The 46,929-nt window shown below is 67.9% G+C and carries 46 protein-coding genes; 16 read left to right on the plus strand and 30 right to left on the minus strand.

Translation table 11 applies throughout. The annotated features are described in order from the left end of the window. Positions 1-262: 262 nt before the first annotated feature. The 9 genes from PEM_RS19945 to PEM_RS19985 all read right to left on the minus strand — a co-directional run bounded on the left by PEM_RS19945 (position 263) and on the right by PEM_RS19985 (position 8,171). Complete coding sequence (locus tag PEM_RS19945; RefSeq protein WP_065178987.1) at positions 263-799, minus strand: cytochrome b; 537 nt, start codon at positions 797-799, stop codon at positions 263-265. Further along, positions 796-1,899: a catalase family peroxidase gene (locus tag PEM_RS19950; protein WP_111128929.1), complete on the minus strand. Its 1,104-nt coding sequence runs from the start codon at positions 1,897-1,899 to the stop codon at positions 796-798. Before PEM_RS19950 ends, PEM_RS19945 begins: the two co-directional genes overlap by 4 nt. Before the next feature lie 135 nt (positions 1,900-2,034). After that, positions 2,035-3,402 carry a M17 family metallopeptidase gene (locus PEM_RS19955; protein WP_111128931.1) on the minus strand — a complete coding sequence of 456 codons (1,368 nt, stop codon included), beginning with the start codon at positions 3,400-3,402 and terminating at the stop codon, positions 2,035-2,037. 3 nt (positions 3,403-3,405) lie between these two features. Then, positions 3,406-4,125 (minus strand): HAD-IA family hydrolase, encoded by a 720-nt coding sequence (locus tag PEM_RS19960; protein ID WP_005420554.1) that lies wholly within the window; start codon positions 4,123-4,125, stop codon positions 3,406-3,408. 31 nt (positions 4,126-4,156) lie between these two features. Beyond that, positions 4,157-5,266: an AI-2E family transporter gene (locus PEM_RS19965; protein WP_111128932.1), complete on the minus strand. Its 1,110-nt coding sequence runs from the start codon at positions 5,264-5,266 to the stop codon at positions 4,157-4,159. Positions 5,267-5,333: 67 nt separating this feature from the next. Next, the gene (locus PEM_RS19970) at positions 5,334-5,795 is read right to left on the minus strand and encodes a hypothetical protein (RefSeq protein ID WP_005420550.1); all 462 of its coding nucleotides are present in this window, start codon (positions 5,793-5,795) and stop codon (positions 5,334-5,336) included. After that, complete coding sequence (locus tag PEM_RS19975; RefSeq protein WP_004153834.1) at positions 5,792-6,262, minus strand: phage holin family protein; 471 nt, start codon at positions 6,260-6,262, stop codon at positions 5,792-5,794. The genes PEM_RS19970 and PEM_RS19975 overlap by 4 nt, the downstream gene beginning before the upstream one ends. A gap of 8 nt (positions 6,263-6,270) precedes the next feature. After that, positions 6,271-6,636: a hypothetical protein gene (locus PEM_RS19980; RefSeq protein ID WP_004153835.1), complete on the minus strand. Its 366-nt coding sequence runs from the start codon at positions 6,634-6,636 to the stop codon at positions 6,271-6,273. A 101-nt stretch (positions 6,637-6,737) separates the two neighbouring features. Further along, positions 6,738-8,171: a Do family serine endopeptidase gene (locus PEM_RS19985; protein ID WP_005420544.1), complete on the minus strand. Its 1,434-nt coding sequence runs from the start codon at positions 8,169-8,171 to the stop codon at positions 6,738-6,740. Positions 8,172-8,662: 491 nt separating this feature from the next. Between PEM_RS19985 and PEM_RS19990 the strand changes: the two genes are divergently transcribed. Beyond that, positions 8,663-9,550, plus strand: a complete 888-nt coding sequence (locus PEM_RS19990; RefSeq protein WP_005420542.1) for a hypothetical protein — start codon at positions 8,663-8,665, stop codon at positions 9,548-9,550. Between the two features lie 106 nt (positions 9,551-9,656). Further along, positions 9,657-10,361 (plus strand): hypothetical protein, encoded by a 705-nt coding sequence (locus PEM_RS19995; protein ID WP_111128935.1) that lies wholly within the window; start codon positions 9,657-9,659, stop codon positions 10,359-10,361. A 15-nt stretch (positions 10,362-10,376) separates the two neighbouring features. Here PEM_RS19995 and PEM_RS20000 read toward each other — a convergent pair whose 3' ends face one another. Then, positions 10,377-10,736 (minus strand): DUF1428 domain-containing protein, encoded by a 360-nt coding sequence (locus PEM_RS20000; protein WP_069138035.1) that lies wholly within the window; start codon positions 10,734-10,736, stop codon positions 10,377-10,379. 91 nt (positions 10,737-10,827) lie between these two features. Beyond that, positions 10,828-13,230 (minus strand): DPP IV N-terminal domain-containing protein, encoded by a 2,403-nt coding sequence (locus PEM_RS20005; protein WP_111128937.1) that lies wholly within the window; start codon positions 13,228-13,230, stop codon positions 10,828-10,830. 210 nt (positions 13,231-13,440) lie between these two features. Between PEM_RS20005 and PEM_RS20010 the strand changes: the two genes are divergently transcribed. After that, a complete protein-coding gene (locus PEM_RS20010) occupies positions 13,441-14,013 on the plus strand; it encodes an Ax21 family protein (RefSeq protein WP_005420534.1) in 573 nt (190 codons plus the stop codon). Positions 14,014-14,211: 198 nt separating this feature from the next. Next, positions 14,212-14,889 carry a response regulator transcription factor gene (locus tag PEM_RS20015; RefSeq protein ID WP_032954668.1) on the plus strand — a complete coding sequence of 226 codons (678 nt, stop codon included), beginning with the start codon at positions 14,212-14,214 and terminating at the stop codon, positions 14,887-14,889. A gap of 6 nt (positions 14,890-14,895) precedes the next feature. Here the strand turns inward: PEM_RS20015 and PEM_RS20020 are convergent, their stop codons facing one another. Beyond that, positions 14,896-15,285, minus strand: a complete 390-nt coding sequence (locus PEM_RS20020; protein ID WP_005420531.1) for a DUF6165 family protein — start codon at positions 15,283-15,285, stop codon at positions 14,896-14,898. 178 nt (positions 15,286-15,463) lie between these two features. On the opposite strand from PEM_RS20020, the gene PEM_RS20025 reads away from it, so the two are divergent. After that, positions 15,464-16,162, plus strand: a complete 699-nt coding sequence (locus PEM_RS20025) for a TorF family putative porin (protein WP_005420530.1) — start codon at positions 15,464-15,466, stop codon at positions 16,160-16,162. Here the strand turns inward: PEM_RS20025 and PEM_RS20030 are convergent. Then, complete coding sequence (locus tag PEM_RS20030; protein WP_331250375.1) at positions 16,159-17,307, minus strand: MFS transporter; 1,149 nt, start codon at positions 17,305-17,307, stop codon at positions 16,159-16,161. The genes PEM_RS20025 and PEM_RS20030 overlap by 4 nt on opposite strands. A gap of 142 nt (positions 17,308-17,449) precedes the next feature. Between PEM_RS20030 and PEM_RS20035 the strand changes: the two genes are divergently transcribed. Beyond that, complete coding sequence (locus PEM_RS20035) at positions 17,450-18,337, plus strand: LysR family transcriptional regulator (RefSeq protein WP_111128939.1); 888 nt, start codon at positions 17,450-17,452, stop codon at positions 18,335-18,337. On the opposite strand, the gene PEM_RS20040 is transcribed toward PEM_RS20035, so the two are convergent. Continuing rightward, positions 18,306-18,773 (minus strand): DUF1456 family protein, encoded by a 468-nt coding sequence (locus PEM_RS20040; RefSeq protein ID WP_005420526.1) that lies wholly within the window; start codon positions 18,771-18,773, stop codon positions 18,306-18,308. The genes PEM_RS20035 and PEM_RS20040 overlap by 32 nt on opposite strands. Positions 18,774-18,857: 84 nt before the next feature. Between PEM_RS20040 and PEM_RS20045 the strand changes: the two genes are divergently transcribed. Together PEM_RS20045 and PEM_RS20050 are read left to right on the plus strand one after the other, a co-directional pair. Then, positions 18,858-19,346: a hypothetical protein gene (locus PEM_RS20045; protein ID WP_005420525.1), complete on the plus strand. Its 489-nt coding sequence runs from the start codon at positions 18,858-18,860 to the stop codon at positions 19,344-19,346. An 88-nt stretch (positions 19,347-19,434) separates the two neighbouring features. Beyond that, the gene (locus PEM_RS20050; RefSeq protein ID WP_005420523.1) at positions 19,435-20,187 is read left to right on the plus strand and encodes an SDR family NAD(P)-dependent oxidoreductase; all 753 of its coding nucleotides are present in this window, start codon (positions 19,435-19,437) and stop codon (positions 20,185-20,187) included. Positions 20,188-20,314: 127 nt separating this feature from the next. On the opposite strand, the gene PEM_RS20055 is transcribed toward PEM_RS20050, so the two are convergent. From PEM_RS20055 to PEM_RS20070, 4 genes are all read right to left on the minus strand, one after another. Beyond that, positions 20,315-21,202 (minus strand): SPOR domain-containing protein, encoded by an 888-nt coding sequence (locus PEM_RS20055; protein ID WP_111128940.1) that lies wholly within the window; start codon positions 21,200-21,202, stop codon positions 20,315-20,317. Positions 21,203-21,223: 21 nt separating this feature from the next. Continuing rightward, positions 21,224-22,912 (minus strand): arginine--tRNA ligase, encoded by a 1,689-nt coding sequence (argS, locus tag PEM_RS20060; RefSeq protein ID WP_005420518.1) that lies wholly within the window; start codon positions 22,910-22,912, stop codon positions 21,224-21,226. A 114-nt stretch (positions 22,913-23,026) separates the two neighbouring features. Next, a complete protein-coding gene (radC, locus tag PEM_RS20065; RefSeq protein ID WP_014035697.1) occupies positions 23,027-23,731 on the minus strand; it encodes a DNA repair protein RadC in 705 nt (234 codons plus the stop codon). Between the two features lie 70 nt (positions 23,732-23,801). Continuing rightward, the gene (locus PEM_RS20070) at positions 23,802-24,428 is read right to left on the minus strand and encodes a response regulator transcription factor (RefSeq protein ID WP_005420514.1); all 627 of its coding nucleotides are present in this window, start codon (positions 24,426-24,428) and stop codon (positions 23,802-23,804) included. A gap of 199 nt (positions 24,429-24,627) precedes the next feature. On the opposite strand from PEM_RS20070, the gene coaBC reads away from it, so the two are divergent. Genes coaBC through PEM_RS20085 form a run of 3 tightly spaced genes read left to right on the plus strand, consistent with a single transcriptional unit; the run spans position 24,628 to position 28,748 of the window. Further along, positions 24,628-25,917 carry a bifunctional phosphopantothenoylcysteine decarboxylase/phosphopantothenate--cysteine ligase CoaBC gene (gene coaBC, locus PEM_RS20075; protein WP_095377911.1) on the plus strand — a complete coding sequence of 430 codons (1,290 nt, stop codon included), beginning with the start codon at positions 24,628-24,630 and terminating at the stop codon, positions 25,915-25,917. Continuing rightward, positions 25,914-26,387: a dUTP diphosphatase gene (gene dut, locus PEM_RS20080; protein ID WP_005420510.1), complete on the plus strand. Its 474-nt coding sequence runs from the start codon at positions 25,914-25,916 to the stop codon at positions 26,385-26,387. Before coaBC ends, dut begins: the two co-directional genes overlap by 4 nt. A gap of 12 nt (positions 26,388-26,399) precedes the next feature. Beyond that, positions 26,400-28,748, plus strand: a complete 2,349-nt coding sequence (locus PEM_RS20085) for a phosphomannomutase/phosphoglucomutase (RefSeq protein ID WP_111128942.1) — start codon at positions 26,400-26,402, stop codon at positions 28,746-28,748. A 96-nt stretch (positions 28,749-28,844) separates the two neighbouring features. Here the strand turns inward: PEM_RS20085 and PEM_RS20090 are convergent, their stop codons facing one another. From PEM_RS20090 to pyrE, 8 genes are all read right to left on the minus strand, one after another. Then, the gene (locus PEM_RS20090; RefSeq protein ID WP_005420506.1) at positions 28,845-29,558 is read right to left on the minus strand and encodes a response regulator transcription factor; all 714 of its coding nucleotides are present in this window, start codon (positions 29,556-29,558) and stop codon (positions 28,845-28,847) included. Continuing rightward, entirely contained in the window at positions 29,539-32,199 is a 2,661-nt protein-coding gene (locus PEM_RS20095; protein WP_053500336.1) for a sensor histidine kinase KdpD, read from the minus strand. Before PEM_RS20095 ends, PEM_RS20090 begins: the two co-directional genes overlap by 20 nt. 51 nt (positions 32,200-32,250) lie before the next feature. Next, complete coding sequence (kdpC, locus tag PEM_RS20100) at positions 32,251-32,901, minus strand: potassium-transporting ATPase subunit KdpC (RefSeq protein ID WP_111128944.1); 651 nt, start codon at positions 32,899-32,901, stop codon at positions 32,251-32,253. Then, positions 32,898-34,955 carry a potassium-transporting ATPase subunit KdpB gene (gene kdpB / locus PEM_RS20105; RefSeq protein ID WP_111128946.1) on the minus strand — a complete coding sequence of 686 codons (2,058 nt, stop codon included), beginning with the start codon at positions 34,953-34,955 and terminating at the stop codon, positions 32,898-32,900. Before kdpB ends, kdpC begins: the two co-directional genes overlap by 4 nt. 10 nt (positions 34,956-34,965) lie before the next feature. After that, on the minus strand, positions 34,966-36,675 hold the full coding sequence (gene kdpA / locus PEM_RS20110; RefSeq protein WP_053500329.1) for a potassium-transporting ATPase subunit KdpA: 1,710 nt from the start codon (positions 36,673-36,675) through the stop codon (positions 34,966-34,968). Positions 36,676-36,687: 12 nt separating this feature from the next. Further along, positions 36,688-36,780, minus strand: a complete 93-nt coding sequence (locus PEM_RS20115) for a potassium-transporting ATPase subunit F (protein ID WP_005407770.1) — start codon at positions 36,778-36,780, stop codon at positions 36,688-36,690. 221 nt (positions 36,781-37,001) lie between these two features. Further along, positions 37,002-37,664, minus strand: a complete 663-nt coding sequence (locus PEM_RS20120; RefSeq protein WP_005420473.1) for a hypothetical protein — start codon at positions 37,662-37,664, stop codon at positions 37,002-37,004. Between the two features lie 19 nt (positions 37,665-37,683). Continuing rightward, positions 37,684-38,343, minus strand: coding sequence for an orotate phosphoribosyltransferase (gene pyrE / locus PEM_RS20125; protein WP_005420471.1), 660 nt, complete (start codon positions 38,341-38,343; stop codon positions 37,684-37,686). A gap of 161 nt (positions 38,344-38,504) precedes the next feature. On the opposite strand from pyrE, the gene PEM_RS20130 reads away from it, so the two are divergent. From PEM_RS20130 to PEM_RS20140, 3 genes are all read left to right on the plus strand, one after another. Then, entirely contained in the window at positions 38,505-39,305 is an 801-nt protein-coding gene (locus PEM_RS20130) for an exodeoxyribonuclease III (RefSeq protein WP_069140053.1), read from the plus strand. After that, the gene (locus PEM_RS20135) at positions 39,302-40,606 is read left to right on the plus strand and encodes an MFS transporter (protein WP_053500327.1); all 1,305 of its coding nucleotides are present in this window, start codon (positions 39,302-39,304) and stop codon (positions 40,604-40,606) included. Before PEM_RS20130 ends, PEM_RS20135 begins: the two co-directional genes overlap by 4 nt. A gap of 78 nt (positions 40,607-40,684) precedes the next feature. Further along, on the plus strand, positions 40,685-40,915 hold the full coding sequence (locus tag PEM_RS20140) for a hypothetical protein (RefSeq protein WP_005420465.1): 231 nt from the start codon (positions 40,685-40,687) through the stop codon (positions 40,913-40,915). Between the two features lie 68 nt (positions 40,916-40,983). Here PEM_RS20140 and PEM_RS20145 read toward each other — a convergent pair whose 3' ends face one another. Together PEM_RS20145 and PEM_RS20150 are read right to left on the minus strand one after the other, a co-directional pair. Next, positions 40,984-42,111, minus strand: a complete 1,128-nt coding sequence (locus PEM_RS20145) for an anhydro-N-acetylmuramic acid kinase (protein WP_111128952.1) — start codon at positions 42,109-42,111, stop codon at positions 40,984-40,986. Between the two features lie 66 nt (positions 42,112-42,177). Next, positions 42,178-43,650 carry a peptidoglycan DD-metalloendopeptidase family protein gene (locus PEM_RS20150; RefSeq protein ID WP_111128948.1) on the minus strand — a complete coding sequence of 491 codons (1,473 nt, stop codon included), beginning with the start codon at positions 43,648-43,650 and terminating at the stop codon, positions 42,178-42,180. A gap of 167 nt (positions 43,651-43,817) precedes the next feature. On the opposite strand from PEM_RS20150, the gene tyrS reads away from it, so the two are divergent. Together tyrS and PEM_RS20575 are read left to right on the plus strand one after the other, a co-directional pair. Next, positions 43,818-45,029 carry a tyrosine--tRNA ligase gene (gene tyrS / locus PEM_RS20155; protein ID WP_005420460.1) on the plus strand — a complete coding sequence of 404 codons (1,212 nt, stop codon included), beginning with the start codon at positions 43,818-43,820 and terminating at the stop codon, positions 45,027-45,029. Positions 45,030-45,465: 436 nt separating this feature from the next. Continuing rightward, entirely contained in the window at positions 45,466-45,588 is a 123-nt protein-coding gene (locus PEM_RS20575; RefSeq protein ID WP_276117373.1) for a hypothetical protein, read from the plus strand. A 145-nt stretch (positions 45,589-45,733) separates the two neighbouring features. Here PEM_RS20575 and PEM_RS20160 read toward each other — a convergent pair whose 3' ends face one another. Then, positions 45,734-46,018: an XVIPCD domain-containing protein gene (locus PEM_RS20160; RefSeq protein ID WP_240431568.1), complete on the minus strand. Its 285-nt coding sequence runs from the start codon at positions 46,016-46,018 to the stop codon at positions 45,734-45,736. 13 nt (positions 46,019-46,031) lie between these two features. Continuing rightward, positions 46,032-46,929, minus strand: an 898-nt coding sequence (locus tag PEM_RS20165; protein WP_162911610.1) for an XVIPCD domain-containing protein, incomplete at its 5' end; no start/stop codon positions are given.

A 46,929-nucleotide genomic window follows, 5' to 3' on the forward strand; every position in this document is an offset into this window, starting at 1 on the left:
GCTTCTGCCTTTGACGTTGGTTCCGCCTTTTAGCGAGCCGAGCATCGCAGGGGAATCAGGGGCGCAGAGGCGCCGATGTCTGAGCGCAGCGAGTTCGGCGCCGGCCCCTGATTCACCGAGAAGCGCAGGGTACCGGCGCATAGCGCCGGCTCGCGTTCTGGCGGCGTGTTTCTTTGGTTACTTTCTTTGCACGAGCAAAGAAAGTAACACCCCCCTGCGGTCGCGGAAACAACTCGCCGGGAACTCCCGGCGAACCCGATCATCACTTCTTCCCGCGCGCCATCGCCTGGAACACCCCGTCGCGACGCACCCACAGGTGGAACAACGCCGCACCCACATGCATCAGCACCGTGGCGAACAGCACATACGCCAACAGGCTGTGCGCATTGCGCAAGGCGGCATACAACGCCGGGGTGTGCGGCACGATCGGCGGCAGGTGCAGCCCTCCCCACAACACGATCGGGTATCCGCCGGCCGACAGCATTGCCCAGCCGATCAACGGCATCGCCAGCATCAGCGCGTACAGCATCCAGTGCGAGGCCTTGGCCGCTACCCCCTGCCAGACCGGCAGGTCGGCAGGCAGCGCCGGTGGGCGATGGCGCAGCCGGTTGTACAGGCGCAGCAGCGCCAGCAACAGGATCGCGATGCCCAGCGGGCGGTGCAGGTCGATCAGCGCGGGACGCAGGTGCAGCGAGGCGACCATGGTCACGCCGATGAACAGCATGGCGACGATCATCAGCGCCATGGACCAGTGCAGCACCCGCGCCAGCAGGTTGAAGTGGCCGTTGCCGGTGCTCATCGTGCGGCCTCCTTCGGTTGTTCGACATTGCCGGCGGCGCGCTCGCGTTCACGGCGGTTGAAGGACTGCGAGTACACCGCCGAGCGGGCCGCCAGGATCGGATCATTACTGCCGCGCACCCCACTGGGCAGGATCAGCGGATCGAAGTTGATCTGGCCGCAGGCGCCTTCTTCCTGCGACTGCATGCGGTCCAGGCTGAGTACGCCCGCCACTACCTGGTCACGCGACTCGGGCCACGGTACCGACGGATCATCGATGGCATCGCCGGGCTCGGCGGTGGTCACGACCAGGTTCCAGCGCACCGGGCCGTTGGCCAGGCGCTGCTGCAGTTCCTGGCTGAGGAAATCGACGCTGGCCTGCTTGCGCGCTTCCGCATCCATCTCCACCACCGGCGCCAGCGGCTGCCAGCGCCAGCGCACCGCACGCTTCTGGCCCTGCGCATTGATGAACCAGAAACTGTTGACGCTGTTGAAAGTGGTGTCGGCCCAGCTGCTGGTCCATGGCGCTGTCTTCGCCCACTGCTGGAACGCCTGCGCACTGGGGTATTTCGCCAGCACTGCCGCCATCTTCTGCGGGTCCGGCTTGCCGGTGGCCGGGTCGGGAATCGAGGCGCGGGTCTGCTCGTAGAACGCCTCGGCCGTGGGTACCGCGAAGAACGGGAAGCTGTTCATCGCCATGCGCCATTCCTGGCCATCATCGCTGACCATCTGCACCGCCAGGCTGCGCACGCGTGCGGTGTTGTCGGCGCCGTAGGGGTCGCCGCCACCGATCGACAGGCGGCCCATCACCGGCACACGCGTCTGCGAGAACACCCGGGCACTGGACAGGGTAGGGGCCTGCGCGCTGGGTTCGAACCAGCCGCTTACGCAGACGCCCTTGCTGTGTGCACGGCGGAAGCCCGGATGGGCCGGGCCGGTGGCCTCGATGGTGTCGGTGAAGCGCTGCGCGGTGAGGCGGTCGCCCATCCAGCCGGCCAGCCAGGCGAAGGCCAGCGCCACGGTACCCAGGATGAGCGCGATCAGCGCGATCCAGAGCAGGGGGGAATGCTTGCGCGGTGCGCCCGGCGTCTGGCCGGCACGGGTGTAGCCGAAGAGCGACATGGTCGGAGTCCTGCCTTCACGGAGCGTGTGGGTGGTCGACCCACACATCCTCGCAGAACCCTTCCAGGCCCGGTATTCAAATTTTCGTCAAGTTTGCCGGGGACGGCGTGCCGACCAAGGCCGGCACCCACCCGATCAGCTGTAACGCGCCTTCAACATCGCCCACGCCGAGCGCAGCGCCAGCGCTTCGCCACCGGCCGGACGGCCCGGGCGTTCACCGTCGTTCCAGGCGTACACGTCCAGGTGCGCCCAGCGCTGGCCGTCTTCGAGGAAGCGTTCCAAGTACAGCGCGGCGGTCACCGAGCCGGCCATGCGCGAACCGGCATTGGCCAGGTCGGCAATGCCGCTGCCCAGATAGCGCAGGTAGGGCCGCCACAGCGGCATGCGCCAGACCGGGTCACGGGTTGCGTCGCCGGCCTGCAGCCACTGCTGCGCCACCGTGTCGTCGTTGCTGAAGAGCGCCGGCAGATCCGGACCCAGCGCGATGCGTGCGGCACCGGTAAGAGTGGCGAAATCCAGCACAAGGTCCGGCTTCTGCTCACCGGCGAAGGTCAGCGCATCGCACAGGATCACGCGGCCTTCGGCATCGGTGTTGTCGATCTCCACGCTCAGGCCCTTGCGGGTGGCGATCACTTCGCCCGGGCGGAACGCATCCGGACCGATCGCATTTTCCACCGCCGGCACCAGCAGCGTCAGGCGCACCGGCAGTCCGCGCGCCATCACCAGGCCGGCCAGGGCCAGCGCATGCGCGGCGCCGCCCATGTCCTTCTTCATGTTGCGCATGCCGTCGGCCGGCTTGATGTCCAGGCCGCCGGTATCAAAGCACACGCCCTTGCCGACCAGCACCAGTGCCGGGTCGGTTTCCTTGCCCCAGCGCAGCACCACCAGGCGCGGCGCACGGTGCGAAGCGCGGCCCACGGCGTGGATGGCCGGGAAGTTCTGCTTCAGCAGTTCATCGCCGGTGATCGCCTCGACCTGCGCACCATGTGCATCGGCCAGTGCACGCGCGGCGTCTTCCAGCTGCTGCGGCCCCATGTCTTCGGTCGGGGTGTTGACCCAGTCGCGCACGCGCAGGCTGGCGGCGATCAGGTCGGCCACTTCGCCGGACGGTGCGGCCACCAGCTGCGCCGGGGCGCGGTTGCGCTTGCGGTAACGGTCGAAGCGGTAGCTGCCCAAGCCCCAGCCCAGCTGCAGCAGCGCATGTTCGGCGGCAGGCAGTTCATTGGCCAGCTGCCAGACACTGCCTTCCGGCAGCGCGTGCGGCGCATGCGCATAGCTGTAGGCATCGGCGCGATCACCGACACCGATCACCGCGCCGGCCAGGCCCTCACTGCCGGGCAGCAGGGCCACGCTGTGCGCACCGGCAGTGAAACCCTGCGAGGCCAGCCAGGCCTGGGTGGCGGCCGGTTGGCCGTCCTTCCAGGCGGCGAACTGCTCGCGGTCCAGCACGTACAGCGGCAGCGCCGCGGTGGTGTCGGCGGTGAAACCAGTGATCTCGCTCATGCGTCAGGTACTCCGGGATGCGGCGGCGTCGAGGTTGGCGTCCAACCAGTCGGCCAGGCCGGTGAGGGTGTCGAACTGCAGGTCCGGCTGCAGTTTCGGATGGGTCCAGGTGGCTGCTTCGCGGTTGATCCAGCACCCGCGCAGGCCGGCGGCGATCGCCCCGGCCACGTCCATTTCGGCGTGGTCGCCGACATGCAGTACCTGTGCCGGCGCCACACCCAGTCGGGTGCAGGCGGCGTGGAAAATGCTTGCCTCCGGCTTGGCCGCGCCGTGTTCGCGCGCGCCCAGCTGGAAGGCGAAATGATGCGCCAGGCCGATCCGCTCCAGATCGGCGTTGCCGTTGCTCAGCGCTGCCACCGGCACCCGCGCGGCAATCCGCGCCAGCGCATCGATCGCATCGGGATAGCACTCGACCTGATTGCGTGCGGCGTAGAACGCTTCGTACGCTGGCTCCAGCAGATCGAGGCTGGCGCCACTGGCGTGCAGCGCTTCGTGCAGGGTCAGCCGGCGCAGTGCGCTCAGGTCGTGATGGAGGTGCGGATGGGCGTGGTACAGGCGCTCGCGCAGTTCGCGCATTGCCGCCACCGGATACATCTTGGCCGTGGCGGGGCTGTTTTCACGCATCCACTCGTGCAGGACCAGGTCGATGCGGGCGCCGATCGGAGCGAACGGCCACAGCGTGTCGTCAAGGTCGAGAGTGATGGCTTGGACGGGAAAATTCACCCCGCCATTCTACGCCTGCCCGCGCGGGCTTTCATTCCAGCAGCCGTGCCCAGCCCTGCATGCCGTCCAGCCGTGCCAGCACCAGCTTGATGCAGACCAGCAGCGGCACCGCCAGCAGCAGGCCGATCATGCCCCAGGCCCAGCCGAACACCATCAGCGCCAGGATCAGCACCAGCGGCGACAGCTTCATGCGCCGGCCCAGCACGATCGGGGTCACCATCTGCCCTTCCAGAGTGTGCAGGGCCAGGTACGCGGCCGCCGGCAGCAGCGCCTGCAGCGGGTCGCGGAATTCCACGAAGCCCATCAGCAGCATCAGTGCCACGCCGATCAGCGGGCCGACGTACGGGGCAAAATTCAGCAGCGCAGCCACCGTGCCCCACAGCAGCGCCTCCTGCAGGCCGATGCCGAGCAGCATCAGCACGCCTGCGAACACCAGCCCGACCAGGGTGTTGATCACGCTGATGGTCAGCACGTAGCGCGAGACCTCGCGCTCGATCGACCGCAGGATGTCGGCGGTGAAGCGCTGCTGCTGGCGGTTCGGGAACAGCGCGATTGCCGCGCGCTGCAGGCTCTGCCCATAGATCATGAAGAACAGGGTCAGCAGCACCACGGCCAGCACCGAGGCGGCAAGCCGTGGCGCGCGGGTCAGCATGCGGTACGGGTCGTCGAGCTGGGTGCGGATCACCTGCACCTTGTGGTTGCTGTCGCCGCCGGCGACGCGCGCGAAGTTCTCCGCCGCCTGGTTGGCCTGCTGCACCGGCTTGGTCAGGTCCTGCACCTGGCGGGCGACCTTGCGCAGCTGCTGCGGGGCTTGCTGCGCCCATTCCATCGCCGGGCCGATCAATTGCACCGCCAGCGAACCGGTCACGCCCAGGCCGGCGCCGAGAATCAGCAGTGCGCCCAGCGCGCGCGGAATCCACAGTTTCTGCAGCAGGCGCAGGATCGGGTTGCCGACCAGTGCGAAGAACATCGCCAGCAGCACCGGCAGGATGATGTCCTGCGCAGCCCACAGCGTGTAGCCCACCGCCAGGGTCGCCAGCACCACCAGCGACATCGGCCCGCGTGGGCGAGACGGAGGCGGCAGCGGTGCCTCCGGGTCCTGCGGATCGGCTGGTGACAGGGACAGGGAGGACTCGCTCATCGACGCATCAGCCGGAAAGGGGAGCGCATTATCCGCCGGCCGCGATCGGCGCGGCGGATTCCATGGATCAACGTTCGGACAGTTCGGTGGCGGCTTCGGCCGGGCGCGGTTCGCGCGGCTCCGGTTCTGCGGCGGGCCGTGGCGCCGCCGCTGGCGCGGGCCGTGCGGTTGATGCCGATGCGGCCGCCTGTGCCTGTTCGCTGGCGTTGTCGGCTTCTTCGGCCGCATCGTCGGCGGTAGCCGCAGCCTGCGCCGCCATCGCCGTGGCGAACGCTGCCTGCGCACTGGCGAACAGGTTCGACACTGAACCCACCATCTGCAGCCAGCGCGCACCGTTGACCTTGCCCGGCATTTCCAGCTTGCCGGCAATGAAGCCACCGGCCAAGCCCACTACCACGATGCGTAGTGGCGACCAGCCCTGGCGCCAGACCTGGCTGAGCGTGGACCAGTGGTCCTGGGTCTCGACCAGACGCACGGTCACCACCTGTTCGCAGCGCTTCACCCGCCGCTGCAGCGCACCGAACTTCATGGCTTGCCCTCTGGCAGCTGCACATCGGCATCGGGGTCGTCTTCGCTGGGCTCGTCGAACAGGCCCAGGCGGGACAGCTGGCGCCGGGTGGCGTGCATGCCGGTGTGGTGGAAGAAGTAGGACACCCGCCAGATCGCATAACCGGTGACGGCCAGGCTCAGCAGCGAGGTGATCAGCAGGGCCTGCAGCCAGCTCAGGCCCCAGCTTTGCAGCAGGGCGATGAGGGTGGCGGCCATCAGCAGCCAGGCCGACGCACCGAACACGATCGCTACCCCGGCCCAGGCCAGTGCACGGCCGAATGCGCTGCGAGCCAGCGCGAAGTCGGCCGAGGCCAGCCGGCGCAGCGAACGCAGCGAGTGCTTGGCCGAATCGGCAGCGGCACGACCGGCCGCGCCGACCTGGCGGATGCTCTCATCCAGCGGCGGGGTGGCCGCCGGATCAGGGGCTTGCGCGTTGTCTTCGCTCACGCCGCGGCTTACTTGTCGCTGCTGCCGCGGGCCAGCTTGGCGATGATCCAGCCGGCAGCGAAGGCCACGCCGAACGAGGCCAGCGGACGTTCGCGGATCAGCTCGGCGGCGCTGTCGATCAGGTCCTTGCCCTTGTCCATCAGTGCATCGACCTGTTCCTTGGCAGCGGCCCCGCCGAACTCGGCGGCGGCCAGGCCGGACAGCGCGCTGTCGGACAGTTCAGCCTTGACGTTGGCCTTGCCGATGCGCAGTTCGTCGGTCGCGGCACCGGTTGCGCCCTTGATCGCACCGCCGGCGGCCGTGGCGGCCTGCTTCAGGTGGGAACCGGCTTCACCCAGGTGTTCCTTCAGGTTCTCGGTATTGGTGGGGCTCATCGAATCACTCCTGTTGCGATGGGGGAACGGGCGTCGGCGGTGCCGACCTGGACTGACAGCAATAGCATTGCCGGGGTATAGGGGGTGTTACGGCAGGGCGATCAGCGCATCACGAGCTGGCCCTGCTGCTGGCCATTGTTGCGCAGCACGCGCACCACCAGGGTCGGCGGGCGTTGCTGGAAATTGGCACGCCAGCTGGCCAGGTCGGCGAATTCACCCACGGTGGCGTCGGTGATGATGTCGCCCTGCTGCAGGCCGTTGCTGGCCGCGCGGCTGCCGCGCTTGACCTCGCTGACCAGCACGCCGCCGACCCCCGACTGCCGCAGCGACTCGGGCAGGTCGACGAAGGTGGCGCCGGTCAGCCGCGGGTCCAGGCTCTCGCCGGTGACCGCACGTGCCTGTTCCTTCAGCGTTGCCTTGATCTGCACGGGCTTGCCTTCGCGGCGGACGTCCAGCGTCATCGGGCTGCCGACGGCGGCCAGGCCTTCCACGTTGTGCAGGGCTTCGGCGCTGTCCACGCGTTGGCCGTTGGCCGAGACCACCACGTCGCCCGGCTTCAGCCCGGCTGCGGCAGCGGCCGAGCCGGCCAGCACGCGGGTGATCAGCGCACCACGTGTTTCGGCCAGGCCCAGTCCCTGCGCAATCTGCGCGGTCAGGTTCTGGCTTTCCACCCCCAGCGTGCCGCGCACCACCACGCCGTGCTTGACCAGCTGGTCGACCACGCTGCGCGCCAGGTTCGATGGAATCGCCAGGCCCAGGCCGATGTTGCCGGCCATGCTGCCCTGCGGGTTGAAGCTGGCGGTATTGATGCCGACCAGCTGCCCCTGCAGGTCGACCAGTGCACCACCGGAATTGCCGGGATTGATCGACGCATCGGTCTGGATGAAGTTCTGGTAGCCCAGCCCGCGGATGCCGCTGCGGCCCACCGCCGAGACGATGCCGGACGTGACCGTCTGGCTGAAGCCGAACGGGTTGCCGATGGCCACGACGAAGTCGCCGACCCGCAGCTGGTCGCTGTTGCCCAGCTTGATGTCGGTGAGGTTCTGCGCCGGAATGCGGATCAGGGCGATGTCGGTATCGCGGTCCGAACCCAGGAACTGGGCCTTGACCGTGCGCCCGTCGGCCAGTGTCACCTGCACGTCATCGGCGTTCTCGATGACATGGTGGTTGGTCAGTACCAGGCCTTCCTTGGCGTCGATGATCACGCCGGAGCCGAGCGATTCGTTGATGCGTTCCTGCGGGATGTCCGGGAACAGGCGGCGGAAGAACGGGTCGTTGAAGAAGGGATTGCGTACGCGAACCACCTGCTTGGTGTTGACGCTGACCACCGCCGGCATCGCCTTCTCCAGCATCGGTGCCAGTGACGGTACCGCCTGTCCGGCCACCGAGGCCGGCAACGCTGCGGTGGTCGGCAGGACCGCCGGCAGCGGCGCGGCGTCGGCACGGTTGTCCAGGTGGGCATTGATGCCGGTGGCAACGAAGCCACCGAAGGCGGCGGCGATTGCGAGCGTGAGCAGGGTGGGAAGCGGTCGCATGGGAGTCGGTTCGCTGGCGTGGGTGGGGGCTGTTCGGGCCTACGGTAAAACAAGCTGAATGAGTGTGTCGCGATCTGGATAAATGCGCCATGAAAACGGGGGCCTCGAAGGTGGGAGCGCGGGGGCCAAAAGCGCGGTTGTGGTGACACCCGGGCAGGTGATGGGTGCGCCACTCAAGGCCAACGCGCGCCGCACTGGCACAGGCGGATACTTGCGCAGTTCCGCGCAGGCGGGTGCCGCAATGCGCCACGACGGATGCCGGACGCTGCGTCCGTGCACGTGCGCGCGACGACGGCCAGGCAATGCTGGGTTCGCGTGGCGCAGCACTGAAAAAAAGGGGTTTGCTGCGAACCGCAGGTGGCAACGGGGGCTGCTGCGTACACCATCGGCGTCGCAACAGATGCGATTGCTGGCACATGCCCCGTTCCACGATCGTCAATGTCGGTATAGCATCGCCCCGTTTTGATACTTAAGGCCCGCAGGAGGGCAACATGAGCAACGGTAATGGTGTGTCGGTCGTGACCGACGCTGTCGAGAACGTGAAAGAAACCGCCACCAACGTCGGCGAGACCATCGCCCACGCCGCCGAAGACGCAGTGAAGTCGGTCAAGAAGACCGTCAAGCGCGCCAGCAAGGCTGCCGGTACCCGCGTTGCCAAGGCCAAGAAGGCCGTGGCCAAGGTCGAGAAGACCGTTGCCAAGAAGGCCGAGAAGGCTGCCAAGTCGGTCGGCAAGACGGTTGCCAACGCCAGGAAGAAGCTGGAAGCGGCCAAGAAGAACGCCAAGGCCGAAGCTGCTGCCCTGAAGAAGGAAGTGGCGAAGAAGAAGGCGGCTGCGGGCAAGGCCGTGACCAAGAAGGCCGCCGCTGCCAAGAAGACCACCAAGGCCGCCACCAAGGCTGCCGGCAAGAAGGTCGCCACCGTGAAGAAGGCCGCCACCAAGAAGGCTGCTGTCGCGAAGAAGACCGTTGCCAAGAAGACCACGGCCGCCAAGAAGGTGGTTGGCAAGAAGGTCGCCACCGCCAAGAAGGCTGTGGCCAAGAAGACCGTCGCCGCCAAGAAGGTTGCCGGCAAGAAGGCAGTGGCTGCGAAGAAGGTTGTCGGCAAGAAGGTTGCCGCCACCAGGAAGGTCGCCACCAAGAAGACCGCCGCCGCCAAGAAGGTTGTCGGCAAGAAGGCTGCCGTCGCCAAGAAGGCCGTTGCCAGGAAGACCACTGCTGCCAAGAAGGCTGTCGGCAAGAAGGTCGCTTCGACCAAGAAGGTCGTCGCCAAGAAGGCTGCACCGCTGAAGAAGGTCGCCGCCAAGAAGGCTCCGGCCAAGAAGGCTGTTGCCAGGAAGGCCCCGGCCAAGGCCGTGCGCAAGGTCGCCAAGCGCAAGTAATCGCGCCGTGACCGAAGGCCCTGCCGCCCACCGGGTGGTGGGGCCTTTCGCGTTTTCGGGGCGCGGTCTGGGGCAAGATGCAGATTCTTCCCGCCGGAGCCCCAGCATGCGCGGTATCGATTTCAGTTCCTGGCAGGGCGTGCTGTCCACGTTGGCCGGCCTGGTCCTGATCACCCTGCTGGGCGTGGGCATCCGCCTGCTGGTGATGCAGACCCTGCAGCAGCGTCGCGAGCGCGAGAACCGGCAGATCAACGAGCGGCTGCGCACACTGATGGCGGCCTACAAGACCCTGGGCGGTTCATTCACTGGTGAACTGGGCGTGGATCCCAGCCATCGCCGTGATCTGCGCGAGCGCGAAGCGGCCGAAGGCATCGCCGAACCGCGTTCAGATCGAACGCGCCGCATCCGCGATGCGGTCGAGGCCGCGCTCTCGGACATCCTGTTGCTGGGCACCGACGAACAGGTGCGGCTGGCCGCGCGCGCTGCCAACGAACTGGCACAGGGGCGACCGGTGCATACCCACGAACTGGTGGTCTCGCTGCGCGACTTCGTGCGCGAAGCGCTGGACCTGGCGCCGATTCCTCCCGACCTGCGGATTCCGCCGCAGGGGCCGACCCGCCCCGCTGCCAGTGGTGGCGGCAAGGGGCGCAACGATGGCGATGCCAAGGGCGGCCGTGCGGGTGGTGGCGGAGGTGGGGGCGGCGGAATGGGCGCTGGCATGGGCGCTGGCATGGGCGGCATGGGCCTCGGTGCCGGCGCCGCACTGGGCGCCGGCCATGCCGCTGCCAGCGATGAAACGGACGCGCGCTGAGCACGTCCGCCGGGTTCAGGGGGTCAGCTCGTAGATCGGCACGAAGCCGCCGTAGATCATCCGCGCACCGTCAAACGGCATCGGATTCTTCGTTGGATCAAACCGCGGGTCTTCCATCATCTTCTTCATACCGGCATCGCGGGTCGATTTGTCGGGCCATTCGATCCAGGAAAACACCACCGTCTCGTCCGGCGTGGCTTTCACCGCGCCGAAGAAATCGGTGGTCTTGCCGTGCGGCACGTCATCGCCCCAGCACTCCACCACGCGCAGTGCGCCGTACTCGATGAAGACCGGATCTCCTGTGCGTGCATGGGCGAGGAACTTCTCCTTGTTGGCGGTGGGAACCGCCAGGACGAAACCATCGATGTAGCTCATTGCCAGCCTCCGGATGGACCGTGCCACATGCACGGCCTTCAAGTACACGACGAACCAGCGCGGCGGGGATCGACATCCCGCGTACGCCTGTTCAGCCCGGGCCACCCGGGAGCGGGGCCAGCGCCGTATCCGGTGGCTGCTGGCCGGCCAGGTGGCGCACGAAGTAGTCCCACATGCGGTGCGTATAGGTGGCGTCGTTGCGGAACAGTTCGTGGTCCTGTCGAGCCAGGTACAGCAGGTCGTAGCGACGCTGGGCCTTGTTCAGGGCCGCGGCCAGCTGCAGGGTCAGCGCGGGTGGCGCGTTCTCGTCCAGTTCGCCATAGACCAGCAGCAGATGCCCGCGCAGGTTGCTGGCCAGCGCCGCATTGTCGAGACCGGCAAAGGGGGCCGGCACGCCATCGGCCATGGCTGTAGCTGGCACCACGCCACCGAACAGCCGGTCCATGCCGTGCAGGGCGCCGCCGTACATGCCCTGGAAATTGTGGCTGCCGGCCGAGGCCACGGCCACCCTGTAGAACGCGGGGTAGCGCAGCAGGGCACGCGCCGCGCTGTAGCCGCCGAACGAATGCCCATAGATGCCGACCCGCTGCAGGTCGATACCCTGGTAGCGTTCGCCCAACTGGCGCAGTGCGGCCACATGGTCATCGAGCTGTACATCGGCGCCGTGCAGGAAGCTGCTGTCATGGAATGCCTTGTCGCGGCCGCCGGTGCCGCGGGCATCGATGCTGACCACCACGAAGCCGAGCTCGGCGAGGCTGGCGCGGGATACCGGGTTCTGCGCCGAGACCGCTTCGGCATAGGTGACCGGCGCATTGCTGATGAAAGCACCGCCGTACATCGCGTCGATCACCGGGAAGCTGCCGTCATCGCGATAGTCGCGGGGCAGGTAGATGGTGGCGAAGATCGGCGTGCGCCCGTCGGCGGCCAGCAGCCGCTCGCGCCGTGGCGGCCGCCAGCCAGCAGTGACGACCGCCTGCGCATCCGCAGCCTCCAGCACCATCACTTCGCGGCCATCGTCGCTGGCGCGCAGCACCGTGCGTGGCGGCTGCGCGAGGCTGGACACCGTATCCACCAGGTAGCCACCGCCGGGTGACAGCGCTTGCGGTGCACGTCCACCGAACAGCATGCCGGTGCCCGCATCAACCAGGTGGTCGTCGCCATCGGCGGCCAGGCGCTGCACCGCTCCGCCGTGCAGCGGTACCCGGTACAGGCCACGCACGTAGGGATCGCCGCCCTCGACACCGCCGGCACTGAAGTATGCCCAATCGCCTGCGCTGTCCACGCCGAGCAGGTCCCGCACCGCCCACCGGCCGCCGGTGAGCTGGCCCATCACCTTGCCGTCGGACAGGCGCACCCGGTACAGATGGCCCCAGCCATCGCGCTGCGAGAACCACACGGCGGTGTCCCGGCCGGGCAGGATTGCCACCGCTGGCCGGTTGTAGGAATACACGTTGAGCTGCAGGCGGGTATCACTGGACTCCTCCAGCACGGTGCGCAGCGCACCGCTGCCGGCGTCGATCTCTACCAGGCGCAGGCGCCGTGGCATGCCGAAGTGCGCCATCGCGGCGTACAACCGGCCACCGTCCCAGCCCAGGATGCCCGCCTCGCTCAGGATGTTCCAGCCCTCGGGCAGGGTGATGTCCTGCTGCCGGCCGCTGCGTACATCGACGATGTACAGGCTGTCGCGCACCTGCTGTGCATCGCCCAGTACCCCCAGCTTCACGGTGTGCACGCGTGGGCGCGCGCTGTTGGCCGGCGTGCTTTCCAGATAGGGGTAGTCCTGCAGCGCACGCTCGTCGTAGCGGATGCCGGCCACGTAGCGGCCATCCGGTGACCAGCCGACCGCAAACGGCCGCACCGGCATCCGGCCCTGGCGGCGCGGAATGCCGCGGAGGGTGAAGTCCGGCAGTACGCCATAACCATGACCGGGTTCGCCGCCGGTGGTCAGTGCCCGTGCTGCCGTTCCGGGCGACTGCAGCCACAGATTGTGGTCGCGCACCTGCAGCCAGGCATCGCCAGCGGGCGAAAGCAACGCATCTGCCGGCGGCATCGCATCCTGCGACGGCGCGCATTGCCAGCGCGGCCACCGGCAATCGATCGGCGCCTCGCCGCTGAATCGCAGGCGCAGGCCATCGTCGGTTGCCTGCACGCTGGCCAGTCGCAGGCGTGGCCCGCTGGCACCGAAGGGCGCCACCGCGCTGTCCAGTGCGGCGGGCTCGAACAGGACCTCGCCAGTGGCCTGTAGCGGGTCGACCAGTACCGCCTGGCGTCGACCGCGTGCATCCTCGCGCTCATACCAGAAGCGGCCATCGGCCAGCCAGTTCGGCACGACCGAGGCATTGCGCAATGCACCGCGCAGGTGGCTGTCGTGCACGCGCTCGGCGCGCTGGTAATCAGAAGGCTGCAGTGGCTGAGCCGATACAGTGGAACACCCGTCGATGAAGGCGAGGACGACAGCGCAGAGCGGGAACCGCAGCGGGGCAGGCACGTGCAAGGCAACCTCCTGTTGCAAGGGTCAGCGGAACTCGAATGCACGCGCGCCGCGCGCGTATGCCAGATACAGCCTGAATCAACCCAAAAAATTCAGCAATGCGAAGGCTGCTGTTTTCAGGGAGCGTTGTGGCGAATAACGGAGAATTTACATTCCCGATGCGATGGCGCCCTGGCGCTGCTGCACACCATAAGAAAGTAAAGGTGTACCCCCATGAAGAATTCGCTGATTGCTCTGGCCCTGGCCGCCGCCCTGCCGTTCACCGCCTCGGCTGCTGAGAACCTGTCCTACAACTACGCCGAAGCCGACTACGCCAAGACCGACAACGACGCGTTCAAGTCCGACGGTTGGGGTGTGAAGGGTTCGTACGGCTTCCTGCCGAACTTCCACGCTTTCGGTGAGTACAGCCGTCAGGAATTCGACCACACCAACGTCAAGCTGGACCAGTGGAAGATCGGTGCCGGCTACAACGTTGAAATCGCTCCGAGCACCGACTTCGTTGCCCGCGTTGCCTATCAGAAGCTCGACCAGAAGCATGGCCTGGACTTCAACGGCTACAGCGCTGAAGCCGGTATCCGCACTGCCTTCGGCGCCCACGCCGAGGTCTACGGCATGGTTGGCTACGAAGACTACGCCAAGAAGCACGGCGTGAATCCGGAAGGCCAGTGGTACGGCCGCCTGGGTGGCCAGGTCAAGCTGAACCAGAACTGGGGCCTGAACGGCGAACTGAAGATGAACCGCGACGGCGACAAGGAATACACCGTCGGCCCGCGCTTCAGCTGGTAACTGCTGTTCCGGCGCGCCTGCGCGCTGGAGGCGTCTCGACAGGCCCGGCTCTTGCCGGGCCTGTTGCGTTTGTGGCGGCGCGAAACAAAATGCCGTCTGACTGGTGGCGCACGCGGGCCGAGCATTGCAAGGAATTGGATTCCGCCGCTGCGGGCACCGGCCTACGGTGGATGTTCCATGTTGCCTGGACAGGCCGCGATGCCACCGACACTCCCGCCCCTGCGGCCTGATCGGCCACGACGCCTGGCGCTGCTGGATCCGCACCCGGTACTTCGGTTGGGCGTGGAAGTTCTGCTCCGCCAACACAGTGGTGTGCAGGTGCGCGTGAGCCTGTCCAACGAGGCGCACCTGCTGCAGCTGCTGGAGCGCAGCCCGAGGTGTGTCGACCTGCTGCTGATCGATGCGCTGCCGATGGGCGACCTGGGCGATGGATTGGCCCTGCTGCGCGTGCTGTCGCAGCGCTGGCCGGCGCTGCCGGTGCTGGTGCTCTCGGCGCACTGCAACGCCAGTACGGTGACCACCGCGATGCGAGCCGGCGCGCGCGGCTTCCTGTCCAAGTCGATGCCACCGGAGACGTTGCTGCGCGCCATTGACGTGGTCGCTCGCGGAGGGCGCTTCGTGCCACCGGAACTACGCGAGGAGCTGAAGCTGCCACGCACACGCCGGGTATCTGCACCGGTGCTGACGCCGCTGAGCCAGCGCGAGCGTGAAGTGCTCGGGTTGGTGCTGAAGGGCGTCAGCACCAGTGAAATGGCCCTGCGCTCAGGGCGCTCGGCCAGCACCATCAGCTCGCAGAAGACGTCGGCCTACCGCAAGCTCGGCATCCGCGGGGATGGTGACCTGTTCCGCTTCCGCCACCTGCTCGAATGCGGCTGAGCGGCCTTACTCGCCCTGGTACTGCTTCTCTTCCACCAGCGCCGAACCGGCCACGCGGTTGATCTCGTTCTTCACCTGCACGCGCTCGCCATTGGTGCCATAGACACCGCGTGCCAGCTGGATGAACGCATCGTCGAACTCCTGGGCCGCTTCCTTGTCGCGCAGCTGGTCCTGGATGTCCCACATGCGTTCGTTGATCGCCTTCAGCTGCTGCTTCAGCGCGTCCAATGCCGGCTGCGCCTGCAGCTGCTGCTGCAGCAAGGGCAACAGGCCATCCAGTTCGGTGCGCACGTTGGCCAGCTTGGCAGCATCGTCGATGCGCTCGGCCTTGATCTCGAGAATGGTGATCTTGTCGATCAGCTCGCCGATCGATACCGGGGTCAGGATGGCGTCCACGTGGTTGGTTCCTGGAAACAAGGCGCCATGATACCGCGCGGCTGGCACGTAGCCTCCATCCACGGGATTTACGCCGAATTTGCGCTGCAGGCCGGGCAGCGCCCTCGATCCGTTACGGCGGCGCCCCCGACACTGCCGTCCCGGCGGCGCGATCGCCTTCGACGAGGAACACAGTGCAGTGAACAGCAAGGAGACGATGGCGGCGCTGGTGGCCGCCCTGGCAGGGCTGCTCGGGATCGGCAGCGCGCAGGCACAGGTGCAGGCCAGTGGCAGTGCTGCATTGACCAGCGACTACGTGTGGCGTGGCAGCTCGCAGAGCGATGGCGACCCGGCGGTGCAGGCCGGCGCGAAGGTCTCGATCCCGTCGGGATGGTACGCCAGCGTGTGGGGTTCGAACGTTTCGTTCAAACCGGACAATGGCGCGCGCAGCGAGTTCGACCTGGTGGCCGGCTGGTCCGGCGCACTGGCGCCGGCCTGGAACCTGGATGCGAACCTGACCCGCTACGTGTACCCGGGCAGCGGCCGCACGCTGGACTGGACCGAACTCAACACCACGTTGACCTGGAAGCAGCGTGCCTGGCTGCAGGTCGCCCATTCCAGCGATGCACTGGCCGGTGGCCATCGCGGCACCTATGCCCAGCTGGGTGTGCGTGTGCCGCTGCACGAACGCGTCCGCCTGGAAGCGGCGGTGGGCCAGTACTGGCTGGCCACCGCGCAGGGCCCGGACTACCTGCATGGCCAGCTCAGTGCCATTGCCACGCTGGCCCCGGCATGGGAGCTGCGTGCCACCGTGCACGACACCGACAGTGCGGCCAAGCGCCTGTTCCCGGGTAACGCCGGTGGACGCTGGGAGCTGGCGCTGCAGGGCAGTTTCTAATTCGACGATGCCGCCTGGCGCGCACGCAGCGCGCCGGGCAGCCACAGCAGCAGGGCCAGCACGGCTACGGCGGCACCGGCCACGCAGACACCGGTCCAGCCGAAGCGCTGGTAGACCTGTGCAGACAGCAACGAGCCCAGCGAGCCGCCGATGAAATAGCCGGTCATGTAGCCGGCATTGAGGCGGTTGCGTGCCGCAGGCTGCAGCGCATAGATCAGGTTCTGGTTGCTGACATGCAGCAGCTGCGCGGCCAGGTCCAGCACCACCACGCCGACCAGCAGCGCCAGCAGCGAGTGGGCCGACAGCCCCAGTGGCAGCCACGACAGCAGCAACAGCGCCAGTGCAATGGCGGTGGCACGTCCGGTCTGGCCACGGTCGGACATGCGACCAGCCAGACCCGCCGCCAGCGTCCCGGCCGCACCGACCAGCCCGAACAGGCCGATGGTGGCGTCGCTGTAGGCGTACGGCGGTTGTGCCAGCAGGAATGCGAGCGGGGTCCAGAAGATCGCGAACATGGCGAAGCTGCAGGCCCCCAGCAGCGTGCGCTGGCGCAGCACCGGTTCCCGCACGAACAGCTCGCCGATGGAGCGCAGCAATGCGAAATAGCCAAGGCCGGCGCTGTGGTGGAATCGCGGCAGGCCGCGCTGCAATGCCAGTGCGGTCAGCACCAGGGTGGCAGCGGCGATCGCGTACACCAGGCGCCAGTCGCCCAGGCTGGAAAGCAGGCCGGCCACGGTGCGCGCCAGCAGGATGCCCAGCAGCAGGCCACTCATCAATGTTCCGACCACGCGGCCACGATGTTCCGGCGCGGCCAGCGTGGCGGCGAACGGCACCAGCACCTGGGCCACCACCGAAAACAGGCCGGTGATCGCGGTGCCCACCAGCAACCAGGTCAGCGACGGTGCGCAGGCACTGATCACCAGTCCGCCCGCCGACAGCAGGCTCATCACCACGATCAGGCGGCGGCGTTCGAACAGGTCACCCAGCGGCACCAGCAGGATCAAGCCGGCGGCATAGCTCAGCTGCGCGGCGGTAACCACCATGCCGACCTGGCCGAACGGCACGCCGAAGGCGTCGGCGATGGTGTGCAGCAGCGGTTGCGCGTAGTAGTTGCTGGCCACGGCCACGCCGGTGGCGACCGACATCAGCAGCACCTGCCAACGGTGCAGAGGGGGAAGGGACGGGCTCACGCGATGTTCCAGGAAGCGGGGGCACAGTGTCCGCCTGCTGCGAGCATGATGGAAATGAATCATCATCATCCATGCCATCTGAAAACAAGATAGTTGTATGAACCTCAAGCAGCTCGAGTTCGCCGTGGCGCTGGCCGAAGAGGGCAATTTCACCCGTGCCGCCGAGCGCTGCCACGTGGTGCAGTCCGCGCTCAGCCACCAGATCGCCCACTTGGAACAGGAACTGGGTGCCACGCTGTTCGAGCGCCTGCCGCGCCAGGTGCGGGCCACCGCCGCCGGCGAGGCGTTGCTGGTGCACGCACGCCAGGTGCTGGCCAGCCTGCGCCACCTGCGCGCCGACGTGGCCGCCGTCAGTGGCGAAGTGCGTGGGTTGCTGGCCATCGGGCAGATTTCCTCGCTGACCGACATCGACGTTGTGGCGATGCTGGCGGCCTTCCAGCGCGTGCACCCGCAGGTGGAGTTCCAGTTGCGCGTGGACAAGAGCGAGGACCTGATCGCGCAGGTACAGTCGCGCGCGCTGGATGTGGCACTGGTCGGCCTGGCGCCTTCGGCAGCGCTGGACGGTGTCTGCCACCAGGTGCTGCAGGAGGAGGATCTGGTGGCGGTACTGGCGCCATCGCACCGGCTGGCCGGGCGCAAGCGGCTGCCATTGGCCGCACTGCAGGATGAAGCACTGGTCGACTTCCCGCGCGGCACCGGCGCACGCCGGCAGACCGATGATGCTTTTGCCGCAGCCGGACTGCCGCACACGGTCCGTTTCGAGGTCAACCTGATGGAACTGGTCGAGCGCTTCGTCCGCCATGGGTTGGCGGTCGGCATCGTGCCGGCATTGATCGCCGATGGGTTTCAGGGCGTGGTGCAGATTCCGCTGCAGCCGACCCCGACCCGGCGCGTGCACCTGGTCTGGCAGCGCCTGCCGACACCAGCGGCGCGGGCGTTCGTCGACGCCGTGCTCAACCGCGCAGGCGCAGGCTCAGGCCCTTGAGGAAGTTGCGCAGCATCTGGTCCAGGCAACGCCGGTAGTTGGCGTGCCCGGGTTGGCGGAACAGCGCGCCCACTTCCGACTTGGAGACATTGAAACCTGCGCTGGCAAAGATCTCCATCAGGTCCACGTCGCGCAGCTGGAACGCCACGCGCAGCTTCTTCAGCACCAGGTTGTTGTCGATACGGGTTTCCACTGCGCGCTGCGGCTGGCTCTCGTCGCGGCCACGCAGGTGCACGATCAGGCCGTCGAGGAAGTGCGCCAGCGCGCTGTCGTTCATCGCCTCGAAACCGGCTTCGTCCTCGCGGCGCAGCCAGGCCTTCACCTGCCCGGTATCCACGGCAAAGGCCGGGTCGGCCATCTGGCACAGGGCGACCACGTGCTGGTCACCCAGGTCCAGGGAGTAGCGCACGCTGCGCAGGACATCATTGTTGATCATGGCCCAATTGTACCGGCCCCTGGCGTGTCACCGGAGTGTCATCGAACTGCAGCATCGTGAGCACTCGTTCGCTGGAACCCTTGCATGCGCCGGTATCTGTTTTCCGCACTACTGCTCGCCGGCAGCTTCGCTGCCTTCGCCCAGGACCGCTTCGTACCCGTCGAGCGGCGCCTCAGTGCATCCCAACTGGCCGAGGTCGGGCTCAGTCCAGCGCAGTTGCAGGCGTTGAACCGGGTACTGCGCGAGGCAGAGAGCACGACCGCTGCGTCGACGGCAGCGGTGGCCCCGGTCGCTGCGCCGCTGCCTGCCAATGTGCCGGCACCGGCAGCAATGCATCTGGGCCTGGATGACGAACCGGTCAGTGCCCGTGTAGTCGGAGAGGTCGCAGGCTGGCAGCCCGGCACGCTGTTCACCCTTGATAACGGCCAGCAATGGCAGGTGATGAAGGGACAGATGAAGCTGCGCAAGGTGTTGCAGTCGCCGCAGATCGCCGTTGTTCCAGGAATTGCCGGGCGCTGGTTCCTGCAGGTCGACGAAGACCTGCCCAAGGCCAGAGTGTTTCGCGTGCGTTGAGCCGGGGGGACGGCTGGACGGCGGGCAACTCAGGACGGGCCGGGAATGCCAGAATGGGCGTCCGGTTTTTCCCCCCTGGAGTTGCCTGATGACCCGCACTGTCCTGATTACCGGCGCCACGTCCGGCTTCGGCGCCGCCGCCGTCCACCGCTTCGCCCAGGCCGGCTGGAAAGTGATCGCCACGGGCCGCCGCAGCGAACGCCTGCAGCCGCTGGTCGAGCGCTACGGCAAGGACGTGGTGCACGCCGCCGCCTTCGACATCCGCGATGCGGTGGCGATGGAGGCGGCCCTGCTGGCGCTGCCGCCGGCCTTTGGCGAGATCGACCTGCTGGTCAACAACGCTGGCCTGGCGCAGGGCACCGCGCCGGCACAGAGCGCCACGCTGTCGGACTGGACCACGATGATCGACACCAACATCACCGCGCTGGTGACCCTGACCCACCGGCTGCTGCCGCAGCTGGTGGAGCGCAAGGGCGCGATCATCAACATCTCGTCGGTGGCCGGCGTCTACCCGTACCCGGGTGGCAACGCCTACGGTGGCACCAAGGCCTTCGTCAGCCAGTTCTCGCTGGGCCTGCGTTCGGACCTGCACGGCACCGGCGTGCGCGTGACCACGATCGAGCCGGGCATGGCCGAAACCGAATTCACCGTGGTACGTACCCATGGCGACCAGAACGCCTCGGACAAGCTCTACAGCGGCGCCAACCCGATGACCGCCGAAGACATCGCCGAGCAGATCTTCTGGGTGGCCAGCCTGCCGCCGCACCTGAACATCAACCGGCTGGAGCTGATGCCGGTCAGCCAGTCGTTTGCCGGATTCCAGGTCGCCCGCGAGGGCTGACCTGCTTCGCGGGTCCTGTAGAGCCGAGCCTATGCTCGGCTTCGTCTGGATTCAGCCGAGCATGGCTCGGCTCTACAGAAACGAAAAAGCCGGGCACTGCCCGGCTTTTTCATTCACATCGGCAGGCTTACTGCGCCTTGATCGCCATCGCCTGCAGGCCGGTGCCATCCAGCTTCTGCTTGGCTTCGGACAACTCGCCGGCACTGCCGTACGGGCCCATGCGCACGCGGTACACGGTCTTGCCGTTGATCTGCGCCGACTCCACGCGTGCCGCCAGGCCCATCATGGCCAGCTTGGCCTTGGTGGCTTCGGCGTCACCGGAAGCCCCAAAGGCTCCTGCCTGCAGGATGTAGCGGGCGTTGTCGGCGGCCGCCGGTGCAGCTGCGGATGCCGGCGGTGCCGATGCGGCGGGCGCGCTTTCCGCGCGCGGCGCCGGAGTCGCGGCCGCCGTGCTGGCCGACGGGGTTGCCGCGGCCGGGCGCTCGCTCAGCGGTGCCGGCAACGGACGGTTGGTCGCGGTTACCGGCGCGGTGCTTGCGACGCTGGCCGTTGCGGTCGGTGCCGGCGTGGCCGTACTGGCCGGCGGTACCGGCTTGCCCTCCAGCGCGGCCTGCGCGCGCGACGCTTCGGCCTTGGCCCGGCGCTGATCCTCGGCGCGCGCGCTGGCGGCCAGTTCGGCGTCGGACATTTCCACTTCCTTGCCCGGCAGCAGGGTGTAGAAGTCGTACTGCGTCGCGGCCGGCTTCTCCGGTTCGGCCGGCTTCGGCGTGGCCGGCTGCGCGGCCGGCTGGCTGCCGACATCGCTGTCGGCATCAGCGACCGGGGCCGGCTGCGCGTTCGGGTTCGGCTGCGGACCGGCACGCAGGAAGCCATCGCCTTCGCCCTTGAACAGGTTCGGCGCCGCCAGGAACACCACGGCGGCGATCGCCACACCGGCCACCAGCCACACCCATCCGGGGGTGCCCTGGCTGCTGCTGTTGCGTCGTGCCTGGGTTTTGCCGCGTCGTGCTGCCATGTGTACTGCGTCTCCTGATGCTTACATTTTTTCCGGGGCACTCACGCCCAGGAGTTCGAGGCCGTTGGCCAGCACCTGGCGCGCCGCGCAGGCCAGGGTCAGCTTGGCGTTGCGATCGGTAGCGTCGTCCACCAGCACCGGCGTCCCGTGATACCACGTGTGGAAGGCATGCGCCAATTCACGCAGGTACTGCGCCACCAGGTGCGGCTCCAGCGCCACGCCGGCCGCTTCCACCACTTCCGGATACCGCGAGATCTCGTTCATCAGCCCCAGCGAGGCATCGTCGGCCAGGCGGCCCAGATTGGCCAGGCCATTGCCCTGCTCGTACACAAGGCCCTTTTCCTGGGCCTGGCGCAGCAGGCTGCAGACGCGGGCGTGCGCGTACTGCACGTAGAACACCGGATTGTCGTTGCTCTGCTGGCGGGCCAGGTCGATGTCGAAGGTCAGCTGCGAATCGGGCTTGCGCGCGATCAGGAACCAGCGGGTCGCATCGCGGCCGGCCTCCTCGATCAGGTCGCGCAGGGTGAAATAGCTGCCGGCACGCTTGGACAGCTTCACTTCCTCGCCGCCGCGCATGACGGTGACCATCTGGTGCAGCACGTATTCCGGCCAGCCCTGCGGGATGCCCACTTCCAGCGCCTGCAGGCCGGCGCGTACGCGCGCCAGCGAGCCGTGGTGATCGGCACCCAGTTCGGTGATCGCGCGCTCGTAGCCGCGCTGCCACTTGGACAGGTGGTAGGCCACGTCCGGTACGAAGTAGGTGAAGGTGCCGTCGGACTTGCGCATCACGCGGTCCTTGTCGTCACCGAAATCGGTGCTGCGCAGCCACAGCGCGCCGCCTTCCTCGTAGGTGTGCCCGGAGGCCTGCAGCTTGGCCACGGCCTCGGCGACCTTGCCATCGGCGTACAGCGAGCTTTCCAGGAAGTAGATGTCGAAGTCGACGCCGAAGGCGGCCAGGTCCAGGTTCTGCTCGTTGCGCAGGTAGGCCACGGCGAAGCGACGGATCGCCTGCATGTCGTCAGGGTCCTTGGCGCCGACCACCAGCGTGCCTTCCAGGTCAACGCTGGCGCCGGCCATGTAGGCGCGGGCAACATCGGCGATGTACTCACCGCGGTAGCCGCCTTCCGGCCAGCCTTCCTGGTCCGGCGCAATGCCCTTCACGCGGGCCTGCACCGACAGCGCCAGGTTCTCGATCTGCACGCCGGCGTCGTTGTAGTAGAACTCGCGCTTGGCGTTCCAGCCGTTGGCGTCGAGCACGCGGGCCACGCAGTCGCCGATCGCCGCCGCGCGGCCATGGCCGACATGCAGCGGGCCGGTCGGGTTGGCCGACACGTACTCCACGCCCACCGTGCGGCCATTGCCGGACAGGTTGCGGCCGTAGTCGTGGGCTTCCTTGATGACCGACGCGGCTTCGCGCTGGTACGCAGCCGGAGCCAGGTGGAAGTTGATGAAGCCGGGGCCGGCGATCTCGACCTTGCTGACGTCCTCGCTGCGCGGAAGCGCCTCGACCAGCGCCTGAGCCAGTGCGCGCGGATTGCTGCGCGCGGCCTTGGCCAGCAGCATCGCGGCGTTGGTGGCGAAGTCGCCATGGTCACGGGTCTTCGGGCGCTCGACCACGAAGTCCGGCGGCAGGGAGTCGGCGGGCAGGGTGCCATTGGCGCGCAAGGCTTCGATGCCTTGGCTGATCAGGGCGCGGAGGAGATTTTTCACGAGGCCTGCTGTGAGAATGAGCGGCGGAATCGCCCATTTTAGCGCAGATACCCGCGCCCACGCTGACCAGAACATGCCTGTGGGGGGTACCTGCCCGGCCCTGGTCAGGCCCGCTCAGCCGAACAGGCGTGGCTGGGGCGGGGACAGCAGGCCCCGTTCAGCAAACGAAACGGGGCGGCCTTCGCCGACCACGAAGTGGTCCAGCAGGCGTACGTCCACCAGTGCCAGCGCCTGCTGCAGTTCATCGGTGATCCGGGTGTCGGCGCCGGAGGGTTCCGGGTCGCCGGAGGGGTGGTTGTGGCTGAGGATCACCGCTGCCGCATTGTGCAGCAGGGCTCGCCGCACCACCTCGCGGGGGTAGACCGGGGCGGCATTGATGGTGCCCTGGAACAGTTCCTCGCAGGCGATCAGCCGGTGGCGGTTGTCCAGGAACAGCGCCATGAAGATCTCGCGGGCCTGGCCGCGCAGGCGGTGCTGCAGGTAGCGGCCGACCGCGGCTGGGTTGTTGCCGACCGCCTCGCCCTGCTGAAGCTCGGCGGCCAGGTAGCGATGGGCCAGTTCCAGGCCGGCGGCCAGGGCACAGCTTCGTGCCGGCCCCAGCCCCGGCAACCGGGCCAGCTCGCGGGCCGGGCGGTCCAGCAGCACGCGCAGGGGGCCATGCGCCTGCAACAGGTCGCGGGCGGTCTGCACCGCGTCGCGTCCACCGAAGCCAGAGCCGAGGAACAGCGCCAGCAGCTCTGCGTCGGACAACGTGGCGGGGCCGCGGGCGATCAGCTTCTCGCGGGGACGTTCCTGCTCGGGCCAGTCATGGATGGGCATGCCTGCATCATCGCCAGCGCGGGTGATGCGTCCCATCAGGGCAGGGCGCACGCCCGGGTAGGCTGTTGCCTCAGTCGCGTCGCGACTGCAGATAGGCGAACAGCTCCTGGTTGTTCTGCAGCCCCAGCTTGCGCTTGGCTTCGGCCTTCTGCCGGCTGATCGTTTTCGGGCTGCGGCCGCAGTGGACGGCGATGGCGTTCACTTTCAGCCCGGCGGCCAACAGGTCCAGCACTTCCTGTTCGCGGGCCGACAGCGCCGCCGGTTCACGCGCGAACATCAGGTCGCGCGCCTGCAGGTGATGGCGCAACTGCTGCGAGACGAACACCTGCCCGGCCATGGCTGCGTTCAGGGCCTGCGGCAACTCGCCGAAATCGGCGCACTTGTCGACCAGGCCACTGACACCTTCACGCAGCAGGCCATCGAGCAGGCCGGGGTGACGGGCGCCGGTGAGCACCACCACGGGCAGGCCCGGGTGGCGTGCGCGCAGCTCAGCGATCAGTTCCGGGCCATCCGGGCCGGTGCCCGGCATGGAGAGGTCGGTCAGCACCGCGTCGCAGCCGTGGTGCACGACCAGCTGCAGCAGCTGGGCGCCGTCACGCGCGCTGCCGACGACCTCCATCAGATGGGTCTGCAGCACGATGCGGATGCCGTGCAGGACGACGGGATGGTCGTCGGCGATGATGATGCGCGGGTGCACGCGGGATCCTCGAAAAGCGAAGCGGCACACCAGCGGTGGCCACTGACGATTCTGCAAACGTGGCCGGCCTACAGGTATAGGAAAGTTCCGAATCGCGGTGTCTTGAACCCCGGAAGCGTTGTGGTGCAAGTCCCATCTGCTGATAGCCGCCCGCTATGTGCGCTGTGCACCGGGACATTACCGACCATCGGGTAAGCTAATGCCCTCGTTTGCACAGGAATTCCAGGTGGCTGACTCCCCCAACGCTTCCCCCGCGCCGGCCCGCGCGCTGGAAGGCCAGAAACTGCTGTTGTGCGTCGGAGGCGGGATCGCGGCCTACAAGGCCCTGGAGCTGGTGCGGCGCCTGCGCGATGCCGGTGCCCAGGTGCAGGTGGCGATGACCGCCGGTGCCCAGCAGTTCGTCACTCCGCTCAGCTTCCAGGCCCTGTCCGGGCAGCCGACCCGCACCACGCTGTGGGACAGCGCCGCCGAGCAGGCCATGGGCCACATCGAGCTGGCCCGCTGGGCCGACCGCATCGTGGTCGCGCCGGGTACCGCCGATCTGCTGGCGCGGCTGGCCCAGGGCCATGCCGATGACCTGGTCAGCACCCTGTGCCTGGCCAGCACCGCACCGCTGACGATCTGCCCGGCAATGAACCACCGGATGTGGCTGCATCCGGCTACCCAGGCCAACATCGCCCTGCTGCGCCAGCGCGGTGCGCAGGTGATCGGCCCGGTCGATGGCCCGCTGGCCGAAGGTGAATCCGGCCCCGGCCGGCTGGCTGAACCGGGCGACATCGTGGCCGCGCTGGTGGCCAATGGCGGTACCGCTGCGACGGTTGCCGCGCCGGAAACCCGTGCCCTGCAGGGCTTGCGCCTGCTGATCAGTGCCGGCCCGACCTACGAAGACATCGATCCGGTGCGCTACGTCGGCAACCGCAGCAGCGGCAAGATGGGCTTCGCCCTGGCCGCCGCCGCCGCCGCGCTGGGCGCGCAGGTGGTGCTGGTCAGTGGCCCGGTACAGCTGCCGACGCCGCCGGGCGTGCAGCGCATCGATGTGCGCTCGGCCGCGCAGATGCGCGATGCCGTACTGAAGTCGCTGCCCGCCGACATCTATATCGGTGCCGCCGCAGTGTCCGACTACACCCCGCGCCAGGTCGCCGCGCAGAAGCTGAAGAAGACCGCCGACAGCCAGTCGCTGGTGATCGAGCTGGTGCGCACGCCGGACATCCTGGCCGAAGTCGCCGCGCAGACGCAGTCGCTGAAGCTGGTGGTCGGCTTTGCCGCCGAGACCCATGACGTGGAGAAATATGCTCGCGGCAAGCTGATCGACAAGCGCCTGGACCTGGTGATCGCCAACCAGGTCGGCATCAGTGGCGGTGGTTTCGAGAGCGACAACAATGCCGCCACGGCCTTCTGGCAGGACGGTGAACAGGTATTCCCGGCCACCTCCAAGCGCGAACTGGCCGAACAACTGCTGGCGCTGATCGCGCGGAGACTCCAGGCATGACCCAGGCATCCCTTTCCCAACCGCTGCAGGTCAAGCTGCTCGATCCGCGCTTCGGCGACAGCTGGCCGCTGCCGGCCTACGCCACCGAAGCCAGCGCCGGCATGGACCTGCGCGCGGCGCTGGATACCGCGCTGACCCTGCAGCCGGGCGACACCGCGCTGGTGCCCAGCGGCCTGGCCATCCACATTGCCGACCCGAACCTGTGCGCGGTGATCCTGCCGCGTTCCGGGCTGGGCCATCGGCATGGCATCGTGCTGGGCAACGGCACCGGCCTGATCGATGCCGACTACCAGGGGCCGCTGCTGATCAGCGTCTGGAACCGTGGCCGCGAGGCCTTCACCATCGAGCCCGGCGATCGCATCGCGCAGCTGGTGGTGGTTCCGATTGCCCGCGTCAGCCTGCAGGTGGTGGATACTTTCACCGACAGCGTGCGGGGCACGGGTGGATTCGGCCATACCGGGGTGCGTTGACAGGGGACATCGATGAGCGGCATCGGGGAAGGACAGCGGGGACGGTCGTTGGGTCGCAGTGCACCACTACTGGGGGTGCTGCTGATCCTGCTGGCCGGCTGGTTCGGATGGAGCGCGGTGCAGCAATGGCGGCAGGAGGCCAACGGCCAGGCGCTGGAAGAAGCGCGCGACCAGGCCGTGCAGGGCCTGCAGCAGGCCGCTGCAGGCCAGTTGCAGCAGTTGCAGCAGCAGTTGAAGAACGATCGCGTGCAGCAGGCGCTGCAGGCCGGCGATGCCGCTGCAGCGGCGCTGGCCGTGCGCGAGAGCTGGACCGGGGTTGAGCAGGTCGAGGTGCTGACGGCCGATCTGGCCAACGCCTATGCCGATCCGGCCACCTTCGGGTATGCACGCCTGGCCCTGCTGGAAGCCGCGCTGGCCGAGGCCAGGCCCAGCCTGCGCGTGGTCCGCGACGGCGGCGGCGTTCGCCTGGGCCTGGCTGCGCCAGTGCAGCTGGGCAGCCTGGGGCCGGCCGTGATCTATGTCCGCCAGCCGCTGCTGCGGCTGACCTCGCCGCTGGACCAGGTGCGTGCGCCGTCCGCAGGCTTCCTTGGCCTGCGCCAGGGTGGCTTCGATCTGGTCACCCAGGGCGACGTGGGCCTGTCCGAAAGTGCGGAAGCCCTGGCGCGCCCGGTTGCAGGCACGCCGCTGCGGCTGGTCGCGTCGGTGCCGAATGTCGACGCCGGTCCGCTCGGCCTGGGCGCGCTGGCCAGCGCCATTGTGGCGTTGCTGCTGGCGTTCATTGCCGTGTTGCTGGTGGTGGGACGTGACCGACTGCCGAAGTCGCTGCCCTTGCCGCGCCGCGCCGCAGCGTCCGAGGCCGACCATGGCCCGACCCTGAGCGAGAGCCTGCAGCAGGCGCCGCCACCCGAGGCCGCTGTGACCGACAGTGGCGATGCCGCGCCACCGCCGCCACCGCCAGTGCCCGCTGAAGAGCTGGCCGCCGGCATCTTCCGTGCTTATGACATCCGCGGCGTGGTGGGCAGTGAACTGACACCGAAGACCGCGGCGCTGATCGGCCAGGCCATCGGCACCGTGGCACTGGAGCAGGGCCTGCGCGAGGTGGTGATCGGTCGCGATGGCCGCCTGTCCGGACCCGAGCTGACGGCTGGGCTGGCCGAGGGCCTGCGCCGTGCCGGCTGCGCGGTGATCGACATCGGCCTGGCGCCCACCCCGCTGGTGTACTACGCCGCCTTCCATCTGCGTACCGGCACCTGCGTGGCAGTCACCGGCAGCCACAATCCGCCCGAGTACAACGGCTTCAAGGTGGTCATTGGCGGAGAGACGCTGTCCGGCGATGCCATCACCGATCTCTACCAGCGCATCGTCGAGGGCCGCCTGGTGCAGGCCGCTGAGCCCGGTGACTACCAGCAGCGCGATGTCAGTGCCGACTACATCCAGCGCATCGCCGATGACGTGCAGCTGGACCGTCCGCTGAAGGTCGTGGCCGATGCCGGCAATGGCGTGGCCGGCGCACTGGCGCCGCAGCTGCTGGAAGCGATCGGCGCCGACGTCATTCCGCTGTACTGCGATGTCGACGGCACCTTCCCCAACCATCATCCCGACCCGAGCGAACCGGCCAACCTGGAAGACCTGGTGCAGACGGTCAAGCGCTTTGGCGCCGATCTCGGCGTTGCCTTCGATGGCGACGGCGACCGGCTGGGCGTGGTGACCGGCGAAGGCCGGATCATCTACGCCGATCGCCTGCTGATGCTGTTCGCTGCCGATGTGTTGATGCGCAATCCGGGCGCGATGGTGATCTACGACGTGAAGTGCACCGGCAAGCTGTCCGACCACGTGTTGCGCAACGGTGGCAGCCCGCTGATGTGGAAGACCGGGCATTCGCTGATGAAGGCGAAGATGCGCGAGACCGATGCCGAGCTGGCCGGCGAGATGAGCGGCCACTTCTTCTTCAAGGAACGCTGGTTCGGTTTCGACGACGGTCTGTACGCCGCTGCGCGATTGCTGGAGATCCTGGCCCAGCGCGAGGAAACGCCGGGCGAGGTGCTGGGCGAGCTGCCGGAAATGGTCGCCACGCCGGAGCTGAAGGTACCGGTGGCCGACGGGACGCCGCATGCCTTGGTGGCGATGCTGGTGGCGGCGGCGCAGTCCCCGGACAACCCGTATGTGGGTGGCCGCCTGTCGACCATCGACGGGCTGCGCGTGGACTTCGCCGATGGCTGGGGCCTGGTGCGTGCCTCCAATACCACGCCGGTGCTGGTGCTGCGCTTCGAAGGCAACGACGAGGCCGCACTGGAACGCATCCAGGCCCTGTTCCGCAGCCAGCTGCAACCAGTGCTGGGCGACACCCCGCTGGGGTTCTGACCCCTTTGGAAGCTGCAGCAGAATGGGTAGTGCCGGCCGCTGGCCGGCAAGCCCATGAACCTCACACACCCTGCAGTTGCCGGCCAGCGGCCGGCACTACCCCTTGAACCGCAACCCCACGCCCGGCTCGGTGAACAGGTAGCGCGAATCCAGCGCCGAATCGCCCAGCTTGTGCCGCAGCTTGCCGACCAGGATGCGCAGGTAGTGGGTGTCGTGCTGGTGGGTCGGCCCCCAGATCTCCTGCAGGATCTGCGGCTGGGTCACCACCCGTCCGGCATTGCGCAGCAGCAGCGACAGCAGCGCGTATTCCTTGCGTGTCAACGCCACCGGCTCACCCTGCAGGGCGACTTCGCGACGCACCAGGTCCACGTGCAGGTGGCCATCGTCGAACACCGGCGGTGTGCCATCGGTCGGCACGCTGCGCGTGCGCAGCAGCGCCCGCACGCGCGCCATCAGTTCCTGCGTGCCGAACGGCTTGGTCACGTAGTCGTTGGCGCCGGTATCCAGTGCGCGCACCTTCTCGGCTTCGCCGGCGCGCACGGTCAGCATGATCACCGGCACCTGGCTCCACTGGCGCAGCTGTTCCAGGACCTCGTGGCCTTCCATGTCCGGCAGGCCGATATCCAGGATCACCAGGTCCATGTCCTCGCTGGCGGCCAGCTGCAGGCCTTCCTGGCCGGTGGCGGCCTGCCGCACCTGGTAGCCTTGCGCGCGCAGGCTGATGTCCAGGAACCGGCGGATCTGGGTTTCATCATCGATCACCAGCACGCGTGCGGCCGGCACGCTGGCATCAATCGGGGTCGGGCTCATCGTGGGAGGCTGGCTTGAGCAGGGGCAGGGTGATGCGGATCAGGGTACCGCGACCGTCGCGTCCGGGCAGCGCCTGCACGCTGCCGCCATGTGCGCCGATCATGCCCTGGCAGATGGTCAGGCCCAGGCCGGTGCCGTGGCGGCCTCGGTCACCGCGCTCGACGCTGTAGAACATGTCGAAGATGCGCGCGCGCTCGTCATCGGGAATGCCGGGGCCGGCGTCGATCACGTCGATGCGCAGCTGGCCGTCCAGCTCGCGCGCCTGTACCTGCACGGCGGCGTCGGGCGGCGAGAACTTGGCCGCGTTCTCCATCACGTTGAACACGGCCTGTTCGACCAGCGCCGGGTGCACCCAGATCGGTGCCAGCGTGGCTGGAATGTCCAGCTCCAGCCGCACCTTTGGCTGGTAGCGCTGCAGGCGCCGTGCCGCCGAGCCGATCAGCTCGTCCACGCCGATCCAGTCGCGGTTGATCTTCAGCCCTTCGTGGCCGAGCCGGGTCATGTCCAGCAGGTTCTGGATGTAGCGGTCCAGCCGTTCGCCCTCGACCAGGATGGTGTCCAGCAGGGCGCGGCGATCAGCGGTATCCATCGCTGCACCGTAGCTGGCCAGGCTGTCGGCCGACCCGATCATCGCCGCCAGCGGCGAGCGCAGGTCGTGCGACACCGAGGAGAGCAGGGCCGAGCGCAGCCGCTCGGTCTCGTTGCTGACGTGCGCCTGCTCCAGTTCCGCCACCAGCCGCGTGCGCAGCGCGGCCTGGGCGATGTCATCGACCATCGCTTCGGCCAGCTGCCGCTGCTCGGGCAGCAGGCGCGCCTGTGCGCCGGGCAGGTACAGGCCGGCCACGCCGATCGCACGGTCTTCGCCGTCCAGCAGCGGCAGGAACCACCATTGCGCGCCGGCCAGGGTATCGGTGAAACGCCCGCTGGGCTGGCCGTGGCGCAGCGCCCAGTCGGCGGCAGCCAGGTCGGTATCGCCGGGCTGGCTGCGGCCGCCGGCGGCGGTATCGGTGCCGATCCGCAGCCACGCCGGCACGTCCAGGGCCTGCTCCAGCGCATGGCGGCCCGCCTGTGCCACCTCGCCGTTGCCGGCCGCACTGGCCAGCTGGCGTCCCAGCTGCTGGCGCGCGCGCGCATGGCGGTTGGCCGCACGCAGCGCGATGACCTGCATGCGCAGGCGCGAGGCCAGGCGCCCGGCCACCAGTGCCGCGGCCAGGAACAGGAAAACGGTGATCACGCCCTGGCGTGCACCGATGGCGAAGGTGAAGCGCGGCGCGATGAACAGGAAGTTGTAGGCGAGGAAACACAGGATCGCGGCCATCACCGCCACGCTGGCGCGCGTGCGTGCAGCCACCAGTACCACCGCGACGATGAACACCATCGACAGGTCGGCCATGCCCACCCAGTGTTCGGCCAGCCACGCCACCGCACAGGCCAATGCGGTCGCGATCAGGGCTTGTGCAGGCTCGTAGCTGATGCCGCGCATCGGCGGCAGCAGGCTCTCGCGGCGCGAGCGTGCGCGTGCCTGCGGCGTGCTGATGATGGTGATCTCGTAATGCGCGCCACGCTGGATCAGCTGCTGGGTCAGGGTGCGGTTGAACATCCGTGCCAGTGGACGTTCGCGGGTACGGCCCAGCACCAGGGTCGACACGCCGTTGTGTGCGGCGTGGTCGAGCAGGGCATCGGCAATGCTCGATCCATGCAGCAGTTCGGCGTCGCCGCCCAGCCGCCTTGCCAGCGCAAAGGCCGCATCGATCTCGCGCCGGGTCGCCTCGTCCTGGCGCCGGCCCTGCACGGTCACCACCGTCCACGGTGCGTCGCGGCGCTCTGCGATGCGCCGCGCCACCCGCACCAGGTATTCGCTCTGGCCGCCCCCGTCGATGGCCACCAGAACGCCGCGACGCAGGGGCAGATTGCCTTCGCCACGCGCGGCGCGGGTTTCGCGCAGGCTGCTGTCGACGCGGTCGGCGGCTTCCTGCATCGCCAGTTCGCGCAGCGCGGTCAGGTTGGCCGGCGAGAAGAACGCCTGCAGGGCCTGCGCGGCCTGTTCCGGCACATAGACCTTGCCCTGCTGCAGGCGCGCGATCAGTTCGCGCGGCGGCAGATCGACCAGCACGATGTCGTGCAGGCGGTCGAGCACGCCGTCGGGCACGGTCTCGCTGACCCGCACGCCGGTGATCCGCATCACCACGTCGTTGAGACTTTCCAGATGCTGGATGTTGACCGTGGTCCAGACATCGATGCCGGCGTCCAGCAGCTCCATCACATCCTGCCAGCGCCGCTCGTGACGGCTGCCCGGTGCATTGCGATGGGCCAGTTCGTCCACCAGCACCAGCGCTGGATGCCGTGCCAGCACGGCGTCCAGGTCCATCTCCTGCAGGGCATGGCCGTGGTAGGCCACGTCCTTCAGCGGCAGCTGCGGCAGGCCCTCCAGCAGCGCCTGGGTATCGGTGCGTCCATGGGTTTCCACCAGGCCCACCACCAGGTCGACGCCGCGGCGCAGCTGTTCCTGCGCGCGGGTCAGCATGGCGTAGGTCTTGCCCACGCCCGGCGCCGCACCGAGGAACACGGTCAGCTTGCCGCCGGCTTCGCGTTGCAGGCCTTCAACCAGGGCATCGGCCTGGCGGGTACGTGCATCAGTCATGGGGGCCGCTGTCATGGCCGCCATTGTGCGCGCAGCAGGTGCAGCCCAGCATCACGGCGCCTTGGCCGCATGGTCCAGCGCGAAGTTCAGCGTCACCACGTTCACCCGTGGCTGCCCGAACAGGCCCCATTGGCGCCCTTCGGTATGCGCCTGCACCAGTGCCTGCACGTGCTCCACCGGCAGGCCACGGGCACGCGCCACGCGTGCTACCTGCAGCTGCGCCGCCGCCGGCGACAGCTGCGGGTCCAGTCCGCCGGCGGACTGGGTGACCAGGTCCGCAGGCACCTGCGCCGGGGCAACGCCTTCGCGTGCGGCCACCGCAGCGGTGCTGGCGGCGACGCGCTCGGCCAGCGTGGGGTTGCTGCGCGCCAGGTTGGAACCGGCCGCGGCCATCGGGTCGTAGTTGGCCGCCGACGGACGCGCCTGGAAGTAGCCATCACCGGTGAACGGCTGCGCCAGCCACGCCGAGCCGCGCACCTGGCCGTTGCCGTCGCGCAGCAGGCTGCCCTCGGCCTGGGTCGGGTAGGCCAGGCCGGCGAAGCCGGTGGCGATGCCGGCGTAGACCGCGCCGGCCAGCAGCAGGGTGGCCAGGCCCAGGCCGATCGCCGGGCGCCAGCTTGCGCCATCCTGCAGGCTCGCCACGCGGGCCTCGGCTTTCGCTTCGCGGGGCAGGGAGGTGGAGGTGGAAACAGAACGGTTCATGCGCCGAATACCAGGACAAGAAGGAGGTCGATCGCCTTGATCGCCGCGAACGGCAGCAGTACGCCGCCGAGGCCGTATACCAGCATGTTCCGGCGCAGCAGTGCGGTGGCGGTGGCCGGGCGGAAGCGCACGCCACGCAGGGCGAGCGGGATCAGCGCGGGAATCACCAGGGCGTTGAAGATCAGCGCCGCCAGCACCGCGTTGCGCGGGCTCGACAGCTGCATCACGTTCAGTGCGGCCATGGTCGGAACGGCCGCGGCGAACAGCGCCGGCAGGATCGCGAAGTACTTGGACACGTCGTTGGCCAGCGAGAAGGTGGTCAGCGCGCCGCGGGTGATCAGCTGCTGCTTGCCCACTTCCACCACCGACAGCAGCTTGGCCGGGTCCGAATCGAGGTCGACCATGTTGCCGGCCTCCTTCGCCGCCTGCGTGCCGGAGTTCATCGCCAGGCCGATGTCGGCCTGGGCCAGCGCGGGAGCATCGTTGGTGCCATCGCCCACCATCGCCACCAGTCGGCCACCGGCCTGTTCCTGGCGGATGCGTGCCAGCTTGTCTTCCGGACGGGCCTCGGCGATGTAGTCGTCGACGCCAGCCTCGGCGGCAATGGCTGCTGCCGTCAGCGGGTTGTCGCCGGTGATCATCACCGTACGGATGCCCATCGCCCGCAGCTGCGCGAACTTCTCGCGCATGCCGTGCTTGACCACGTCCGACAGCTCGATCACGCCCAGCACGTGGCGACCCTCGGCCACCACCAGCGGGGTGGCGCCATTGCGCGCCACCTGCTCGACGCGACCGGCCAGTTCCGCCGGCACGTTGCCGCCCAGCGCCTGGACGTGGGCACGGATCGCATCGGCGGCGCCCTTGCGGATCTGCCGCCCATGTTCCAGATCCACGCCGGACATGCGGGTCTGGGCACTGAAGGCCAGGTAGTCGGCACGGTCCGGCTCGGCGGTGGCGCAGCCCTGTTCGCGCGCCAGGCGCACGATCGACTTGCCTTCCGGGGTCGGGTCGGCCAGCGAGGACAGCAGTGCCGCCTCGCGCAGCTGGCTGGCATCGATGCCGGCCAGCGGATGGAAGTGGCTGGCCTGGCGGTCGCCGTAGGTGATGGTGCCGGTCTTGTCCAGCAGCAGCACGTCGACGTCGCCGGCCACTTCCACCGCCTTGCCCGACTTGGCCAGTACGTTCGCGGCCAGCGCACGGTTCATGCCGGCGATGCCGATGGCCGGCAGCAGGCCGCCGATGGTGGTCGGGATCAGGCACACCAGCAGCGCGATCAGCAGCAGCGGATCGACCTTGACGCCGACGGCTGCACCAATGGCCGGCAACGTGGCCACCACCACCAGGAAGGTCAGCGTCATCGCCGCCAGCAGCAGGGTCAGCGCGATCTCGTTGGGGGTCTTCTGGCGGTTGGCACCTTCCACCAGCGCGATCATCCGGTCCAGGAAGCTGTGGCCCGGCTCGGCGGTCACCCGCACGATGATCTGGTCGGAAAGCACCTTGGTGCCACCGATCACACCGGAACGGTCGGTACCTGCCTCGCGCAGCACCGGTGCCGATTCGCCGGTCACCGCCGCTTCGTTGATGGTGGCCAGGCCCTGCACGATCTCGCCATCGGCCGGCACCAGCTCACCAGCACTGACGATCACATGGTCGCCCGGGCGCAGTTCGGCGGCAGGTACCTGGGTTTCCGCAGCCCCCGGCTGCGGCGCGGCCAGGCGGCGTGCCACCAGGTCCTGGCGGGCACGGCGCAGTGACGCGGCCTGGCCACGGCCACGCGCCTCGGCCACTGCTTCGGCGAAATTGCCGAACAACACGGTCACCAGCAGGATCGCGGTCACTGCCAGGCCGAAGCCCAGCGGCGCATTGCCGGTCAGTGTGACGATGGCCGCGACGATCGTGCCAGCCATCACCACCGCCATCACCGGGCTGCGCACCAAGTGCATCGGCGAGAGCTTGCGTACTGCTTCGACCAGCGCACGGCGCAGGCCGGCGCCATCAAGCAGCGCAGGGCGCGGGGCAAGGGAACTACGGGTGGAACTTGCGTGGGTACTCATCGGGGTGTCCTTAGTGCAGTCCCAGGCTGAGGTGGTCGGCGATCGGGCCGAGTACCAGCGCCGGCATGAACTGCAGCACGGTCAGGATGACGATCACCGAGACCAGGGTCAGGGCGAAGGTCGGGGTTTCGATCTGCAGGCTGCCGGCAGACTCCGGCGCCTGGCGCTTGGCGGCCAGCTGTGCGGCCACCACCAGCGGGATGATCAGCAGCGGGAAGCGGCCCAGCAGCAGCACCAGCGAGCAGCTCAGGTTCCACCACAGCGTGGCGTCGCCCAGCCCCTCGAAGCCCGAGCCGTTGTTGGCGTAGGCCGAGACGTACTCGTAGAACACCTGGCTGATGCCATGGAAGCCCGGGTTGGAGGTAGCGGCCAGCCCGGGCACGGCCAGGGTGATCGCGGTGAACACCAGCAGGGTGATCGGCTGCAGCAGCACCAGCAGGGCCAGCAGGCGTACCTGTGGCGTCTCCAGCTTGCGGCCGAACAGTTCCGGCGTACGTCCGGTCATCAACCCGGCCAGGAACACGCCCAGCAGCAGGTACACGATGAACTGCTGCAGGCCACAGCCGATGCCGCCCCAGATCGCGCTGACCAGCATGTTGACCATCGCGATGCCGCCACTCAGCGGCGCCAGCGAGTCATGCATGCCGTTGACCGACCCGTTGGAGACCTGGGTGGTCACCGCCGCCCACAGCGCCGTGCCGTCGGCGCCGAAGCGCACCTCCTTGCCTTCCATCAGCAGCGGCGTGGCGGCGCTGGCACTGTGCCCTTCGCTCCACACCATCGCGCCGGTGGACAGCAGCGACATGCCCAGCATGCAGCTGAACACCAGGGCGCCGAACCGGCGCCGGCCGGTGAACGCACCGATCATGAAGATCACCGCCATCGGCACCAGCAGGATGCCGACGATCTCCAGCGCGTTCGACAGCGGGGTCGGGTTCTCCAGCGGGAAGCTGCTGTTCGGGCCGTACCAGCCGCCACCGTTGGCGCCCAGCTGCTTGGCCGCGACCATCGCCGCCACCGGACCCAGCGGCAGTTTCTGTCCGGTCATGCCGGCGCTGGCATCGATCGGCGTGGCCTGCGGGCCACCGGCCATCGTCGACGGCACGCCCTGGCTGGTCAGCAGCAGGGTCCACACCAGGCACAGCGGCAACAGGAAGCGCACGCACAGGCGCACCACGTCCACGTAGTAGTTGCCCACCGCCACCTGGCGGTCGTCGCCGGCACCGGTGGCCGCCGCAGCCTGCGGCGCACGCGAGAACAACGCGCGCAGCGTGGCCACAGCCAGCGCCAGGCCCATCATCGGTGTCACCACCTGCAGGCCGGTGATGCCGGTCATCTGTGAGAGGTAGGACAGCTGGGCCTGGCCCGAATAGTGCTGCTGGTTGGTGTTGGTCAGGAACGAGATCATCGTGTGCAGCGCGGTGTCCCAGCGCATGTTCGGGATCTGGTCCGGGTTCAACGGCAACCAGGCCTGGGTCATGAACACCGCCTGGGTCAGTACGGCGATCACTACGTTGCTCAGCACGAAGGCCAGCACGTAGCCGCGCCAGGACATCGCGCGCGAGGGATCGACGCCGAACACCTTGTACAACGGCTTTTCGATCCAGTTGAACAGCACGTCGGCCTTCATCGGCGTGCCGCGCATCACGCGCGCCAGGTACAGGCCCAGCGGCCACGCCAGCAACAGGCTGGCGGCAATAATCACAAGCATCTCGGTCATGGCAGGCTCCGCTCAGAACGACTCGGGCCGCAGCACGACATAAAGGAGATAGGCGGCGGCGACCAGCACCAGCACGCCACACAACAACGACAGCCAGGGGGACATTGCAATAGCGTCCTGGTGGAACCCCTCCACCTCAGGCCGTCATCGTCGTCCTGCCGCCCATAAACGCACTACGCGCCGGATCGTGCCGACGCGTAAAGAGTGCATAAATTCCGTGGGCCAAGCCGTAACCAGGCGCCGCCCACTGTAGAGCCGGGCCCATGCTGGGCTGCTCTTTCCCAAGGCCACGCGGAGCCGAGCATGGGCTCGACCCTACAAGCGAATCACGGCGCTTGGCTCGCTGGCGCCACGCCCTTCAGCTCGCGGTAGCGCTGCAGCGTGCTGTCGATCTCGGCCTTCAGTGCCTGCTGCTGCTGCAGGAACCCCGCCTGCAGGCGCTGCTGCGCCCGCAACTGCACATGCCGCTGACGGATCGCCTCGGCCTGCTTGTCGGCCACCTTGCCACCGGCCAGTTCTCGGTCGCCAGCGGCCGACAACAGCGCCACCAGCGATTCGCGCAGGCTGGTGACGTTGTACTCGGCGGTCTTCAGGTTGTTGTCGAGCACTTCCTGGCGCTCGGCGAACACCCGGCGCAGGTCGTCCTCGCTGCCATAGGTGGACAGCATCGCCTGTTCGGTGCGCTGGCGGGTCTGCTCGGCCATCAGGTCCAGCTGCTGCTGCTGCGCCTCGGTGCTGGCCGCGGCGCGCTCTTCGTCGGTCAACGCGCGCTGGACCTGCGCATTGCGCAGGCCGCTCTTCGCGTTGAACTCCTCGCGGGCGTGATTGACCGCATCGGCTGGCAGCGAATCGCTGCAGATCCGCTCCTTGCCCTCGTTCCAGCAATACAGCTTCTTCTCCACTTTGCCGCCGTCGCGCGACTGCGCCGGCACGGTGGACGGCACGGCCAGCAGCAGGCCGGCAAAGAGAACGGCAGGAACTCGGGACATGACCTTTCCCCTGGGTCGGTCAGCGGATCGAACGGACGCCGTACTGGGCCCGGTAGGCTTCCAGCGGCTGGCGGTAACCCACAAGTTCCGGGTTGCCGGAGGCGAAATCAAGCAGATCGGCCAGCGACGCCACGGCGATCACCGGAATCCCGGCCTCTTCGGCCACCGACTGCGCCGCCGAGCGGCGGTCGGTTTCCGAGGCGATCTCCTGGCGGTCCAGGGCTACCACGATGCCGGCCGGGGTGCCGCCGGCAGCGCGGATGATGCCCAGCGCTTCGCGGATCGCGGTACCGGCGGTGATCACGTCGTCGACGATCAGCACGCGCTTGCCATTCATGTCGGCGCCGATCAGCTGGCCGCCTTCGCCGTGGTCCTTGGCTTCCTTGCGGTTGAACGACAGCGGCAGGTCGCGGCCGCGCTGGGCCAGCTCGCAGGCCATCGCGGTGGCCAGCGGAATGCCCTTGTAGGCCGGGCCGAACACCACGTCGTACTTGATCCCGCTGGCATCGATGGCATCGGCATAGCAGGCGCCGAGCTGGGACAGCAGCGAACCGGAGTCGAAACGGCCGGCGTTGAAGAAATAGGGGCTCAGCCGGCCGGACTTGAGGGTGAACTGGCCGAAGCGCAGGGCGTCGGCGGTCAGGGCCAGCTGCAGGAAACGGTGGCGGTGGTCGCTCATCAAAACTCGATTCATCTTCATTTGGAGCACAAATCCTAATCCAGCTGGGCGTTTCGCGCTCGTCCGGCCCCGCGTGAAGGCTGTCGCGGCGCTGCCTGGCGGACTGCGCAGCCCCACGGGCAACCGGTATGCTTGCCCGGTTTCCCGCCGCAGGTCCCCGCATGCGCATCATCAGTTTCAACGCCAATGGCATCCGTTCCGCCGCGACCAAGGGCTTCCTGGACTGGTTCCGTGCCCAGGACGCCGACGTCCTGTGCATCCAGGAAACCAAGGCCCAGGAAGACCAGCTGACCGACCCGATGTTCCGTCCGGATGGCCATCACTGCTTCTACCGCGACGCCATCACCAAGAAGGGCTACAGCGGCGTGGCGATCTACAGCAGGCGCGAGCCGGACCAGGTCATCACCTCGCTGGGCTGGGCGCCGTTCGACGACGAAGGCCGCTACATCGAGGCGCGCTACGGCAATCTCAGCGTGGTCTCTTTCTATATTCCCTCCGGCAGCTCGGGTGACCTGCGCCAGGGCTTCAAGTTCGAAGTGATGGAATGGCTGCGCCCGATCCTGGAGGAGTGGGCGCGCAGCGGCCGCGACTACGTGCTGTGCGGCGACTGGAACATCGTGCGTTCGGCGCTGGACATCAAGAACTGGAAGTCCAACCAGAAGAATTCCGGCTGCCTGCCGGAGGAGCGCGACTGGCTCAACGCCCTCTGCGCCGACCATGGCCAGGCCACCGATGTCGCCGCCGGCCGCGGTTGGGCCGATGCCTACCGCCTGCTCAATCCCACCGGGGAGGATTACACCTGGTGGAGCAACCGCGGCGCCGCCCGCGCCAACAACGTCGGTTGGCGCATCGACTACCAGTTCATCACGCCGGGCCTGCGCGACAAACTGCGTAGCTGTTCGATCTACCGCGACGAGCGCTTCTCCGACCACGCCCCGTTCACCGTGGACTACGACCTGTGACCGAGGCCGCCACGCCGGTCAGCTACAAGGGCTGGGCAGGCATCAAGCGCGCCTTCGGTACCCCGTCGGCGCTGACCATGGCCATGCTTGGCTTCGGCAGTGGCCTGCCGTTCCTGCTGATCGCTTCGCAGACGCTGTCCACGCGCCTGCGCGACGTCGGCCTGGACCTGGGCAGCATCGGCCTGATCAGCCTGGCCAGCTTCTTCTACCTGCTCAAGTTCCTGTGGGCGCCGCTGCTGGACCGCTATGCATTTCCGCTGCTGGGCGCGCTCGGCCGCCGCCGTTCGTGGCTGCTGGTATCGCAGGTGCTGGTGCTGGTCGGCCTGGTCGCACTGGCCTTCGTGCGGCCGGAAGAGGGCGTCTGGCCACTGGTGATGTGGGTGCTGGTGGCGTCGTTCGCTGGCGCCACCCAGGACTCGGCGGTCGATGCCTACCGTATCGAGATCGCTCCGCAGACCGCGCAGGCCGCGCTGGCGGCCACCTATACGCTGGGCTACCGGATCGGCCTGATCCTGGCCGGTGCCGGCGCGCTGTACCTGGCGCAGTTCGAAGGCTGGATCGTCGCCTACCTGGCGATGGCTGCGCTGATGCTGCTGCCGATCGTCACTACCCTGCTGTGCGCCGAACCGGAGCGCCCGGCCACGGCGGTGCAGCGTCGCATCGATATCGCCGAAGCCTTCGTCCAGCCCATCTCCAGCTTCTTCAGCCGTAATGGCGTGGCGTTGGCACTGGTGCTGCTGGCCTTCGTCGGCCTGTTCAAGTTCCCCGATCAGGTGATCGGCGTGATGGCCGGGCCGTTCTATCTCGATTCGGGGTTCGACAAGGCCGACATCGCCACCGTGTCCAAGCTGTTCGGTGTATGGATGGGGATCGGCGGTGCGTTCCTGGGGGGTATTGCGGTGGCTGCATTCGGCTTCCGGCGCATGCTGCTGGTGGCCGCACTGGGCGTGGCGATGTCCAACCTGGCCTTCCTGCTGATGGCGCACAACCCAGGCAAGCTGTGGGCGTTCTATGCCGCGCTCAGTGCCGACAACCTGTTCCAGGGGTTCGCCGGCACCGTGCTGGTAGCCTTCATGTCGTCGCTGACCGACCGCAACTTCACCGCCACGCAGTACGCGTTGCTGGTATCGCTGGCCAACCTGCCGGGCAAGTTCATCGGCGGTGTCTCCGGATACATCGTTGAAGCGACGTCCTACAGCACGTTCTTCATCCTCAGCTCGATCACTGTGGTGCCGACCCTGCTGCTGCTGGCCTGGCTGTGGCCGCGGATCGCCGACCGCGGGCCGCCGCCGGTCGCCTGATTGCCTGCCCGCCCGGACTGCGGGATCATCGCCCCCGACGCGCCGAGGGGGCGGTGCCTTGCGAACGGGGAAGTGAGCATGGCCGACGTTGTGCTGCGGGACCTGGACCCGCTGCTGCTGGAACGTATCCGACGTGTCGCGGTCGCCCGCGGCTGGACCCATGAACAGACCTGCGCCGCCTTGTTGGAGCAGGGCCTGTTCAGCAGTGAACTGGAGGTCCGCTCCGGTTTCGGCGATCCCGAAGTGGACGCCCTCTCCGATGCGATCGCCGCCCTGCAGGCCTTGCCCGCAGGGCAGGGCTTCGATTAGCGGCTTTGTAGAGCCGAGCCCACGCTCGGCTGCCCGGTGAATCCACGCCGTGCGTGGATGGCGCCACCTCACGCCAGGTGGATTGCCCCCAGGATCCGCGGCCCCTTGGCTCCGGTCACGCTCGGCAGGTTGCCGGCCAGCCCGTCCATCGTCCGCTGCGCCAGCCAGGCGAATCCCATCGCCTCCACGTACTCCGGGTCCAGCCCATGCACCGCGCTGGACTCCACCTGCACCTCCGGCAGCCGCGCCGCCAGCCGCTTCATCAGCTGCCGGTTGCGTACGCCGCCGCCACAGACCAGCAGGCGCCGGGTCTGCGGCTGCTGCGCCAGCAGCGCATCGGCCACGGTTGCCACAGTGAGCTCCAGCAGCGTGGCCTGCACATCGGCAGCGGCATATTCGCCTTCCTCCATGTGGGCCTCGGCCCAGGCCAGATGGAACTGCTCGCGCCCGGTGCTCTTCGGCGGCGGCAGCGCGAACCACGGGTCCGAACGCCAGCCGGCCAGCAGGCCCTCGTCCACCGCGCCACTGGCGGCATACGCGCCATCGGCATCGAAGGTACGGCCGGTGTGGCGCTGGCACCAGGCATCCATCAGCGCGTTGGCCGGGCCGGTATCGAAGCCGCGCACCGCGCCTTCGCGCGGGATCAGGGTCAGGTTGGCGATGCCGCCCAGGTTGAGCACCGCGCGGTCTTCATCGGCGGCACCCAGCATGCCCAGGTGGAAAGCCGGCATCAGCGGCGCACCATGCCCCCCGGCCGCTACGTCGCGACGGCGGAAGTCGGATACTGTGGTGATTCCGGTCAGTTCGGCGATGCGGTTGCCGTCGCCCAGCTGCACAGTGAACGCCGGATCGGCCAGCGGGCGGTGTCGCACGGTCTGGCCGTGCGAGCCGATCGCGCGCACCTGGCTGCGGTCCACGCCGGCTTCGGCCAGCAGCTGGTTGGCAGCCTCGGCGAAGTTGATCGCGATGCGCGCATCCAGCTCGCCGAGCTCCTCCAGCGAGTCCAGCGGGCCGCCTTCACCCAGCGCCACCAGTCGCGCACGCAGCACCGGCTCCCAGCGGGCGGTCAACCCGTGCACGAAGCGGCAGCCACCGTCGGCGGGAAACTGCACCAGCGCGGCATCGATGCCGTCGGCGCTGGTGCCCGACATCAGGCCAAGATACAGGGGGGCGTCAGCGTCGGCAGTGGTGTTCATGGCGGGCATAAAAAAAGGACGCGGCAAGCTTGGGCTGCCGCGTCCTTGTTCGTCAACGCAGCGCGCTCAGCCTCGCTTGCGGCCGGTCGACTGCTTGTCCTTGGCGCTGGCCACCTCGGCGGCGGCCTCGTCGCGGCTGGTCGGTGCCGGGCTGGCATCGGCGTAGATCAGCTTCTCCATGCCCTGGATGCGGGCCATCGCTGGCGCGGTCTGCGCGCGGAAGGCGACCAGCTCGGCGCCCTTCAGCGGCTCCGGCGGCGGCATGGTCACGGTCAGCGGGTTGCGGTGTTCGCCGTTGACCCGGAATTCGTAGTGCAGGTGCGGCCCGGTCGCCAGGCCGGTCGAGCCGACATAGCCGATCACCGTGCCCTGGGCCACGCGCTGGCCGGTCCTGATGTTCGCAAAGCGCGACATGTGGCCGTACAGGGTGGTGTGGCCGCGACCGTGGTCGAGGATCACCACATTGCCGTAGCCGCGCTGCACGCCCGCGAACTGCACGCGGGCATCGCCGGCGGCCATGATCGGCGTGCCGGTACGCGCGGCGTAGTCCACGCCCTTGTGCATGCGCATCTTGCCCAGCACCGGGTGCTTGCGTGCGCCGAAGGTCGAGCTCAGCCGCGCGAACGGGATCGGCATGCGGATGAAGCTCTTCTTCAACGAACGGCCGTTGATGTCGTAGTACTCGGACTTGCCGTTGCGGTCGAAGCGGAAGCCGGAATAGGTCTTGCCCCCGGTGGTGAAGGTCGCCGCCAGGATCTTGCTGGTGTCCACCTTCTCGCCTTCGCGCCAGGTCTCGTCCATCACCACGCTGAAGCGGTCGCCCGGCTGCAGGTCCTTGGAGAAGTCGATGTCGTACTTGAAGATGTCGTCGGTCATCGTCGCGATCGCCGACGGCGACAGCCCGGCCCGGCGGGCCGCGGCATACAGCGAACTGGTGATCTCGCCGCTGGTGACCACGGTACGCGTGGAAGTCTCGCGCCGCGTCACCTTCTCCTTGATGTCATCGCCGGCCAGGCTCAGTTCCACCCGGTTGTCGGCGTCGCGATCGAAGCGGATGCTGCGCAGGTCGCCGGACAGCGGCATGTCGAAGGCGATCTCGGCGCCCGGGCGCAGCTTGGTCAGCGCCTCGCGCGCACCGGGGTGCTCCAGCACCCGGTGCAGGGTGGTGGCCGGAATGCCGGCTTTGTCGAACAGGTCACTCAGGGTCTGGCCGCGCTGGATGCGCAGCACCTGCCAGCTGTCGCCCGGCACCTGCTGCTGGCGGGCCATGGCCAACGGCGGCAGCGGCAGCGCCAGGCTCGTGTGGCTGTCCGCGTAAGGCGCATCAATGGTGTGCGAGAAACCGGGGACGATCGTCGCCACCAGGGCGCCGATGGTCGCAAACAGGCTGGCGTGCATCCAATGGCGGCGGGTCCAGCGCTCATTGAAGGCGGCGGGAAGGTGTTGCCTGAGCTTCCGATGCAGGGCGTTGTCGTGCAGGACGTGAAGGCGTTCCTGGAAGCGCTGCTTGCGTGCGCGCCCTTGTTCGGAATTGTGCATCGGCGGTTTTTTCCTGGCAGCCCGGGAGCGCGGGCCTGATCGCCGGTTACCATAGACACCTGAGAAAACCGCGTCAAACCCTTGTGCCCATTGGCTTTTGTGAAGCCAATCGGGTTAACTTTGCTTTAACACCCCACACAAGAATCGGCGTTGCCGGGAGTAGTCACGTGTCCTCGATTGAAGAAGCCCTTGCCCTGATCGGCCGCGGTGCCGACGAGATCCTCAAGCTCGAGGATCTGCGTGCGCGCCTGCAGGAAGGCCGCCCGCTGCGGATCAAGGCCGGCTTCGACCCCACTGCGCCCGACCTGCACCTGGGCCACACGGTGCTGCTGAACAAGATGCGCCAGTTCCAGGACCTCGGCCACCAGGTCATTTTCCTGATCGGCGACTTCACCGGCATGATCGGCGATCCCTCGGGCAAGAGCCTGACCCGCAAGCCGCTCAGCCGCGATGACGTGCTGGCCAACGCCCGTACCTACGAGGAACAGGTGTTCAAGGTGCTCGACCGCAGCCGTACCGAAGTCCGCTTCAACTCGGAGTGGTTCGGCAAGATGGGCGCGGCCGACATGATCCGCCTGGCCGGCCAGCACACCGTGGCACGCATGCTCGAGCGCGACGACTTCGCCAAGCGCTATGCCGCCCAGCAGTCCATCGCCATCCATGAGTTCCTGTACCCGCTGGTGCAGGGCTACGACTCGGTGGCCCTGGAGGCCGACGTCGAGCTGGGCGGTACCGACCAGAAGTTCAACCTGCTGATGGGCCGTGGCCTGCAGGAACACCATGGCCAGAAGCCGCAGGTGGTGCTGACCATGCCGCTGCTGGAAGGCCTGGATGGCGTCAACAAGATGTCCAAGTCGCTGGGCAACTACATTGGTATCAGCGAGCCGGCCATCGACATCGTCACCAAGACCATGAAGGTGGACGACACCCTGATGTGGCGCTGGATCGAGCTGCTGTCCTTCGACATCAGCCAGGCCGAGGCCGTGCAGCTGCGCGAGCAGGTGGCCAATGGCGGCCTGAACCCGCGCGTGGTCAAGCTGCGCCTGGCGCGTGAGCTGGCGACCCGTTTCCACGACGCCGTGGCGGCAGAGCAGGCGATTGCCGGCTGGGAGGCGGCGGTGACCGGGCAGGGCGACATCACCCAGTTGCCGCTGCAGGATGTGGCGATCCCGGCCGAAGGCCTGCGTATTGCCGCGTTGCTGACGGCGGCCGGCCTGACCCCGAGCAACTCCGAAGCCAACCGCAAGCTCAAGGAGCGCGCGGTGAAGGTGGACGGTGAAGTGGTCGAAGACGGCCAGCAGGTGCTGCAGCCGGGCTTCGAAGGCCTGCTGCAGGTCGGCAAGCGCACCTTCGCCCGCGTGCGCCTGGTCGCTGGCTGAGAAGAAGGAAGGGCCGGCGCCAGCCGGCCCTTCCTTTTGCTCTTGTAGAGCCGAAGGCAACGGCAGGAGCCGTTGCCTTCGTCGCGTGCGACGGCCCGTAGGGGGCCGGGCAGGAAGCCCGGCATAGCCACGCTCGGCTGCTCTTCACGGGATCCTCCCGCGGCGCGGCGCATGAACCGATGCAACATCCGGTGAAAAAAATCGCCACACCCCCTTCACAAATGATCGGAATGGGGACATACTTCTCCTCCCCCGTCGCAGGGGTCGCCACCAAGGGGCTTCAGCGACAACAGGGCGCCCACCACCGCCGAACGAGATGATCGAACGAAGGTGTTGACGGACTGAAAAAGTCTGGCATAATGAGCGGCTCGCTACGAAGGAAACTTCGCAGCACACGGGAACGGCGCTGAGGCCGCTTCCCCGGATCTTTGAAAGTATGCGCAGGTATCTTGTGAAGGCGCCTGCAGGAATCAACGCCAATGGTGCGGAGATCTACCGCTACATGAACTTCGACCAGATCGAGGAATACCAGGACGTGGCCAGCACGGTCGCTGCCTGATGCGGTAACGGAAAACCCCCGGCTCGCGCCGGGGGTTTTTTTGTGAGCGGACGACGCATGGTAGTGCCGGCCGCTGGTAGGCAACCCGTTGAAACGAAGAACCGCAGGTGAAAGCCGGGTTTTTCATTGTGCCCGGCCAGGTGGCCTAGCCCATCCGCCTCGCGGTGAGGGCCTGCTCGTGGGCGAGGTCCTGCTGGGCGACCTGCTGTGCCTGCGAAATCTGCTCGGCCTTGGCGAGCGACTGTTCTACGGGCGTATTGACGGCCTCACTGATTGGAACCGACGCCCGCAGGTTTACTGGATTGTCGAGCGCTCCCTGCACAACGAACATGCGAGAGGCTGGGCCATCGCTGGGTGAATTGCCCAGTACAACGTGATCGACGCGTTCCAGGCCGCTGCCCTTGGCCGCCGCAAGCAGGCCGGCCGTCACGCGCTCACTGGTTTCATCGAAGCTGCGTGGCCGCCGCAAGCAGGCCGGCCGTCACGCGCTCACTGGTTTCATCGAAGCTGCGCCCGTGCCTGGCATCCACGGCGGATACACCCTCGCGAATCTGCCGGTAGAGCGCATGGTCTGGATGGCCTTCCTTCCTGGGATCCAAGCCTGCCCTGTCCAAGGTTGATTCAATGCTCTCCTGCAAAGGGGTCCTGGGAGAGAAAGCGGGATTGCTGAGAGAGGGCGAGCCCTTGTCGGTTGCATCCTGGATCAGTTTATCGCCAGGCCTGAGCGCATTGCGGGCCCGCTGCTCGGCTTCAGCTTCGTGGCGGGCGTATGCACCGGCTTCCTCGACACCGCGCAGGAAATTGATACCGTCGCGCAGCAGACCGGGCCCGCCGCCGACAAGCACGGTCGCACCCGCACGTAGTTGATGAACATCCCTGCGGTAGTCGGCAATCCGGCGCAGGTCCTCAGGATCCGTAACGCGCGCCTGTGGATTGTCCAGTACAGATTGCACCGGGCCCTTATCGGTCATGCGATCAAGGAAATGAACCACTCGATGGGAGTCGCCCAACTGGACCGCCACCGCGGCGGACATGACATGGCCGCTCTTCATCCCGGGTGTTCCGATCGAGGCGATGCGCTGGCCGTGCTCGGCGTTGCGCAGGATCTCCAGTTCCCTGGGCAGCGCATACATCTCGACCTTGCCGTAATGGGGACCGCCGGCACTGACCAGGTCGCCTGCCATCACATGGTTGGTGAAGGGTGCCGCGTTGGCTGGCTGGCCTTCAGGAAGGCGATATGCCAGCCCGGCGGCACCGTAGGGATTGAACGCGTCGCCGGGAAGGTTGTAGTGGTGTGCAGTGATCTGTGCGAGCGCGCCGCCCAGGGAGTGGCCGGTGACG

This window comes from Stenotrophomonas sp. Pemsol (assembly GCF_003586545.1).
In the GTDB taxonomy this organism is placed as follows: domain Bacteria; phylum Pseudomonadota; class Gammaproteobacteria; order Xanthomonadales; family Xanthomonadaceae; genus Stenotrophomonas; species Stenotrophomonas sepilia.

Coding starts and splice junctions, on each gene's coding strand:
- PEM_RS19955 (WP_111128931.1), bottom strand. CDS start 3,402: ATGAGCGAGATCACTGGTTTCACCGCCGACACCACCGCGGCGCTGCCG.
- PEM_RS20050 (WP_005420523.1), top strand. CDS start 19,435: ATGACCCGCACTGTCCTGATTACCGGCGCCACGTCCGGCTTCGGCGCC.
- PEM_RS19950 (WP_111128929.1), bottom strand. CDS start 1,899: ATGTCGCTCTTCGGCTACACCCGTGCCGGCCAGACGCCGGGCGCACCG.
- PEM_RS19995 (WP_111128935.1), top strand. CDS start 9,657: ATGCGCGGTATCGATTTCAGTTCCTGGCAGGGCGTGCTGTCCACGTTG.
- PEM_RS20150 (WP_111128948.1), bottom strand. CDS start 43,650: ATGCACAATTCCGAACAAGGGCGCGCACGCAAGCAGCGCTTCCAGGAA.
- PEM_RS20145 (WP_111128952.1), bottom strand. CDS start 42,111: ATGAACACCACTGCCGACGCTGACGCCCCCCTGTATCTTGGCCTGATG.
- PEM_RS20575 (WP_276117373.1), top strand. CDS start 45,466: ATGCGCAGGTATCTTGTGAAGGCGCCTGCAGGAATCAACGCCAATGGT.
- kdpA (WP_053500329.1), bottom strand. CDS start 36,675: ATGACCGAGATGCTTGTGATTATTGCCGCCAGCCTGTTGCTGGCGTGG.
- PEM_RS20045 (WP_005420525.1), top strand. CDS start 18,858: ATGCGCCGGTATCTGTTTTCCGCACTACTGCTCGCCGGCAGCTTCGCT.
- pyrE (WP_005420471.1), bottom strand. CDS start 38,343: ATGAGCGACCACCGCCACCGTTTCCTGCAGCTGGCCCTGACCGCCGAC.
- PEM_RS20055 (WP_111128940.1), bottom strand. CDS start 21,202: ATGGCAGCACGACGCGGCAAAACCCAGGCACGACGCAACAGCAGCAGC.
- PEM_RS19990 (WP_005420542.1), top strand. CDS start 8,663: ATGAGCAACGGTAATGGTGTGTCGGTCGTGACCGACGCTGTCGAGAAC.
- PEM_RS20115 (WP_005407770.1), bottom strand. CDS start 36,780: ATGTCCCCCTGGCTGTCGTTGTTGTGTGGCGTGCTGGTGCTGGTCGCC.
- PEM_RS20015 (WP_032954668.1), top strand. CDS start 14,212: ATGCCACCGACACTCCCGCCCCTGCGGCCTGATCGGCCACGACGCCTG.
- PEM_RS19965 (WP_111128932.1), bottom strand. CDS start 5,266: ATGAGCGAGTCCTCCCTGTCCCTGTCACCAGCCGATCCGCAGGACCCG.
- PEM_RS20090 (WP_005420506.1), bottom strand. CDS start 29,558: ATGAGCCCGACCCCGATTGATGCCAGCGTGCCGGCCGCACGCGTGCTG.
- PEM_RS20000 (WP_069138035.1), bottom strand. CDS start 10,736: ATGAGCTACATCGATGGTTTCGTCCTGGCGGTTCCCACCGCCAACAAG.
- PEM_RS19970 (WP_005420550.1), bottom strand. CDS start 5,795: ATGAAGTTCGGTGCGCTGCAGCGGCGGGTGAAGCGCTGCGAACAGGTG.
- PEM_RS19985 (WP_005420544.1), bottom strand. CDS start 8,171: ATGCGACCGCTTCCCACCCTGCTCACGCTCGCAATCGCCGCCGCCTTC.
- PEM_RS20035 (WP_111128939.1), top strand. CDS start 17,450: ATGAACCTCAAGCAGCTCGAGTTCGCCGTGGCGCTGGCCGAAGAGGGC.
- PEM_RS20130 (WP_069140053.1), top strand. CDS start 38,505: ATGCGCATCATCAGTTTCAACGCCAATGGCATCCGTTCCGCCGCGACC.
- PEM_RS19945 (WP_065178987.1), bottom strand. CDS start 799: ATGAGCACCGGCAACGGCCACTTCAACCTGCTGGCGCGGGTGCTGCAC.
- radC (WP_014035697.1), bottom strand. CDS start 23,731: ATGCCCATCCATGACTGGCCCGAGCAGGAACGTCCCCGCGAGAAGCTG.
- PEM_RS20010 (WP_005420534.1), top strand. CDS start 13,441: ATGAAGAATTCGCTGATTGCTCTGGCCCTGGCCGCCGCCCTGCCGTTC.
- PEM_RS20120 (WP_005420473.1), bottom strand. CDS start 37,664: ATGTCCCGAGTTCCTGCCGTTCTCTTTGCCGGCCTGCTGCTGGCCGTG.
- PEM_RS20085 (WP_111128942.1), top strand. CDS start 26,400: ATGAGCGGCATCGGGGAAGGACAGCGGGGACGGTCGTTGGGTCGCAGT.
- PEM_RS20040 (WP_005420526.1), bottom strand. CDS start 18,773: ATGATCAACAATGATGTCCTGCGCAGCGTGCGCTACTCCCTGGACCTG.
- kdpC (WP_111128944.1), bottom strand. CDS start 32,901: ATGAACCGTTCTGTTTCCACCTCCACCTCCCTGCCCCGCGAAGCGAAA.
- PEM_RS19980 (WP_004153835.1), bottom strand. CDS start 6,636: ATGAGCCCCACCAATACCGAGAACCTGAAGGAACACCTGGGTGAAGCC.
- coaBC (WP_095377911.1), top strand. CDS start 24,628: ATGCCCTCGTTTGCACAGGAATTCCAGGTGGCTGACTCCCCCAACGCT.
- PEM_RS20095 (WP_053500336.1), bottom strand. CDS start 32,199: ATGACTGATGCACGTACCCGCCAGGCCGATGCCCTGGTTGAAGGCCTG.
- kdpB (WP_111128946.1), bottom strand. CDS start 34,955: ATGAGTACCCACGCAAGTTCCACCCGTAGTTCCCTTGCCCCGCGCCCT.
- dut (WP_005420510.1), top strand. CDS start 25,914: ATGACCCAGGCATCCCTTTCCCAACCGCTGCAGGTCAAGCTGCTCGAT.
- PEM_RS20140 (WP_005420465.1), top strand. CDS start 40,685: ATGGCCGACGTTGTGCTGCGGGACCTGGACCCGCTGCTGCTGGAACGT.
- PEM_RS20030 (WP_331250375.1), bottom strand. CDS start 17,307: ATGTCGGTCGCCACCGGCGTGGCCGTGGCCAGCAACTACTACGCGCAA.